The following is a 57,671-nucleotide window of genomic DNA, read 5'->3' on the forward strand; positions in this document are numbered from 1 at the left end:
TGGAAAGGCTTCGAGTCCATGGGCCGCAAGACGCTCTACACCGTGGACAAGGACGGTTTCCAGGTGGAGCTGTACAGCCACGTCGGCCAGTGGGGCACCCACGTCGATCCGCCCGTGCATTTCCACAAGGGCCTGCGCAGCGTCGACCAGTTGGAAGTGAAGGAACAGTTCCTGCCGCTGGTGGTGTTCGACATCTACCAGCAAGTGGCGAAGAACCCCGACTACGTTCTGACCCTGGCCGATGTGAAGGCCTGGGAAGCCAAGCACGGCCCGGTCCCCGAAGGCGCCTTCGCGGCGCTGCGCACCGACTGGTCCAAGCGTTGGCCGGACCAGGCGAAGATGCAGAACCAGGACGGCAAGGGCGTGGCGCACTATCCGGGGTGGAGCAAGGAGGCACTGGTGTATCTCTACGAGACACGCAAGATCACCGCGTCCGGCCACGAGACCACCGACACCGATCCGGGCATCGCCACCAGCAAGGACGACTACTCGCTGGAGTCGTACATCCTGGGCACCAACCACTATCAGATTGAGCTGCTCGCCAACCTCGACCAGGTGCCGGAAGCCGGCGCGCTGGCGGTGGTGAGCTTCCCGAAGATCGCCCGGGGCACGGGCTTCCCGGCACGGGTGTTCGCCATTCTTCCGTGATCCCGCTCCTACAGGGGAACCCGGCGGAACGAAGACAATCGCGGACGAAGTCCGCTCCTACGCGATCTCATGCATCCGTAGGAGCGGACTCCGTCCGCGATAGATCCCCGGCGGCTCCGAACCTGATCCGGCGCAATAAAAAACGCGGCCCTAAGGCCGCGTTTTTTGCTTGGGCGTCGATCAGTGAACCAGGATCGAAGCCTTCTTCTGACGCACCTTCTCCGGATTGATCAGGAAGCGCGCCAGCGCCGGCAGCAGCCAGAGGGCGCCAAACATGTTCCAGAGGAGCATGAAGGTCAGCATCAGGCCCATGTCGGCCTGGAACTTGATCGCAGAGAAGATCCAGGTGGCGACGCCGATGGCCAGGCACAGACCGGTGAACAGTACCGCCTTGCCGGTGGACTTCAGGGTCTCGTAGTAGGCCTCCTGCAGGGACAGGCCCTGGCGCAGGAAGGACTCCAGGCGGGTGTAGATGTAGATGCCGTAGTCCACGCCGATGCCCACGCCCAGTGCGATCACCGGCAGGGTCGCCACCTTCACGCCGATGCCGAGCATGGCCATCAGCGCGTTGCCCAGCACCGAGGTGAGGATCAGCGGCAACACGATGCACAGGGTCGCGGCGAAGGAGCGGAAGGTGATCAGGCACATCGCCGCCACGCAGATGTACACGAGGATCAGGATGGTCAGTTCGGACTGCTTGATCACCTCGTTGGTGGCCGCCTCGATACCGGCGTTACCGGCGGCGAGCTTGAACTTCAGGTCATCCTGGTTGTTGGCCTTGGCGAACTCCTGGACCACGCCGACCGCGCGGTCGAGGGTCTCGGCCTTGTGGTCGTTGAGGAACACCAGCAGGGGCGCCAGCGAGCAGTTGCTGTTGAACAGACCTTCGGCGCGGCTGATGGAGTTGTTCAGCACGTCCTGGTTGCGCGACAGCGACTCCCACTTCAGGTTGCCTTCGTTCATGCCCTTGATCATCTGCTTGGAGACGGTGACCAGGGAGATGGCCGATTGCACGCCCTCGGTGTTTTCCAGGCGCCAGGCGAGTTCGTCGATGGCGGCCATGGTCTTGTGGGTGGAGCAGCCTTCGGAGGCGGATTCCACCATCACCACCAGTACGTCGGAGCTGGTCGAGTAGTTGCGGATGATGAAGTCGTTGTCCAGGTTGTAGCGCGAGTCCGGACGAAGTTCCGGTGCGCCCTGGTCGAGGTCGCCGATCTTCAGGTGATGGCCTTCCCACATGCCGCCGGCGAACATCACCAGGGCGATGACCACGGAGATGGGCGCCACTTTCGGGCTGGCGAAGTTGGACAGCGCGCGCCAGAAGGGATGGTCACGTACCGCGTCTTCCTTGCTGCGCTGCACCGCCTTCTTGCTGATGCCAATGTAGGAGATGGCGACCGGCAGCAGGATCAGGTTGGTGAATACGATCACCGCCACGCCGACGGAGGCGCCGATGGCCAGCTCACGGATCACGCCGATATCGATCACCAGCAGGGTGATGAAGCCGACGGCGTCCGCGAGGATCGCGATCATGCCCGGCAGGAACAGCTGGCGGAAGGTACGGCGGGCGGCCAGCAGCGGGGTTTCCGCATCGCTGGACTGCAGGGCGATACCGTTGATCTTCTGCACGCCGTGGGAAATGCCGATGGCGAAGATCAGGAACGGCACCAACATCGAGTACGGGTCCAGCCCGAAGCCGATGGTGTGCAGCAGGCCGAGCTGCCAGATCACCGCCACCAGGGTGGTGGAGAGCACGGCGATGGTCGAGCGCACGCACTTGGTGAACCACAGCAGCAGCACCAGGGTGATCACGAAGCAGATGCCGAAGAAACCCACCACCAGCAGCAGGCCGTCGATCAGGTCGCCGACCTTCTTGGCGAAGCCGGTGATGTGCACCTTCACGTTAGGGTTCTGCAGCTGGTACTTGTCGCGGATCTTCTCTTCCAGCTCATGGGAGAACTGGCGGTAGTCCAGCTTCATTAGCCTGCCCTGGTCCTTCGGGTCCGGGTAGACCTCCAGCAGCGGCACGTCGACGATGCTCGACTTGAAGTTGTTCGCCACCAGGCGGCCGATCTGGCCGGACTTCAGCACGTTGTTGCGCAGCAGTTCCAGCGCCTTGGGCGAGCCGTCGTAGGTCTGCGGAATCACTTCGCCGCCGGCGAAGCCCTCCTCGGTCACCTCGGTCCAGCGCACGCTGGGGCTCCACAGCGACTTCATGCCGGAGCGGTCGACGCCGGGAATGTAGAAGACCTCGTCATGGATCTTCTGCAGCGTCTCCATGTACTCCTTGGTGAAGATGTCGCCGTTCACCGCTTCCACCGAGATGCGCACGGTGTTGCCGAGGTTGGCCAGGTCGTTGCGGTGCTCCAGCATGTTCTGGATGAACGGGTGCTGCAGCGGGATCATCTTCTCGAAGCTGGTGGACGGACGCACCTGGGTCGCCTGGTAACCGAGGAAGATGGTCACCAGCAGGCAGGCGATGATCACGAACGGCCGGTGGGTGAAGATGATGCGTTCCAGGAAAGTCGCCTTGTCCTGTTGATGCTTGCTGATAGCGTTCATTGCGACTCCCCGGCTTATTGTTGTTCTGTCAGCTCGGCGCCGGTCGCCGAAGCCAAGTGGATGCCGCCCTGGCCGACCAGCACCAGGTTGCCGTTGCCGGCCGCGCTCACACCCGCGAGGGACAGGCGGTCCGGACGGTTGACGACGCTGAAGCTCGCGCCGTCGTCCTTGCTTTCGAGCACGCTGCCGCCATGGCCGACGATGACGATGGTGCCGTCATTCAACAGGCTGCCTTCGGAGAGGCCGAACTCCAGTTCGCCACCGTTGGCGGTGGGCAGGTTGACCTGCTTCCAGCTGGCGCCGAAGTCAGTGGTGCGGAACAGGTGGCCACGCAGGCCGTAGACCAGCGCGGTGCCGGCCTGGCGGGTACCGACCACGCCGAACAGCGAGCCTTCGTATGGGCCTTCGAGTTTTTCCCAGGTCTGGCCCCAGTCCTTGGAACGGAAGATGCTGCCGGCCTCACCGACCACCAGCAGGCCGGAATCCTTCACCGCCGCGATGGAGTTGAGGTGGTACTGGTCTTCGTTTTCCATACGGTCGCTGGCGTCTTCCCAGTGCTGGCCACCGTCGGTGGTTTCCAGCAGCGCGCCGTAGGCGCCCACGGCCATGCCGTGGTTGTCGTCCTGGAACCAGATGTCCAGCAGCGGCGCTTCGCGCTTGAGGTCTTCGAACTGGCGGGTCCAGGTGGTACCGCCATCGGTGGTGGCGAGGATCTGCGCGTCGTGGCCGACCGCCCAGCCCTTCTTGTCATTGAGGAAGAACACCGCGGTCAGCAGCTGGCGGGTCGGCACCTTGGCCTGGGTCCAGCTCTTGCCGGCGTCGTCGGAGTAAAGGATATGCCCGTGATCCCCCACCGCCACCAGGCGCTGGCCAGCCTGGGCGACACCCAGCAGCAGGCTGCTGGTGGCCTTGGCCGAAGGAATGGAGCTGGAGTCGCTGGCCGCTTCGGTTGCCGCAATGGCGCTCAAGGGAGCAACGGACAGCATCAGCAGGGAAAGTGCGCCGAGCAGGGAGATCGATTTGCGCGACATCGGGAAGGAGCGCGGAGTCTCCGACACGGACTGCTCGCTCGTAGTGCGCCACTGGGGCTCACGCATATGCCTTTACCTCTTTGTTCTTATTGCAGGCGGTATCGAGTGTGGTCGCTATATAGCCAGCCTTTTCCGGGGCTGACAATTAACGGCACGTTATCTTTTGTTAAGCAGCCGCGGCCTCACCCAAAAGGATGATTGCAGGTGGCCACCAACGCTGTAAGGCACGCCCCAGGCGGCTTGCAACGGGGCGAGAGGTAACACTTTCGGTACGCCGCCGGTCGGAAGCCGGCAAGAAAAAGCCCGCCAGGAGGCGGGCCTTTTCACGCATGGGACGAACTCAGCGGGTACCGCGGCGACGCAACGCGGACGGGCTGAAATAGGAGTCGTCCGGTACGGCCTGGCTGAAGTCGATGGTGCTCGGCTCTTCGTTGTCCAGGTTCTGCACGTGGTAGCGACGGGCCTGAAGGTCGTGGAAGGTATCCAAAGCAGTCCAGGTGGTGGGCAGCTCGTAGTAGTTCTTCAGGTACGCCAGCGACACACGCCACAGCTCGCCACGGCCGTCGTACTGGTCGACCTCTGCGGCGCCCCAGCTGTCCTCGTCGAGGAACAGCACGCGCTTGGAATAGATGTGGCGCGCGCCCGGCTTCAGGGTGCCCTCGACGACCCACACACGGTGCAGCTCATAACGGGTGTACTTCGGATTGAGGTGGCTGGGAGTCAGCAGATCCTTGTACTTAACGTCCGGGCTGGAAACCTTGTAGTTGTTGTACGGGATGTACATTTCCTTCTTGCCCACCAGCTTCCAGTCGTAGCGATCGGGCGAGCCGTTGAACATGTCGGTGTCGTCGGCGGTGCGCAGGCCATCGGCAGCGGCGATCGGGGTGTCGTAGGCCAGGTTCGGCGCACGGCGCACGCGGCGCTGGCCAGCGTTGTAGCCCCACGCCTGGCGCGGCTCCTTGACCTGGTCCAGGGTCTCGTGCACCAGTGCGGCGCCACCGGCCAGGCGCGCCGGGCTCTTGGTGAAGGACAGGTAATAGAACAGCAGGTTGTTCAGGTCAGTGAAGCTCTTGCCCTGGATGTAGTACTTGAACAGCGCCTCCTGCTGAGAGGTCACCAGCGAATAGTCGCCGTTGCGCTGCAGCGCCACTTCCGAGGCACGGCGTACGACGTAGGTGCCACGGTAGCGGGCGATGTGGTTCCACACCGCTTCCACGCCGCTCTGCGGGATCGGGAACGGGATGCCACCGAAGGCATCGACGAAGCCGTTGCCGCCCTCGACCAGCTTGGCGCTGGTGGCGTTCTTGAAGGTGTTGTCGTACACCCACTGCGGCGCCGAACCGCTGCGGCGGCTCGGGTACACCGGCATCTGGAAGGTCTCCGGATAGGTGTTGAACAGCGCCAGGGTGCCCGGGGTCAGGTTGGCCTTGTACTTATCCAGGTTGGCCTTGGTGATGGTGTACAGCGGCTTGTCCGAGGCGAACGGATCGATGTGGTGCTGACCCGGCTTGTAGCCGGCCGGCGCCTGGGTGATGCCACCGGTCCAGGCCGGGATGGTGCCGGCGGCGTTGCCGGCCTTCTCCGCGCCCAGCGGGGTCAGGGACGATTGCAGCTTGGCCGCATCCTGTGCGGAAACCGCGGCCAGGGCGCTGCCGGCGGACAGGGTCAGGGCCACCGCCGCGCCGATCAGGGTACGCATGTTGCGCATGGTGAATCTCCGTGAGGTTCACGCGCCGGGCGCGCTGGGCGCCCGGTGCGTGCTTGTCGTTAGAAGGAGTACTTGACGTTGAAGCCGACGTTGTCGCGGTCGCGGCTGGCGTTGTCCTTGCCTGCACCGTAGAACTCGGTGTATTGCAGTTCGGCTTCCAGGGCGTTCAGGTAGGTGGCCTTGACGCCCAGGGTGTAGGCCTGGCGGCCTTCGATGAAGTTGCCGGTCTGGTAGGAGTTGCCTTCGAAGTCGTCCTTGTAGACGGCGTACGGCGAGACGTTCACGCCGGCGAATACGTCGTTCCAGGTACCCGAGAGCAGCAGGGTGTAGCCGTAGGCGTCGCGGTTGACCTGATCGTCACGGTTGTAGCCGGAGATGTAGGCGCCGTTGGCGCGACCGGAGTAGTAGCGGGTCGTGCCATCGTAGGCGGTGTACTGCAGGCTGCTGGCGCGCAGGTGCTCGGAGGCCAGCTCCGCCACGCCCATCAGCGAGTCGAAGGACAACTGCGGACCGAAGTTGTAGATGGTGCCCAGCGAGGTGTTGAAGGCCTCGACGCGATCATAGTTGTGGATCTGGTCGCGGATCGACACCGGACGGCCGCCGATGTTCACGGTCTTGCCGCTGGCCAGCTGCGGCGCCTGGCTGAGCAGGTCGCCCAGCAGGTCGTTGGTGGTAGCGACACCGATCGGCAGGTTCGGGCGGTAGGCCAGCTCACCGAACACCGAGGCATCGGCCACGGTGGTGTTGAAGCTGACGCCGTACATGCGGATGTTCTCGACGTACTCGCGACGAGCGTTTACCTGGTTGGCGACGTCCACCGCCGCCGCGCCATTGACCAGGCCCAGCACCTGCCCGGCCATGGCGTTGCCGCTGCCGGCGGCGGCCATGAGTTGGTCATAGGAAGAGAAGCCGCCCAGGCCGGCCAGCTTGTCGATGTCCAGACCGGCGTAGCTGCTGTTCAGGTCGGCGTAGATGGTCGGCTCTTTGGCGTGGTAGTTGACGAAGTAGAAGCCAAACTCGGTGGAGTTCAGTTGTTCGGCAATGTAGTGGAAGGCCACGCCGAACTGGCCGTCGTTCTTGGCATTGAGGTCCTTGCCGACGCTGGCGACCTTGAACACGCCGTTGGAATCCAGGTACTGGGTACCCTGCAGGCCGCCAACGTGGGCCGCCGAGAGCTGCGGATAGAGGCTCTGGAACATCGGGTTGGCCAGTGCGCCGACGGTGGTGTAGGCAGTGTTGCCGCCATCGGCGAACAGGTCGGTCTCGGAGAAGAAGGTGCCGACCGGGTCGATGCGGGTTTCCTTCCAGTTCGACTGGTAGAAGGTGTCCATCGACAGGCTGTCGGTCAGGCCGATGTTGAAGCTCACGGCTTCCACCGGCATCAACACTTCCTTGAGCTCGGCACCGGGCAGGCGGAACTTGGCGGCATCCACCGGGTTGGTGGTGTTCACGCCGCCACGGTAGAAGAGGCCCTCGCCCCAGTTGAACACCTGGCGACCCAGGCGCCCGGTCACCGGATGCTCGGCCACGTCCCAGTTGCCATAGACATAGGCATCGAGGATTTCGGCGCGGCTGCCGGCGGTATCGCGCGTGCCATCGGTGAAGCGGTCGTTGTTGGGGTAGCTCTGGCTCGGCTGCGGCGGCTGGTTGTTATCGTAGTAGTCGTTGCGCTTGTCCATGATCTGGGTGTCATAGAAAGCCGAACCGCGCACGAACATGCCGTAGTTCTTGTAGGTCGCTTCCATGTCGGAAGTGATCTTGTACACCTCGGAAACCAGGCCGGTATCGAAGTTGCGGTTGCCGTCGTTGCCGTTGATGTCGTTGTTGGTCTTGTCCTGCCCCTGCACACGCCACAGGGTGCCGTACGAAACCGTGGTATCGATCGAGCCGCTCACCTCGTTGTCGAGGAAACTGAACTCGACGGCGGCGGCCTGCACCGACATCAGCAGCGGCAGGACACCTGCCAGAGCAAAACCCGCGCGAGCAGGTGCGAAACGCAAGATGCTCTTGCGAACCGGGATTTCCATTTGGACTCACTCCATGGACTGATCATTCTGTATGGGCGCCACCACTGCGGGCGGTTCGCCTTGTCAGCCGTTATTCCACGGCCTTGTTGTCGTCGATCTGAAGGAAACTCCCCCAAGGTGCTCGACACGCCCCCGGCCCAATGACCAGGCAAAGGCTAAGCGGGATCGGCCGGTGCAACGCCGATGCCAATTGCTGTAAACGCGCTGAATCTACTTACAAAATTTAAAGATATGGCCCGCTACTTTTTGTGACTGGTCATTCACTGACCAAACCCACTGACCGATTGCGCCATCAGTCTCTCGAAATGGCGCATTCCGCCCCTGGAAGGCCCGACGCAGACAGGGCGGCACCCTGGCGCCAATTCACTCCAGCGATAAGTCGACCATCGTTTAATTTCGATAAGTAACAAAAAGGTGTTACCAGCCAATACTGGTAACACCTTTAGCGAGGCAGGTGGCGCTCCGAACGGAGCGCCGGAGGGAGGATCAGGCGAGGCTCTTGCTTACAACCTCGAAGACATCGCTGGACAGTTCGCCGGAAGCCAGGATGCGCTCCAGCTCGGCACGCATCAGCGCCTGACGCCCAGGCGCGTACTTGCGCCAGCGGGTCAGCGGGGTCAGCAGGCGCGAAGCGATCTGCGGGTTGAGCGCGTTGAGGGTGATGATCTGGTCAGCGAGGAAACGGTAGCCGGCGCCGTCCGCGCGATGGAAGTTCACCGCGTTCTGGTTGGCGAAGGCGCCGATCAGGGCGCGGATCTTGTTCGGGTTCTTCAGGGTGAAGGCCGAATGCTTCATCAGCTCCTGCACGCGCTCCAGTCCACCCGGCAGCGTGCAGCCTGCCTGGACGCTGAACCACTGGTCCATCACCAGCGGGTCTTCCTTGAAGTAGTCGGCGAACATCGCCAGCGCTTCGCCCTTCTCGGTCTCGAACGACGAATTGACCAGCACGGCCAGCGCAGTCAGGCGCTCGGTCATGTTGTCGCAATCCTTGTACTGCTCCTGGCAGGCGGCCAGCACTTCGGCCTTGCCGCTCTGCATCAGGTAGGACAGGGAAATGTTCTGCAGGCTGCGGCGAGCGATGTGCGAGGCCTCCGCGACGTAGGCGGTCTCGCGGGACTGCTTGCGGTTGGCCTGGTAACGCTCCCACAGCGGCTCGTGCAGCGCCGCGCCGATCTGCTGGCGGGCGAACTCGCGGGCCGCGTGGATGGCCTCGACGTCAGCCACTTCGCTGATCTCGGTGAGGTACGCCTCGCTGGGCAGCGAAAGCATCTCGGCGACCATGGCCTGGTCCAGACCGGTATCCAGCAGCAGGGTGCGGAAGGCAGTGATCAGGCGCGCATCGAGCACCAGCTTCTCGCCGCGCTGGTGCTGGCCGATCAGCTCCTGCAGCACCTGCACGGACAGCTGCTGGCCGGCTTCCCAGCGGTTGAAGCCGTCCTCGTCGTGCTGCATAAGGAACATCAACTGGTCGCGATCGTACGGGAAGCTCAGCTTCACCGGCGCGGAGAAGCCACGCAGCAGCGACGGCAGCGGTTTCTCGGCGATGCCGACGAAGGTGAAGGATTGCTCGGCCTCGGTGACCTGCAGCACGCGATCGCTGCCGTGGGCGTGCTCCTCGCCCTGCAGACGCAGCGACAGGGCGTTGCCCAGCTTGTCGATCAGGCCCATCTGCACCGGGATGACGAAAGGCTGTTTCTCGCTCTGCCCCGGCGTGGCCGGGCAGCTCTGGCGGAAGGTCAGGGTGTAGCTCTGCGCCGCGGCGTCGAAGCGCTCCTCCACCGCCAGGCGCGGGGTGCCGGATTGGCTGTACCAGCGCTTGAACTGGGTCAGGTCGACGCCGTTGGCGTCTTCCATGGCCTTGACGAAGTCGTCGCAGGTCACGGCCTGGCCGTCATGGCGCTCGAAGTACAGGTCGGTGCCCTTGCGGAAGCCGTCGGCGCCCAGCAGGGTGTGGATCATGCGCACCACTTCCGAACCCTTCTCGTAGACGGTCAGGGTGTAGAAGTTGGAAATCTCGATGAAGGAATCCGGGCGCACCGGGTGCGCCATGGGGCCGGCGTCCTCGGCGAACTGGTTGGTGCGCAGGAAGGCCACGTCCTCGACGCGCTTGACGGTGCGCGAGTTCATGTCGGCGGAGAACTCGCTGTCACGGAATACGGTGAAGCCTTCCTTGAGCGACAGCTGGAACCAGTCGCGGCAGGTCACGCGGTTGCCCGACCAGTTGTGGAAGTACTCGTGGGCGACCACGCCTTCGACACGCTGGTGCGCGGCGTCGGTAGCGGTCTCGGCCTTGGCCAGCACGCAGCTGGAGTTGAAGATGTTGAGGCCCTTGTTCTCCATGGCGCCCATGTTGAAGTCGTTGACCGCGACGATCATGAAGATGTCCAGGTCGTACTCGCGGCCGTAGACCTTCTCGTCCCAGCGCATTGAGTTCTTCAGGCTGTCCATGGCGTGCTGGACCTTGTCGATGTTCTCCGGCTCGACGTAGATGCGCAGCGTCACGTCGCGCTCGCTCATCGTGTTGAACTGGTCTTCCACGCACCAGAGGTCACCGGCGACCAGGGCGAACAGGTAGGCCGGTTTCTTGAACGGGTCCTGCCAGGTCGCCCAGTGGCGACCACCCTCTTCCGAGCCGCTGGCCACCGGGTTGCCGTTGGACAGGAGCACAGGGTACTTGTGCTGCTCGGCCGACAGCGTGGTGGTGAAGCTGCTCATCACGTCCGGGCGGTCGAGGTAATAGGTGATCTTGCGGAAGCCTTCGGCCTCGCACTGGGTGCAGAACATCTTGCCGGACTTGTACAGGCCTTCCAGCGCGGTGTTGCTTTCCGGGTGGATGCGCACGGTGCTGTCGACGGTGAAGGTCTTGGCGGTCGGTTGCAGGGTCAGGTGGTTCTCGTCGAGCTGGTACTGGCCGGCTTCCAGGGCCTGGTCATCCAGCGCCACCGACAGCAACTCCAGCTGCTGGCCGTCGAGCACCAGCGGCGGCAGGCCGTCGCCGCGCTCCGGATTGCGGCGCATCACCAGCTGGGCGTGGACCAGCGTGTGGTCCTCGTACAGCTCGAAGGTCAGGTTGGTCTCGTCGATCAGGTACTCAGGCGCCTGATAATCCTTGAGGTAGATGACTTTCGGTTGCTCGGTACGCATGGCTTTTGGCCCCTTGGAAGGCGGCAGGCAGGATGGGCCGGCCGGAGGAATACTGACTCTAGCGATTGGGAACGGCGCGGGCGAATCGGGAACGCATCTATCCCTAGATGCTATCCCTGGGCCGGAAATTCAATGCAGGTTCGATCAGAACCTATTTACGATCTTGCGAGCTGGAGCCGTAGTTGGCGAAAAGGGCCCGAAGAGCGGAGCTTACGTGCTGTAAATGAGCATCTGAGGGCGCTTTTCAACGCCCTACGGCCGACGCAGCAGATCGTAAACAGGCTCTCAGGCGCTGATGGCAAGCTGGTACGCAGTGAACTTGCGCACGTTGATCACGCCGGTATCGAAGATCAGGTACTGGCCCTTGATACCCTGCAGCGTACCCTCGACCACCGGCGTCTTGTCCAGATCGAAGCTGGTGATCTTGGCCAGGTAAGCCTCCACCGGATAGCTGATCTCGATGGGGTCCATGTCGAGCACCGGCTGGATCGCCTGCAGGCCGAAGCGCTGCTGCAGGGCGACGATGCCCTCGGCGCAGGTGTCGAACAGTTGCTCGCGGATTGCCACCAGGTCCAGTGGCTCGGCTTCGCCCTTGAGCAGCGCGCGCCAGTTGGTGCGGTCTGCGACCTGGCTGCGCAGCAGGTCTTCGACGAAGCCGGACTGCTGGCGGGTCGCCACGCGCATGATCGGCAGCGCCTGGCGCGCGCCCTGGTCGATCCAGCGGGTCGGCACCTGGGTGGCACGGGTGATGCCCACCTTCACGCCCGACGAATTGGCCAGGTAGACCACGTGGTCGGTCATGCAGAAGCGCTCGCCCCACTCCGGTTCGCGGCAGGAGCCGTCCTCGAAGTGGCACTTCTCCGGGCTCATGATGCAGCTGTCGCACTGCGCCAGCTTGGTGAAGCAGGGGTAGCAGTAGCCCTGGGCGAAGCTCTTCTTGGTCTTGCGCCCGCAGTGGCAGCAGTTGATCTCGCCCAGGTACTCCAGGCGCAGGGTCTTGCCGATCAGCGGGTTTACCGGGACTTCCGTCTCGCCGAGGCGGAAGGCGTATTGCACGGGGCTTTCCAGGCGCGCTGACATCTTGCTCAGGGCGCCGCGTCCAAGCTCTACCATCAGAAAGCAGCCATCAATGCAGGGTATTGGTCGAGAACAGGATGTTCGGGATCGGTTCGGCGTGGGACTCGCATTCCTGCGGACCCATGTAGCCGGTGCGCTGGTCTTCGGGCAGGTTCTTCAGCTCCCAGGCGATCACGGCCTGCAGCGACAGTTCCTTCTGCTCCTGGGACAGCTTGCGGCCGTCGGGCCACTTGCCGATTTCCACGGCGAGCTTGAGGCTCTCGTAGAGCTCGGGGGTGATGTTCTGGATCATTTCGGCGAAGGACGACATGGGCCGGCTCCTGCTGGAGAAAACAAAGCCGGCATTCTACCGGGCCAAAGGCGTTGGCGCACGAACAGAGGTCAGGCGGTAGATGATTACCGGCAGGCGCGCGCTCTGCGCGCGATTCGTGGGCATGGCCCACTCCTACCGGTGGATACACCGGGACACGCGCTCCTGTAGGAGCGCGCCATACGCGGGACGCGCTGGCATGGCCCACGCCCGCCGCGTCAATGCCCGGCGCGGCGCGCCAGCAATCCGCTGATCAGGCCGCTCAGGCAACCAGCGACCAGCCCGCCGACGTGCGCGCCATTGGCGATGGAGCCGAAGCCGAGCAGGTCGATCACCCCGGACAGGCACACCAGCAGCCAGATCAGCATCATCGCCACCACGCCCTTGGGCAGGTGGTAAGCCGGGGTCGGCGCCATGCGCTGGAAGATCCAGCAATGGCCGAGCAGCCCGTAGAGCACGCCGGACAGGCCGCCGAACAGGCTCGACCCACTGACGCCGTACTGCACGACGTTGGAGACCAGTCCAAAGCTCAGGCTCAGGCCCAGCAGCATCCAGCCACCCTGGCGGTACTCGATGCGCCGCCCCAGCTCCCAGTACCACATGCCGTTCATCGCCAGGTGCAGCCAGCCGAAGTGAATCAGCATCGGTGTGACCAGCCGCCACCATTGCCCGGATGCCAACGTCTCGGACAGCGGCACGAACACCAGCTGGTCCTCGCTGACCATGCGGAAATCCTGGAACGTCAGCCAGCGCATCGTCTCCGGGTAGGTACCGAGCAGGGTCACGGCGGCGACGAGGCAGGTCACCAGCAACACCGCAGCGGTCATCCAGCTCAGTTTCAGCTGCTCCAGCAACCCCGGTCCGGCACGTCGGCGCTCGGCCTGCACGCTGAACTGCGGGTCACCCTGCGGATAACGCTCGTACAGGGTACGCACCTGCTCGGCCAACTGGGCATTGGGCACCCAGAGCACCTGCTCGCCCGATTCCTCACTGACCCGGAAGGGAACGTTCAGACGCCGCAGCAGAGTGACGAACTCACCCAGGTCGACCGCCGCCGGCAGCCGTATCGCTTCAACCACACTCACGCATCGCCCTCCGGACGCTTCACATCCACCCACACGAATTTGCTGCGTTCCAGCCGCGTTTCGTCGTCCAGCCGATAGGCCGCCAGCTTGCCGTACATCACCGCGCTGTAGTCCAGGCAGGCCAGGTTGGGCCGGATCGGCGCCGGCGTGCCGCGCCGCCAGTAGTGGCCAACGAAGAGCAGCGGCTCGTCGGCGCCGTAGGTCAGCAGGCGGGACTTCTGCTCCTCGCTCAGGCGCTCGCTGGCCACCTCATCGGGCAGCCCATCAGGCTGGAACACGATGTCGCCGTAGGTCTCCGGCGCGCGATCCTCCGCCCAGAACTTGGTGCGGAAGAAGGCGCGGGTGAAGCCGTCGCTACCGGTCAGGGTCAGGCCGTTGGGCAAGCGCATGTCGGTGCCGCGCAGCAGGCGGTCACAGGCTTGCTGGGCGAAGCTGCCCGGCTCGGCGGTGGCCTTGAGGAAGGCCTCGTCGATGCGACCATCGTGGAACTGCTGGCGCAGCGCGTCGATCACGTCGTGGTCCCAGCAGGCGTGAACCATGCGGAAGTGCCCGGCGTCGAGGAACAGCGGCATCTCCTGGAACCAGCCGAGGAAATCCCGCCAGTCCGCCGGATGGCCTTCAAATTGATCCAGGGTTTCCTTGATCAGCCTGGCGTGGCGCGGCGTGTGCTCGCGCACGTACTGCCGGCCACTGCCGGGCGCCGCCGGGGTCGACCAGCCGAGGGCATTGAACTCGTGGTTACCCATGATGCACAGCGCTTCACCGACGGCGACCATGTCGTGCACCCGGTGCAGCGCCTCGCGGATGCGCGGCCCGCGGTCAATGATGTCGCCGAGGAACAGCGCCTGCCGCCGGGCGTGCCGCCAGACACCGCCCTGCAACCGGTAGCCGAGGCGCTCCAGCAGATAATCCAGGGTATTGGCGCAGCCGTGGATGTCGCCGATCAGGTCATAACCGCGTGAGGGGTCGAGTTCCATCACTCACTGCTCCCGAGGCGGCTGCCCCAGCCCAGCTTGGTCCGGCAGACTTCGTAGTAGTTGTGGTCGATCGGGTGGATCAGGCGCAACTTCTGCGGCTTCTTGCTCACCGTGACGGTGTCGCCCGGCGCGCAGGTGAAGTGGTTCTGCCCGTCACAGGACACCTGCGGGTAGATCTGCATGTTCGGCGAGACGACGATCTTCAGCTCGCTGTTGCCGTCGACCACGATGGGGCGGCCCGACAGGGTATGCGGATACATCGGCACGACGACGATGGCGTCGAGCTTGGGATGCATGATCGGTCCGCCGGCGGACAGCGCATAGGCGGTAGAGCCGGTCGGGGTGGCGACGATCAGGCCGTCGGCCTTCTGGCTGCAGACGAACTGGCCGTCGATGTGCAGCTCGAACTCGATCATCCGCGTGGACTTGCCGGGGTGCAGCACCACGTCGTTCAGCGCATCACCCTGGCCGATGGACTCGCCGTGGCGGCGCACCTGGGCGTCGAGCAGGAAGCGGCTTTCGACGATGTACTGGCCGCCGAGCACTTCGGCGACCTTGGTTTCCAGCTCGTCCGGGCGTATGTCGGTGAGGAAGCCCAGGCTGCCACGGTTGATCCCCAGCACCGGCACCTTGTGCCGCGCCAGGGCGCGCGCCGCGCCGAGCATGCTGCCGTCGCCGCCGACCACGATCACCAGGTCGCAGATCTCGCCCATGATCTTCCGTGAGCAGGTCTGCAGACCGTGGCCGGGCAGCACCTCGGAGATGGTGTCCTCGAGGATCACGTGCAGGTGGCGCTCGATGAGGAAGCGCTTCAGCCGACGGATGGTTTCCAGGACCTGGGTACTGCCCAGGCGGCCGATGATGCCGATATTGCGAAAGGGTTCCATGGGACTCCGGACAGCTTTGCGGTGCGGGAATGTCGGAATTATGGGCGAAACGCCGAAGCAGCGGCAAACCGCAGCGCTGCGTGAGCGGCTAGGCTAGAGGAATGAGCGCTCTCACCCCCCTGCTGAACGAACTGTTGACCGAGCTGCGCCAGCCACTGGTCCGCGATCTGGCCTGGACGCTGCTCTCCCCGCCCCTGCTGACTCCAGGCAGCCCGGCCCTGCGTCACCCGCTGGCCGCCAGCCGTTGGCTTGCCGAACCCGAGTGCCTGGCCGACTGGCTGCGAGCCCAGGAGCACTCTCCCGCCAAGCTGCTGGAGCAACTGGACACCACGCCACACCAGCGCCTGGGCCGCTACTATGAGCGACTCTGGCAGTACGCCCTGGAACAGGCACCCGACCTGCGCCTGCTGGCCGCCAACCTGCCCGTGCGCGACAACGGCCACACCCTTGGCGAGCTGGACCTGCTGCTGGAGGACGACGACGGCCTGCACCACCTGGAGCTGGCCATCAAGCTCTACCTGGGCCCCAGCGCGGATGGACCGAACGCCTGGCTCGGTCCCGGCGCGGAGGACCATCTCCTGCGCAAGATCGAACACTTCTACCAGCACCAGTTGCCGCTCTCGGCGACGATCGAAGGCCTGTGCGTGGTTCGAGAATTCAGCGAGGCCACTCCCTCGGCAGGGCTCTGGCTCGGCGGTTACCTGTTCTATCCCTGGCCGACGCGCTGCCCGCCCCCTTCCGGTGCCAGCGACCACCACCTGCACGGCCGCTGGCTGCATCGCAGTGAGTGGCCGCGCTATCAGGAGGTGCATCCCGAGGGCTGGCAGGTGCTGTCACGCAAGCGCTGGCTGGCGCCGGCCGCCTGCGATGCCGATGAACGCTGGAGCGCCGCGCAGTTCACCGACTGGCTGACACAGCTGCCGGAGGACGGTTTCCCGCAGTTGCTGGTTCGCCTGGCGTTCCAGGACGGGCGCTGGCGCGAACAGGAACGACTGTTCCTGGTGGGCGACCGCTGGCCGCGAGTACACAGCGGCTATTCGCGCTGAGCGGCAAGCTCCTGGAGGCGTTCCTGCATCGCCCTTCGCCCCTGCAGGCCGCCAGTGTGGACGGCGACAATGCGACTGCCTCGGACGATCCGCCCGGCAGCGACCTCATCGCGCAATGCCAGCAGCAGCTTGCCGGTGTACAGCGGCTCCAGCGGCACGCCGCTCTCGGCTTCGGAGTCCAGGATGAAGCGCGCCAACTCAGGGTCGATCCGCGCGAAGCCGCCCCGGCTGGCGTCGACCAATCGGTAGCCCGATGCCTCGACTCCCGCCTCCGTCAATAGCTCGGGAACCTGTTCCTCGACGCCGTGCCCCGGCGGCACCGCCAATGCACCTACCACCGGGTGCGCTCCATCCTCGCCCAGCACCAGGCCGGCCAGGGTGGTGCCGGTGCCGCAGGCAACCCATAGCTGCTGGTAGTCGCTCCAGCCAAGGCCCGCCAATTGGCCGCGAATCTGCGCCACCAGCAGCGCACAGCCCTGCGCCCCCGGCAAACCGCCGCCGCCCTCACCCACCGGCAGCAGGTCGGGATATCGCTCGCGCCAGTGCTTCCAGAAATCCGCTTCATGGCGTCGGCGGTAGCCACCGTAACCCAGCCAGTGCAGTTGCATACCAAGTTGGCGCAGGTCGGCGACCGTGGGATTGTCCTGCTCTTCGCCGCGCAGCAGCCCGACGGTGCGAAAACCAAAACGGGCGCCGGCCGCCGCCAGGGCGTGGAGGTGATTGGAATGGGCACCGCCCAGGCTCATCACGCCCTCAAGACCAAGATCGGCAGCCTGTTTCAGGTAGGGGGCGAGCTTGAACCATTTATTGCCCGAAACCAGCGCGTCGACCTGGTCCAGGCGCAACAGCGCCAGCTCGATGCCGGCGCGCTCAAGCCAATCCAGGTGAACCGATTGCAGGGGTGCGACGGGGCGCCAGTCTGGGTATTGCAAGGCGCCCGCTCAAGCCGTGGTCACGCTGCGCAGGCGGCCGGCCGTCTTGTGGCGGGCGCAGCAGTTGCTGTCACCTTCGACGAATCGTCCGGGCGTCTCCACACGGTCGATCGGCAGGGCGCAACGGTCGCCATTGGACAGCCGCCCCTCGCAGGTCGGCTGCTGGTAGTGCGCCAGCCATTGGCGGTACTGGTCCTCCGAGACGAAGCACTTGGCGGCGGCGAAGGCCATCGGGTTTTCCTGATAACGAGTGACATCCGAAAGCGACAGGGTCAGGTGGCCGGCCCCCGGGTGATAGACCACGAAGATAACCCCCTGCTCCGACAGACGCTCCAGCATCGAACTGTCCGCCGCCTGGGCCGACTGCGCGGCCAACTCCTGGCGCAGGCTCTCGACACTCTGCTGCAGCTGCTCCGCCTGCCCGGCCTGCGCGCGCAGCTGCGTGCCCTCCTGGCGAAGCTGGGCACTTTCCTGGTGTAGCTGGGCGCTTTCCTGGCGCAGCTGGGTGCTTTCCTGACGAACCTGCTCGATGTCGCGCCGCAACTGTTCGAGCTCCTGACGCTGCCCTTCAGTCTCCTGGCGCAACGTCAGTATTTCCTGCTGAAGCTGCTGATTCTCATACAGCAGCTGCTGGTCCAGCTCATTGCGGTAGCCCAGTTCCGCATCGCGGATGGAAACCTGCTCCCGATACTGGGCCTCCAGCGCGACGATACGGCCCTTGGCCTCGTCTTCGATCTGTTGGCGCAGCTGCTCCAGTTCGTCGCGGCCACTCGCCTCGATCTGCCGCAACTGTGCGGTCAGCTCCTCACGGCCACGCTGGAATCCACTGACCTGCCCGTCCAGTTCCTGGCGCAGGCCGGCATTGATCTCTTCCTCGCGCTTGAGCCCGTCGCGCAGCGCCGTGGCTTCGGCCTGCAACACCTTGACCTGCTCCTGCGCATCGAGCTTCAGGCGACTGAGTTCCTGTTCGTGCCGCAGGCTAATCTGCGACAGGCGGGTTTCGTGCTGGTCGAGCAGCTCGGCGGTCTTCTGCTGGTGCTCCTGGAGCATCTCCCGCGCCAGCTTCTCGGCCGTTTCGCGGGACTCTTCCTCGGAGGGTGCATACCATTGGTGCTCGGCCGCCATCTGCAGGCGCTCGGGCTCGACGGCCACCGGTTCCTCTTCCACCAGCAGGCCGAGGTTGTTGCGCTTGGCCGCGGCGCGCAGCTGAGTCAGAGGGGTGTTGTCGCCTTCAAGATCCGGGTCCCAAAGGTGCATCTGGTGCCAGGACACCGGGCACTGGCTGCGAGAGGCCAGGCGGATCGGCCCGGCGCCCAGGTCCGGACCACGGCCGGCGCGCTCGGACAGGTTGCGCAGGGGCAGGTTCCAGCCGCGATCGGCCTCGCCCTTCTCGTCGAAGTCCAGGTAGAAGAACACCGCCGCCTTGATCATCAGGCGCGGATTGATCAGCACATAGGCCAGCCGCACCTGCTGCTCGGCGAGATCCGGCATCTGCACGACGTTGTCGAGCAGCGCCTCGAATTCGGGGTAGAGCATTTCCTTGCAAACGCCACGGTCATTGAAGAAGACCACGGCTTCCACCATCTGAGGCTTCTTCTGCATGCTCATCGATTGACCTCTGGGCCTGTGCGGGAGGAAGTCTGGGAAATGATGCCGTAGGAAAGTGGCACCCTGATGGCAGGAATGCCCTGACATTCGGACCAGTCTAGGGGAAATAATGTCGCAGGCAATGTGACTGGGTTCGCAGCCGACCTGCCGGTCAGGTTAACCGGTTGAGCGGAGAGATAAATCTGTGATGCAGTTTGGCATTCAGCAAAAAACGCAGGCCCCGGGAGAACTTTCCGGGACCTGCTTTCCAGATCTTGCGAATCAGAGCTCGGCGGCGAGGCGCGATCCCTGATTGATGGCACGCTTGGCGTCCAGCTCGGCGGCCACGTCGGCCCCCCCGATCAGGTGAACGCTCTGGCCGGCGGCGACCAGGCCGTCGTGCAGCTCGCGCAGCGGCTCCTGGCCGGCGCAGACGACCACGGTGTCCACCGGCAGCAGCTGCGGCTCACCACCGGCAACGCTGATATGCAGGCCATCGCCATCGACCTTCAGGTATTCGACGCTGTTGAGCATCTGCACCTGCTTGTTCTTCAGGCCCGTGCGGTGGATCCAGCCGGTGGTCTTGCCCAGGCCGTCGCCGACCTTGGACTTCTTGCGCTGCAGCAGGAACACCTGGCGCGCCGACGCGTGCGGGTGCGGCTTGATGCCGGCAACGCCGCCACGGGCCTCCAGATTCTCGTCGATGCCCCACTCCTTCCAGAAGGCATGACGATCGAGGCTGGTGGATTCACCGTCGTGGGTGATGTATTCGGAGACATCGAAGCCGATGCCGCCGGCGCCGATCACCGCCACACGGCTGCCCACCGGCTTGCGCTCGAGGATGGCGTCCAGATAGCTGATCACCTTGGCGTTGTCGATGCCCGGGATGGCTGGGGTGCGCGGCACGATGCCGGTGGCCAGGATGATCTCGTCGAAGCCACCCTTGGCCAGGTCGTCGACACTGACGCGGGTGTTCAGGCGCAGGTTGACGCCGGTGGTTTCCACCTTGCGCTTGAAGTAGCGCAGGGTCTCGTAGAACTCTTCCTTGCCCGGCACGCGCTTGGCCACGTTGAACTGACCGCCGATCTCGCCGGCGGCGTCGAACAGGGTCACCTCATGACCACGCTCGGCGGCCACGGTGGCCGCGGACAGACCGGCAGGGCCGGCACCAACCACGGCGATCTTCTTCACGTGGGTGGTCGGGATGTAGTTCAGCTCGGTCTCGTGGCAGGCGCGCGGGTTGACCAGGCAGCTGGTCAGCTTGCCGCCGAAGGTGTGGTCCAGGCACGCCTGGTTGCAACCGATGCAGGTGTTGATCTCGTCAGCGCGACCTTCGGCGGCCTTGTTGACGAAGTCCGGGTCGGCGAGGAACGGACGAGCCATGGAGACCATGTCGGCATCGCCTTCGGCCAGCACCTGTTCAGCCACTTCCGGGGTGTTGATGCGGTTGGTGGTGACCAGCGGGATGCCGATCTCGCCGCGCAGCTTGGCGGTGACCTTGGTGAAGGCCGCGCGCGGCACCTTGGTGGCGATGGTCGGGATACGCGCTTCGTGCCAGCCGATGCCGGTGTTGATGATGGTCGCGCCGGCCTTCTCGATGGCCTTGGCCAGCAGGACGATCTCGTCCCAGGTGCTGCCACCCTCCACCAGGTCGAGCATCGACAGGCGATAGATGATGATGAAGTTCGGGCCGACGGCCTCGCGCACGCGGCGGACAATTTCCACCGGCAGGCGCATGCGGTTTTCGTAGCTTCCACCCCAACGGTCGGTGCGGTGGTTGGTGTGGGCGGCGAGGAACTGGTTGATGAAGTAGCCTTCCGAACCCATGATCTCGACGCCGTCGTAGCCGGCCACCTGGGCCAGGCTCGAGCAATTGACGAAGTCGGCGATCTGCTTCTCGATGCCCTCTTCATCCAGCTCGCGCGGCTTGAACGGGTTGATCGGCGCCTGAATGGCGCTGGGCGCGACGGACTTGGGGCTGTAGGCATAACGGCCGGCGTGGAGGATCTGCATGCAGATCTTGCCGCCCGCCTCGTGCACCGCCTGGGTGACGACCTTGTGCTTCTCGGCCTCTTCCGGGGTACTCAGCTTGGCTGCGCCGGAGTACACACCACCCTCTTCGTTCGGACCGATGCCCCCGGTGACCATCAGGCCGACACCGCCGCGGGCGCGCTCGGCAAAGTAGGCAGCCATACGCTCGAAGCCTTGCGGCTTCTCCTCCAGGCCGGTGTGCATGGAGCCCATCAGGGTTCGGTTGCGCAGGGTGGTGAAGCCCAGGTCCAGCGGGGCGAGCAGGTGCGGATAAGGGGCGGTCATACGTCCTCCAGCAGTCACGGTGGCGCCGCACCCTCGGCTCGCGCGCTCATGGAACGGGAGGCACGGGGTGCGGTCGGTATGAGGCAGACTCTAAGGAGCCACCCCGCCCCACTCAATGATCAAAAGTAACAACTTACTGATCGAAGATGACACGGCGACTTGGCAACGAACGACCTAACCCCTACCCTGTGGAGCATCTACCGAGTACTCGTTCCCCATGCGCAAGCTGATCTTCCTCATCCTGGTTATCCTGTTTGCCGGCTATGCCGGCTGGGCGGAGCGTCGCCCGGTGGGCCACTACCTCTCCGACCTGCGCAGCCAGGTCGCGCTCAACCAGGGCGAACCCTCCGAGCGCGGCAACCTGCTGGGTGTACAACCGGAGCTCTTCACCCAGGACTACCAGAGCGTCGAGCGACTACGCCTGAAATTCCACGCCTACCTGGCCAAGGCCCGCGACGAAGGGCTGATCAATGCCCGCACCGTGGTGGTCTTCCCCGAACACATCGGCACCTGGCTGGTAGCCGCTGGCGAGAAGCCCGAGGTCTACCAGACCGAACACCTGGCCGAAGCCATGGAGTGGATGGTCGCCAGCAACCCGCTGAAAGTGGCACGCGGCTGGCTCGGCGCCAAGAGTGAGGACCGCATGGCCGACGCCCTGTTCCGCATGAAGGCGGTGGACATGGCCCACGACTATCAAATGCTCTTCGGCGGTCTGGCCAGGGAGTTCGGCGTGACCATAGTCGCCGGCTCCATCGTGCTGCCCAATCCGCAGATCGTCGAGGGCCAGATCCGCACCGGCAATGGCCGCCTCTACAACGTCAGCCAGGTCTTTGGCAGCAACGGCCTGCCGCTGGGCGAGCCGCAGCGCAAGCTGTTCCCCATCGACGAGGAGAAAGGCTTCACCCGCGGCAGCGATGCCAACGATCTTCAGGTCCTGCAGACCCCGGCTGGACGTCTGGGCGTACTGATCTGCGCCGACAGCTGGTATCCCGCCGGCTACACCGCGCTGGCGGCGAACAAGCCTGACTTCATCGCGGTGCCGGCGTTCCTCACGGGCAATGGCAACTGGAGCAAGCCGTGGAAGGGCTACAACGGCGCCCCCACACCCACCGATGTCACCCTCAAGCCCGGCCAACTGACCGAGGGCGAAGCCTGGGAGCGCCTGGCGCTGGCCGGACGCATTAGCGAAAGCGGCGCCCATGCCGGCATCACCGTGTTCCTCCGCGGCCACCTCTGGGACCTGGGCAGCGACGGCCGCAGCCTGGTGGTCAGCGGCGACAGCCATACCCTGGCGCCCGAAGGCCCCGGCGCGCGCCTGATCAATCTCTGGCTATGACCCGCCCAACCATGCGTCTGGGCGACCTGTCGGTGGGCTTCGTACACAGCCTCGCCGACGCCCTGGCGGAAAGCGGCGTCGCCCCGCAGCCGCTGCTGGAGCAATACGGCCTGGATAACGCGCGCCTCGGTGAACCCGGCGCACGCCTGTCGATCCCCCGCTACATGCGCCTGGGCCACGCCGCCATCCAGCAGAGCGGCGACCCCGCCCTGGGCCTGCGCATGGGCCAGTTGAGCCGACCGGGCCAGAGCGGCCTTGCCGGTGTCACCGCCGCGCAGGCACCCAACCTGCGCGCCGCAGCCCGCGCGCTGATCCGCTTCGAGCCGCTCTACGCGCAGAACTATCGAGGCCAGAGCAGCTTCATCGAGGACGCCAGCGGTGCCTGGCTGCGCTTTTACTCCATCAGCCCGTACAACGCCTACAACCGCTTCGTGGTGGACTCGGTGCTGGCTGGCTGGGTGAGCATGCTCGGCAGCATCGGCGCGCAACCGTTGCGACCGGAGAAGATCGAGATCGAGTATCCGGCGCCCACCTGGGCGTCGCGCTTCGAGGAAATGCTGGGCTGCCCGGTGGAGTTCGGCGCGGAGCACAACCAATTGCGCCTGGATCAGGCAGCGCTTGCGCGCAGCAACCCGGACCACTGTCCGAGCACCTGGCGGCAATTGCTGGAAATCTGCGAGAAGGAACTTGAGCAGTTGACCCGCACCCGCAGCCTGCGCGAACGCGTCGCCCAGCTGCTGGGCCCGATGCTCAACGGTCGCGAACCGGACCTGGAGGAAGTCGCCGCACGCCTGAAACTGCCGACCTGGACATTGCGCCGCAAACTGGCCGAAGAAGGCACGCAGTTCCGCAGCATCCTCAACGACACCCGCCGCGACCTGGCGATGATCTACATCCGCGACACGGACCTCGCCTTCGGCGAAATCGCTTACCTGCTCGGCTTCGCCTCGGCCGAGGCATTCCAGCGCGCTTTCAAGCGCTGGAGCGGGCAGACCCCGGGCGAATTCCGCCGCGCCCAGCGCCACAGCGCCTGATCACATCTCCGTGGCGTCATCGGCGCACTCCGGCGCATCGTCCTGCTCAGCGTGCAGTTCCAGCAGTTCTTCCTTATAGTCGTCCATTGGCTGTCTCCTGACCGTTCGATCCGGTTTTAGTAAAAGGCGCAGGATAAACCTAGAGGCAGGAGGTGACCGAGCTGTGACAGGACCTTACAGAAACGGGAATGGGAGGAAGGGAGTTTTCCGAGGCACAACGAAAAAACCCTCAGGTATTGCTACCTGAGGGTTTTCGAATATGGCGCAGCGGACGGGACTCGAACCCGCGACCCCCGGCGTGACAGGCCGGTATTCTAACCGACTGAACTACCGCTGCGTGTCGGTTGGACTTGCGTCCGGTAAAGCAACCTCCTTGTGCCTGGAGCTATTCGCTCTACAAGCTGGTTCGGGGTAGGAACCAAGGAGGGGGAAAATGGCGCAGCGGACGGGACTCGAACCCGCGACCCCCGGCGTGACAGGCCGGTATTCTAACCGACTGAACTACCGCTGCGCGTAACTTGCGAGAGTGGTGGGTGATGACGGGATCGAACCGCCGACCCTCTGCTTGTAAGGCAGATGCTCTCCCAGCTGAGCTAATCACCCTTCGTCTCGAAGTGGGGCGCATTCTACAGTCGGCAGATCCTAAGTCAATGCCCTGATTGAAATTTTTTTCATTTTCCTCGAAAAAAGTTCGGCGCGCTGTCAGCGACCTCAGGTTCACGAGCTAGATCGCTTCAGGGAGACTCTGTTTTCGCAGGAGCGGATCTTGCCCGCGAAACTCTCCTTGCAGCGAAGCATGGTGCCAACCTGTAGGAGCGGGCCATGCGCGCGATCGCGGGCATGGCCCGCTCCTACAACTGAGCTTCGGCGCTCGCGAGCTGCCAAACGCCCGAAGCGGCCGGAAAAGAAAAAGGGCGGCCCTCAGGCCGCCCTCCTCTTCCACACCCGACACTCAGTCGAGGTAGATCATCTTGCACGCCATGCCACCGTCGATCACCAGCTCTTGGCCAGTGACGAAGCCGGCGCTTTCGCCGATCAGCCAGGAGACCGCCGCTGCGACATCCTCCACCGTCCCGACCCGGCCGACCAGGTGCTGGTCATGGTCCAGTTCAGTGAGCGGCTCGGCTTCGCGGGCACGCAGGTCGCGGGCATCGATCCAGCCGGGGGAAATGGCGTTGACGCGAATGTCCGGCCCCAGGCTGCTGGCCAGGGCATGGGTCAGCGACAACAGCCCACCCTTGCTCGCGGCGTAGGCTTCGGAGTTCGGCTCGGACTGGTGGGCCCGGGTCGACGCGATGTTGACGATGCAGCCGTTGTGCGCACGCAGGTACGGAGCCGAGTGCTTGGCCAGCAGCATCGGGCCGGTGAGGTTCACTGCCAGGGAGCGGTTCCACTCGTTCAGGCCCAGGCCTTCCAGTGGCGTATTGTGCGGACGGGAGATGGCAGCGTTGCTCACCACCGCATCGAGGCGACCGTACTGGCCGATCACCTCGGCGACCGCCGCTGCCACCTGCGCCTCGTTGGCCACGTCCAGCGCCACGAAGCCGGCTCGCTCGCCCAACGCCTGGGCCACTTTCGGCCCGCGCTCGCGATCGATGTCCGCCAGCACCACCTGCCAGCCCTCGGCGATCAGCCAGGCGCTGACGCCCAGGCCGATGCCGCGCGCCGCACCCGTCACCAGGGCGACGCGGCCGTTACCGAAGATATCAGTCGCGCTCACAGGGCAGCCAGACCCCGCGCCAGGTCGGCCGTGATGTCGGCGACATCCTCCAGGCCCACGGCAACGCGGATCAGGTTGTCACGGATACCGGCGTTCTCGCGCTCCTGCGGCGACAGGCGCCCGTGGGAGGTGGTCGCCGGGTGCGCGATGGTGGTCTTGGTGTCACCCAGGTTGGTGGTGATGGAGATCATCCGGGTGGCATCGATGCAGCGCCAGGCTGCTGCCTTGTCGCCCTTCACCTCGAAGCTCACCACCGCGCCGAAGCCCTTCTGCTGACGCTTGGCCAGCTCGTGCTGCGGATGGCTCGGCAGGCCCGCGTAGTACACGCGCTCCACGCCCGGCTGCTGCTCCAGCCACTCGGCGACCTGCTGGGCCGAGGCACTGTGGGCCTGCATGCGCACGCGCAGAGTTTCCAGACCCTTGATGAAGATCCAGGCGTTGAACGGGCTCAGGGTCGGGCCGGCGGTACGCAGGAAGCCGACAACGGGCTCCATCTGCGCGCGGCGACCGGCGACAACGCCGCCCATGGTACGACCCTGGCCGTCGATGTACTTGGTCGCCGAGTGGATCACCACATCCGCGCCCAGCTTCAGCGGCTGCTGCAGCGCCGGGGTGCAGAAGCAGTTGTCCACCGCCAGCAGCGCGCCCTTGGCGTGGGCGATATCGGCCAGCGCAGCGATATCCACCAACTCGGCCAGCGGGTTGGACGGCGACTCGACGAAGAACAGCTTGGTGTTCGGCTTGCAGGCCGCTTCCCAGGCCTTCAGGTCACTCAGCGGCGGGTAGTCCACCTGGATGCCGAAGCGCTTGAAGTACTTCTCGAACAGGCTGATGGTCGAGCCGAACACGCTGCGGGAGACCAGCACGTGGTCGCCGGCACTGCACAGGCTCATCACCAGGGAAAGGATCGCCGACATGCCGGTGGAGGTGGCCACCGCCTGCTCGGCGCCTTCCAGCGCGGCGATGCGCTCCTCGAAGGTACGCACCGTGGGGTTGGTGTAGCGCGAGTAGACGTTGCCCGGCACTTCACCGGCGAAACGCGCGGCCGCATCGGCGGCGCTACGGAACACGTAGCTGGAGGTGGTGAACAGGCCTTCGCCGTGTTCAGCCTCCGGGGTGCGACGCTGGCCGGCGCGCACCGCGAGGGTATCGAAACCGACGCCCTCCAGATCGCTGTCCAGCCGACCGGCTTCCCAATCCTGAGCCATGCCCTGCTCTCCCCTATTCGTTTCTGAATCAGTCAGTCGTTGTACAGATCGATGATGGCGCTTACCGCGGCACCCTTGGTCTTGGTCGCGTCGTTGCGCGCCTGCTCGATCTTGTTCAGATAGGCTTCGTCGACGTCACCGGTGACGTATTCACCGTTGAACACGGCGCAGTCGAAGTGCTCGATCTTGATCTTGCCGCCCTCGGTGGATTCGATCAGGTCCTGCAGGTCCTGATACACCAGCCAGTCGGCGCCGATCAGCTCGCAGACCTCTTCGGTGCTGCGGTTGTGGGCGATCAGCTCGTGGGCGCTCGGCATGTCGATGCCATAGACGTTGGGGTAACGCACGGCTGGGGCGGCGGAGCAGAAGTAGACGTTCTTCGCGCCGGCCTCACGGGCCATCTGGATGATCTGCTTGCAGGTGGTGCCACGGACGATGGAGTCGTCCACCAGCATCACGTTCTTGCCGCGGAATTCCAGCTCGATGGCATTGAGCTTCTGGCGAACCGACTTCTTGCGCGCGGCCTGGCCGGGCATGATGAAGGTACGGCCGATGTAGCGGTTCTTCACGAAGCCTTCGCGGAACTTCACGCCCAGGCGGTTGGCCAGCTCCAGCGCGGCGGTACGGCTGGTGTCCGGGATCGGGATGACCACGTCGATGTCGTGATCCGGACGCTCGCGCATGATCTTGTCGGCCAGCTTCTCGCCCATGCGCAGGCGCGCCTTGTAGACCGAGATGCCGTCCATGATCGAGTCCGGACGCGCCAGGTAGACGTGCTCGAAGATGCACGGGGCGTACTGCGGGTTGGCCGCGCACTGGCGGGTGAACAGCTTGCCGTCTTCGGTGATGTACACCGCTTCGCCCGGCGCCAGGTCGCGGATCAGGGTGAAGCCGAGAACGTCCAGGGCCACGCTTTCCGAGGCGATCATGTATTCCACGCCGTTCTCGGTGTGGCGCTGGCCGAAGACGATCGGGCGGATCGCATGGGGGTCGCGGAAGCCGACGATGCCGTAGCCGGTGATCATCGCCACCACGGCGTAGCCACCGACGCAGCGGGCATGCACGCCAGCCACAGCGGCGAAGACGTCTTCCTCGGTGGGCTGCAGCTTGTTGCGCACCGCCAGCTCATGGGCGAACACGTTGAGCAACACTTCCGAGTCGGAGTTGGTGTTCACGTGGCGCAGGTCGGATTCGTAGATTTCCTTGGCCAGCTGCTCGACGTTGGTCAGGTTGCCGTTGTGCGCCAGGGTGATGCCGTAAGGCGAGTTCACGTAGAACGGCTGCGCCTCGGCAGAGCTGGAGCTGCCCGCGGTCGGGTAGCGCACGTGGCCAATACCGATCTTGCCGACCAGGCGCTGCATGTGACGCTGCTGGAAGACGTCACGGACCAGGCCGTTGTCCTTGCGCAGGTACAGGCGGTCATCCTGACAGGTGACGATCCCCGCAGCGTCCTGGCCACGATGCTGGAGAACGGTGAGCGCGTCATAGAGCGCCTGATTGACGTTCGACTTGCCCACGATACCGACGATGCCACACATGCGACGCAACCCCTAGTTGGTTTCAGGCTAAAACAATCCGTTACTCGGCAGTATCCACCGGACCTGCCGTTGCGGCGACGGCTTCCCGTCGCCTCCACCCGCCCGTCACTGGGCCGGCAGCAAAGTACCCACTCCGGACGGCGGAGCAATGGTAACGCCGGACATCCAGTGCCCGGCAAAAGTCAGAATGGTGTTCTTCGACCAGTCGGCGACGATCAGGAAGTGTGGCAGCAGCACCGATTGCTGCCACCACGGGTCCTGTTGCACCGGAGCAAGGCTCAGCAGGCCGACCAGCAGCACCACCAGCAGCACGCCACGAGCGCCACCGAAAACCATGCCGAGCACGCGGTCGGTGCCGGACATGCCGGTCACCCGCACCAGCTCGCTGATGAGGAAATTGACGAGTGCGCCCAGCAGCAGCGTGATGACGAAAAGAATGGCGCAAGCGGCGATGACGCGCCCCGAGGGCAGCTGAATGTAGGGTGCGAGATGCTCGGCCAGCGCGCCGCCGAACATCCAGGCGACCGCACCGGCTACGATCCAGGTGACCAGCGACAGGGCTTCCTTGACGAAGCCACGACTCAAGCTGATCAGGCTGGAAATGACGATGATGCCGATCATCGTCCAATCGACCCAGGTAAATGCCACGTTGCGGCCCAGAAACGGAAAGGCCCCGCATTTTAGCAGAGGCCTTCGATTTAGCGGAGCCCCAGTTTGACTTGGGGCTGATTGAGTCAGGCTAACGAAGCGGCTCAGCCGCGCTCAGGCTGGAAGCGCACGACGAAACCGTTGAGCTTTTGCTGCTTGCCCAGCTGGTCGCGCAGGCGATCGGCCTCGGCGCGCTCCACCACCGGACCTACGAACACACGGTTCATGCCGTCGAAGCTGCGCACATAGGCGTTGTAACCCTGGCTGCGCAGCTGCTTCTGCAGCTCGTCAGCACGAGCACGGTTGGACAGGCTGGCCAACTGCACCGACCAGCTGACCGGCAGGTTGCTGGCATCCAGGCGTTGGGCTGGAGCCGGGACTGGAGCCGACGCGGGCGCTTTCGGCGCAGTGCTGGCCTGGGTCTGTACCGGCTGAGGCGCCGGGGCGGCAGGCTTGGGCGCTGGAGCTGCCGACTGGGCCGGAGCCGTTGGTACGGGGATAGACGGCGCAGGAGTCGACGGCGCAGCAGTGACAGCTGGCTGTTCCGCGGCCTCCGCGTCTTCCGCCTGAGGCTCAGGCACCTCGGTGGGCTGTACCTCGACGCTGGGCATGGCCGGCGGCTTGGGCATTACCGGCGCCTCGACCACGACCTGACGCATCTCGTCCTCGCGGGTAAACAGCATCGGCAGGAAGATGATGGCCAGCGCCAGCAATACCAGCGCACCGACAACCCGCTGCTTGAGCCCCTTATCGAGCAAGGCCATGAATCACTCCCCTTTTCCTTATCGAGCAGCCCTGACGAGCCACTCCAGGGCATCCGCCACGCTGTAGAACGAACCGAACACCAGAATTTCGTCATCCGCCGAAGCCGCATTGCATTGCGCTTCGAGCGCCGCGGCGATGTCCGCGTGACGACTGACGCTTGCGCCACGGGCACGCAGCGCAGCTTCCAGCTCTTCTGCCGGCCGACTGCGACCAGTGGGCAGCGGCGCGACGGCCCAATCCTGCACCAAGCCGAGCACGGGTTCCAGTACGCCGTCCAGATCCTTGTCCGCCAGCAGGCCGAACACGGCACGACGCAGGCCCTTTGGCGGCGCCGCACGCAGGCGACCGGCCAGGTACTGCGCGGCATGCGGATTGTGCCCCACATCCAGCAGCAGATGGCGCTCTTCACCCTGCCAGTGCACCGTGCGACGATCCAGGCGCCCGGTGACGTGGGTGCGCTGCAAGGCGGCGACCAGTTGCTCCGGCTGCCATGGCATGTCCATCAGCGCATAGACCTGCAAGGCCAGCGCCGCGTTCTCCATCGGCAGATCGAGTTGCGGCAGGTTATGCAGCGCCAAAGCCTCCCCGGCGGCGTTGCGACCGCGCCAATGCCAGTCGCCCTCACCCAGCGCCAGGTCGAAATCGCGACCGCGCAAGACCAGCGGCGATCCGAGCTTGCGCGCCTGCTCCATGATCGGCGCTGGCGGCTCCAGGTCGCCACACACGGCAGGCTTGCCGGCGCGGAAGATACCAGCCTTCTCGAAGGCCACGCTTTCGCGGGTGTCGCCCAGCCAGTCGGCGTGATCGATACCGATGCTGGTGACCACGGCGACATCGGAGCCGACCAGGTTCACCGCATCCAGGCGGCCGCCGAGACCGACTTCCAGCACCACGGCATCGAGGCCGGCGCGCTCGAACAGCCAGAAGGCCGCGAGGGTGCCCATTTCGAAGTAGGTCAGGGAGATTTCGCCACGCGCCGCCTCGACGGCGGCGAAGGCCTCACAGAGCGCTTCATCGCTGGCTTCGACACTTTCGATGAGCACGCGCTCGTTGTAGCGCAGCAGGTGCGGCGAGCTGTACACGCCGACCCGCAGGCCCTGCTCGCCGAGCAGGGCGGCGAGGAAGGCGCAGGTGGAACCCTTGCCGTTGGTGCCGGTGACGGTCACCACGCGGGGCGCGGGACGCCCCAGCCCAAGCCGGCCGGCTACCTCACGGGAGCGGTCCAGCCCCATGTCGATTGCCGTGGGGTGGAGTTGTTCGAGATAGCTGAGCCAGTCGGCAAGGGTACGTTGGGTCATCCTGCGAGGGCGGCACTTGGAGTGTGGGTGAACTTGGCCAGCAGCTTGGCCAGCCGCTCGCGCATTTCGGAGCGGTGAATGATCATGTCGATGGCGCCGTGCTCCAGCAGGAACTCACTGCGCTGGAAGCCTTCAGGCAGCTTCTCGCGCACGGTCTGCTCGATCACGCGCGGGCCGGCGAAGCCGATCAGGGCGCGCGGCTCGCCGACGATCACATCGCCAAGCATCGCCAGACTGGCGGACACGCCGCCATAGACCGGGTCGGTCAGCACGGAAATGAACGGAATACCCTCTTCGCGCAGACGGGCCAGCGCGGCGGAGGTCTTGGCCATCTGCATCAGGGAGATCAGGGCTTCCTGCATGCGCGCACCGCCCGAGGCGGAGAAGCAAATCATCGGGCAACGGTTTTCCAGCGCGTAGTTGGCGGCACGCACGAAGCGCTCGCCGACGATGGAGCCCATGGAGCCGCCCATGAAGGAGAACTCGAAGGCACTGGCCACTACCGGCATGCCCATCAGCTTGCCACTCATGGAGATCAGCGCGTCCTTCTCGCCAGTGTCTTTCTGCGCGGCGGTCAGGCGGTCCTTGTACTTCTTGCTGTCGCGGAACTTCAGACGATCCACCGGCTCCAGCTCGGCGCCGAGTTCTGCGCGGCCGTCGGCATCAAGGAAGATGTCCAGGCGGGCACGGGCGCCGATGCGCATGTGGTGATCGCACTTCGGGCAGACGTCCAGGGTCTTTTCCAGCTCGGGACGGTACAGCACCGCTTCGCAGGACGGGCACTTGTGCCACAGGCCTTCCGGAACCGAGCTCTTCTTCGCCTCGGAACGCATGATGGAAGGGATCAGCTTGTCTACCAGCCAGTTGCTCATGCTCTCGTCTCCAGTGCAGGGGCACGGCCTGAAGCCACGCGCGTGTCCCTGAGCAAATTCATCGTCGCGGTTCCGGCCTCAAGACCCGAACCCCTCGCAAACACAGGCGCCGCCGGAAGCGTCGCCATGAATACACCACTCGATACGGGGCGCCAGCGGCTTGCACCGACGACTCCCAGCGCTGCCAGGCAGCGATTGGGTAGTGGACGGCGGCAGCTCGCTCGTCGTCACATGAAGATTCCGCATCACGCCACCGACCGGCATTGAGCGATGAAGTCGCGGATCTTCTGCGCGTCCTTGATGCCCTTGCTGGCTTCCACACCGCCACTGACATCCACCGCGTAGGGACGCACCTGAACGATGGCATCAGCCACGTTCTCGGGCGTCAGCCCACCCGCCAGGATCAGCGGTCGATCCACGCTTTTCGGCACCAGTGACCAGTCGAACGCCTGGCCGGTTCCGCCGGGCACGCCTTCCACGTAGGTATCCAGCAGGAAACCGCTGGCCTGCGGGTACTTCGCGATCTGCGCCGCCACATCGTCACCCGGCTTCACGCGCAGGGCCTTAAGATAGCGTTTGTGCCAGCCGGAGCAGGCTTCAGGCGTCTCGTCACCATGGAACTGCAGGACGTCCAGCGGCACCGCATCGAGGATCTCCCCCAACTCGCAACGACTGGCATCGACGAACAGGCCGACGGTGCTGACGAAGGGCGGCAACGCAGCAATGATCGCCCGCGCCTGCTGGATGCTGACTGCGCGCGGGCTCTTGGCGTAGAACACCAGCCCGATCGCGTCGGCGCCGGCCTCGGCGGCGGCGAGGGCATCCTCGACACGGGTAATACCGCAGATTTTGATGCGAACGGCGGACAAGATGCAGTAACCTTCAGGCAAGTGATCGATCGATGGTAGCAAATGCCCCTGGCATCGTCAGCCAAGGATATCGGGCAAACTTGAAAGGAAATGTGGCCCCAGGTAGCGCTCGGGCAACTCGAACTCCTCCGGGTACTCCACGCGCACCAGATAGAGCCCGTACGGGTGCGCGGTGACGCCACCGGCCCGCCGGTCGCGCGCCGCCAGCACTTCTGCAGCCCACTCCAGCGGACGCTCCCCGGCGCCGATGGTCATCAGCACGCCCGCGAAGTTGCGCACCATATGGTGCAGGAATGCGTTGGCGCGGATATCCAGGACGATGAAGCGGCCATGCTCGATCACCTCCAGGTGATGCACGGTCTTTACCGGCGATTTGGCCTGGCACTGCACGGCACGGAACGAGGTGAAGTCATGGGTGCCGACCAACGCCTTCGCCGCTTCGCGCATGCGCGAAACGTCCAGCGGACGGTGGTTCCAGGTGACCTCCTCGGACTGGTGCGCCGGGCGGATCTGGTCGTTGTAGATCACATAGCGGTAACGCCGCGCCATGGCGGTGAAGCGCGCATGGAAATGCGCGGGCATCACCTTCGCCCAGGTCACGCTGATGTCGGCCGGCAGGTTGGCATTGCTGCCCATGATCCAGGCTTTCAGCGGGCGCTCGACAGTCGTGTCGAAGTGCACGACCTGGCCGCTGGCATGCACTGCGGCATCGGTGCGCCCGGCACAGAGGACGGACACGGGCCCGTCGGCCACTTTCGACAGGGCTTTTTCCAGCGCGGCCTGCACCGAAGGCACGCCGTCTTCCTGGCGTTGCCAACCGCGATAACGCGCACCTTTGTATTCGACGCCCAGGGCAATCCTGGAAACGCCAGCGGCAGCCACTTCGGCTGCCGCTTGGGGTATAGCTTCACTCATCTATCTGGAGCCTTCCGGCTCAGGCGATTCGCCCGAGCAGTTCGCGCGCTTCCTGCTGCTGGTTGTCGTTACCCTCGGTGAGCACTTCGTCGAGGATGTCGCGGGCGCCTTCGGTGTCGCCCATGTCGATGTAGGCACGCGCCAGATCGAGCTTGGTGGCGGCCTCGTCGGCACCGGAGAGGAAGTCGAAATCATCATCCTCATCGGCGCTGTCGGCTGGCAGCTCAAGATCATTCGCCGCGAATGCGGCCTCCGGCGCAGGCTCCGACGCCTTGGGCTCGTCGACGTCACCTGCCAGACGATCCAGCTCGGCACTCACTTCGTCGAGCTGAGCGGAGAATGCGTCATCGGCCTTCACCGGCTCGGATTCCTCGCCAGGCAGAGACAGGTCGAAATCATCCGGCAGATCGGCCAGCGACTGCTTCACGCCAGTGTCCTTGTCGAGGGAGAACTCCTCCGCGCTGACACCGGACAGAGACGTCACGTCATCATCCAGCCCCAGCAGGAAGTCTTCCTCAGCGGACGACGGGGCGTCCTTTTCCAAATCGAGAGCAAAGTCGGCCAGGTTATCGGACAGCGAAACATCCGCAGGCTTGGCAGCCGGTTCTTCGCCCAGGTCGAGATCGAAGGCGAAGTCATCTTCCGGCTTGACCGGCTCGGTAGCGGGCGCGTCGAACGCCAGGTCATCATCCAGGTCGAAATCGCCCAGCGACAGTTCGTCGTCCTTGCTCTCGACCGGCGCCGCAGGCTTGTCGTCCTCCAGCTCGAGGTCATCCAGCGCCAGGTCGAAGGCATCATCGAGATCACCCACCAGCGGGGCAGACTCGGCGGCAGGTTCCGGCTGGGCCGGCGAATCCCCATGCAGGTCATCGAGGCTGAAGCTGCCAAACTCTTCGGCAGCCACTGCGGTTGCGACACCTGCAGCACCCACTGCCGCCAGCGCAACCATGCCCGGATAACGGGACTTCAGCTGCTCCACGTGGCCTTCGGCGCCGCCCATCTCGCGCAATTCGTTTTCCTGACGGGCGAAACCTTCGCGATCACCGATCTCGGCATACACCTCCATCAGCTTGAGGCGCAGGTCGGCGCGGTGCGGTTCGTCGTAGATGGCACCCTGCAGGAGCTCGGCAGCCTGGTTGAAGCGGCCGTAGGCAATGTAGATGTCCGCTTCGCTCAGGGCATCGGTGGTCTGCGGTGCGACGCGCTCGGGAGCCGACGCCGCCGGAGCGGCCACTTCGGCGGCATGCGGCACGTCGAGGGAATCCAGATCAGAGTCGCCCAGATCCAGTGCGCCACCCAGGCTGGGCTCGTGCGCATCGGACTCGGCATCCCGTTGCTCGCGCTCCTTGGCGGCCGCGGCTTTGCGGCGAGCCACCATCAGCACTACCAGCAGCGCCAGCAGGGCGCTACCGGCGATGGCGCCCAGCCACAGCGGGTTGGCCAGGAGGTCATCGATGAAGCTCGGCTCGCTCTGTTCGACCGGAGCCGGGGCCGGAGCAGGTGCCGGGGCCTTCTGCGCCTCCACGGGCTTGGCCGCCTCGGGAGCCGGAGCAGGCTGTGCCGCAGGAGCAGCCGGAGCAGCAGGTGCGCTGGCTTCGGAAGCGGCAGGTGCTACGGGCGCTGCGGGTTCAGCCGGCTGGGCAGGTGCAGCAGCCTGAGCAGGCTCGGCAGGCTGAGCCGGCTGTACAGGTGCGACGGACTGAGCGGCCTGATCAGGAGCTGCCGACTGAGGCGCAGCGGGAGCGGGAGCAGGAGCAGCATCGGCCACCGGTGCCTGGGCCGCGCCTTGCGGCGCGCTGCCAAGCTGGCTCTGCAACTTCGCCAGTTGGGCATCCTTCAGCTCGATGAGCTTCTGCAGCTTGTCCATCTGGCTTTTCAGGTCGCCCATGCGACTCTGCAGTTCGTCATTCTCGCGGCGCGTGGTATCCAGGCTTTCCTGGGTGACGGCCAGCTTGTCGGCAATCGCCTTGCCGTCCTTGCTGCCCTTGTCGCCGCCCTTGACCTTGCCGTTCTCGCCGGAGACCAGGTGCAGGCTGTCCTTGTCCTCGGCTGTCGACGGAGCTGCACCGGCATTGGCGCGCGGCGTGGCATCCAACTGACGGGTGCCGCTGGCCGGCAGGCTGCGGCCTTCGCGCCAGGCGGCGTATTGCTGATTGACCTGGGTGGCGGCATCGGGCTGCGTGCGGGCCTTGATCTGCTCCGCATCGGGCAGGCGCAGCACCTGGCCACTCTTCAGGCGATTGATGTTCCCGCCAAGAAAAGCATCGGGATTGAGGTCCTGGATCGCCAGCATGGTCTGCTGGACCGAAACGCTGCCGTTCGGACGTGCGCGCGCTGCGATTTCCCACAGGGTGTCTTTGCGGCCGGTCCGGTATTCGTTGCCTTCCAGGCGACGCGAAGTCGGTGCCGCTGCCGCAGCGGGGCGCGGGGACGGCGCAGCAGCGGGACGCGGCGCGACCGGTGCGGGCTGGCGGGCGATCGGCGCCGGCGCGGCCATGGGCGCACGAGGTGCGGCAGCCGCGGCGGTCTGCGGGGAATACAGCGGCGGGTCGAGCAGCACGGTGTATTCGCGCAGCACCCGGCCGTTGGGCCAGAGCACTTCTACCAGGAAGTTCAGGTAGGGCTCCTGGACCGGACGATCCGAGGTCACGCGAATGACGCTCTTGCCGTTCGGCTTGATGATCGGGGTGAACTTGAGGCCGGTGAGGAAGTACTGGCGGTCAACGCCCGCCTTGTTGAAGTCTTCCGGCGACGCCAGCTTGGGAATCACCTCGCCCTGGGCAAGATCACGAACTTCGACCAGGTCGATCTCGGCATCCAGCGGCTGGTTCAGAGCCGAACGCAGGTGGATGTCTCCCAACCCCAGTGCATGCGCCATGCCCGTGGTCAATGCCGAAGCAGCCGCGATTGCCTGCACCAGTTTACGAAGCCGGATCATAATTTAATCCCTTGTTTTAATAGCTTTTTCTGGATTAGAACGAGGTCTATTCAGGTTGCCGCTGCCCATGATGTCCGCCGTTTTCACGGCTGGACCTCCCCCTGTCAGCGTCAATCCCAGCCAGTATTGCCAAGCTAGAATACTTCTTCAAATATTCGGTAAGTATCTTTTACAGATAGTGTTTTATCAACAATTCGCCCAAGTTCACAGCATTTAGGGCTGCGCCTTTTCGCACATTATCTGACGCAATCCACAAATTCAGTTTGTGCGAATCTGTCAGACCAAGACGTAGGCGACCGACGTAAACACTATCCTGCCCCTGTGCATCACCGATGACAGTCGGGTAATCGTCTTCGACCAACTCGATACCAGGCGCGTTATCCAGGGCCGCCTCCACCGCATCCAGCGAAACCGGCGCGACCGTGGCGATCGACAGCATCAGCGTGTCGCCGAAGAAAACCGGCGCCATGGCGCAGGTGACATCCAGCGTACCCGCCAGCTCAGGAAACAGCGCAGACAGCTCCGCGGCCATGCGCCGCTCCAGGGCGGAATGCCCCTGCTCATCCACGGCGCCGACCTGGGCCAGCATGTTGAATGCGTATTGCCGATCAACCAGCTTCGGCTCCAGTGGACGGGCATTGAGCAATTCAGCGGTCTGGCGCGCCAGCTCCTGAACCCCCTCGCGCCCCAGCACCGAGGCGGAGAGGCAGGCGGTGACGCTCAACTGGCGAACTTGGAGCACGTCTCGCAGCGCCGCGAGCACTTCGGCGACTTCCGCGGCCGGCGCACAGGGCGCGGCGATCCGTACCGGCAGGCTGAGCTGCTCCAGCGCCTCGCCATTGGCAGCAGGCAGCATGACAGCGGACTGTTCGGCCAGCGCCGCGCCGCTCAGGTCGATCACGCTGCACCCTGCCGAGAGGGCCTGGCTTGCGCACTCGCGAGCGGCGTCCGCGGTGGTGGAAAGGAAGGCCAGACGGACCTTGGCGAAGTCGAAGTCGGCCAGCTTGCCGACGCGCAGGTTGCGCCCACGGTACGCCACCGACTTCCCGGCGGATTCGCCCGTGGCGAGCAGATACAGGGTGCCTACGGGAAAGTCCCGTTCCTCCAGCAGCTCGACCAGCGCCTCGCCCACAAGTCCGGTGGCGCCTACTACGGCGATATCGATGGTTTCAGGCATCCAGTGTCTCGCGATATTCAGGGAGGAAAACTGCGCAGCACTTTACTTGCCCCCCAACGGCGAGGCAATCGAGTGCCCCGCCGCCTATCGCCGCAGCACGGACTAAGGGTGTGCGGCGTTTTCCGTGGCCTGGGCGCTAACCACGACCTCACCCTGGACCGGCGCAGGGGCCACGCCAGGTGCTGTCGGCTGATCGGCGCCCACGGCAGCCCCGGCGGGCTTGGCAGCGCGATCCTGTTCCGCCAGCCGGGCGATCAGGCTGGCAATCTGCGCATCCTTCAGCTCGACCAGTTTGTTCAGCTTCTCCATCTGGCTTTGCAGATCGGCGACCCGGCTGCGCATTTCATCACCCTCACGACGGGCGCTGTCGAGCCCCTCCTGAAGGACCGCGAGCTGCTCGGCGCCGGCCTTGTCCTTCTTGCTGGCAGCATGCCCGGACAGCAGGCGCAGGCTGTCGCGCGCCTCGACACTGACCGGCGCCGCTCCCGCCTCGGCCCTTTTCGTCGCATCCAGCTGACGACCTTGCGGCAGCGCGGCCTGGCGGCGCGCACGCCACTCGCCGTTCTGCGTCTCGATGTGCGCCACAGCCTGTGCATGGCTCTGCGCCCGCACCTGCTGTTCATCGGGCAGGCGCAGCACCTGCCCGACCTTCAAACGATTGGCGTTGCCATCGACGAAGGCATCGGGGTTCAACTGCTGGATTGCCAGCATGGTCTGCATCACTGACACGCTGGAGGACGGGCGATTGCGCGAGGCGATATCCCACAGGGCATCGTTGCGATGGATTCGGTAGCTGTCTGCCGATTCACGCGTAACCGCTGCGGCCGACGACGCCGTTACCGGCGACGGTGCAACCTGGCGTGCCGGCGCGAGCACCGGACGGGTCGCGATGGCCGCCGGCGGCGTCACCGGCGTGGCGACATAGCTCGGCGGATCGAGCAGCAGCGTGAATTCACGCACCACGCGCCCCTGCGGCCAAACCACCTGCAGGACGAAATTGACGTAGGGTTCCTGGATCGGACGCTGCGAAGTGACGTGGATGACGCCACGGCCATTCTTGCCGATGTCAGAGCTGAAGCGCAGGCCGGTCACCAGCTGGCTGCGGTCGACACCCAGGCGGTCGAAATCCTGCTGGGACGCGAGACTGACCACCACCTCCTCCGCATTCAGGTCGCCCACTCCGCGAAGATCGATGTTCGCCGACAAGGTCTGCCCAAGGGCCGCGCGCGATGAAATCTCCCCCAGCTCCAGCGCATTGGCGGCGCCTGGAAGGAAGGCCGAGGCAATGGCCGCCGCCAACAAGAATCCGTGAACCCGAGACATCCTCTCCCCCGCAGCAAGTATCCGATTGGCCGGCGCGAAAAGGCGCGCCGAAACCTGGGCTGCGAGGATAGCGACTGGTTCCTGGCTGCTTTTACGGGTCCGTCACAGAACACCGCGAAATCAACGGAGAACCCCGCCAGGACCGCGGACTTCGAACGGTTTTGTGCAGGAGATCACTAGTCACGGAAAGCACGACGCCGGCACAAGGCCGGCGTCGCGGGGATCACAGGGAGCGAATCAACGCTCGAGCAGGATGCGCAGCATACGGCGCAGCGGCTCGGCGGCGCCCCACAGCAGCTGGTCGCCCACGGTGAAGGCGCCCAGGTACTGCGAGCCCATGTTGAGCTTGCGCAGGCGGCCGACCGGAACGCTCAGGGTACCGGTGACGGCGGCCGGGGTCAGCTCGCGCATGCTGATGTCGCGCTGGTTGGGAACCAGCTTGACCCAGGGATTGTGCTGGCTGATCAGGCCTTCGATATCGGCCATCGGCACATCCTTGTTCAGCTTGATGGTCAGCGCCTGGCTGTGGCAGCGCATGGCGCCGATGCGCACGCAGATGCCGTCCACCGGGATCGGGCTCTTGAAGCGGCCGAGGATCTTGTTGGTTTCCGCCTGGCCTTTCCACTCTTCGCGGCTCTGGCCGTTGGGCAGTTCCTTGTCGATCCATGGGATCAGGCTGCCCGCCAGCGGCGCGCCGAAGTTCTCGGTGGGCATCGCGTCGCTGCGGATGGCCTCGGCGACCTTGCGGTCGATGTCGAGGATGGCGCTGGACGGATTGGCCAGGTCATCGGCGACGGAAGCGTTGATGGCGCCCATCTGCTTGATCAGCTCGCGCATGTTCTGCGCGCCGGCGCCGGAGGCCGCCTGGTAGGTCATGGCGCTCATCCACTCGACCAGGCCGGCTTCGAACAGGCCGCCCAGGGCCATCAGCATCAGGCTGACGGTGCAGTTGCCGCCGATGTAGTTCTTGGTGCCAGCGTCCAGCGAGTTGTCGATGACTTTGCGGTTCACCGGGTCGAGGACGATCACCGCGTCATCCTGCATGCGCAGGCTGGAAGCGGCGTCGATCCAGTAGCCTTGCCAGCCGGCTTCGCGCAGCTTGGGGAAGACTTCGTTGGTGTAGTCGCCGCCCTGGCAGGTCAGGATGACGTCGAGGGTTTTCAGTTCCTCGATGCTGTAGGCGTCTTTCAGGGGGGCAATGTCCTTGCCAATGGACGGACCTTCGCCACCCACGTTGGAGGTGGTGAAGAACACCGGCTCGATCAGGTCGAAGTCCCGCTCTTCCAGCATCCGCTGCATGAGCACCGAACCGACCATGCCACGCCAACCGATCAGACCTACACGCTTCATCGCTACTACACCTTCAAATATTTAGAGGGCCGTCGCTCCCGCTTTCCTATGGGGCCGGGAGCGAGCGAACCGGAGAGATTACAGATTCCGCAGAGCCGCGACTACCGCATCGCCCATTTCGCGGGTACCGACCTTGGTGCAGCCTTCCAACCAGATGTCGCCGGTGCGCAGACCCTGGTCCAGCACCAGGCTGACCGCCTTCTCGATGGCGTCGGCGGCGGCGCCTTCGTTGAAGGTGTAACGCAGCATCATCGAGACCGAGAGGATGGTCGCCAGCGGGTTGGCGATGCCCTTGCCGGCGATGTCCGGCGCGGAACCGTGGCACGGCTCGTACATGCCCTTGTTGTTCGAATCCAGCGACGCAGAAGGCAGCATGCCGATGGAGCCGGTCAGCATGGAAGCCTCATCCGACAGGATGTCGCCGAACATGTTGTCGGTGACCATCACGTCGAACTGCTTGGGCGCGCGGACCAGTTGCATGGCGGCGTTGTCGACGTACATGTGCGACAGCTCGACGTCCGGGTAGTCCTTGGCCACTTCCTCGACCACTTCACGCCACAGCTGGCTGGAGGCCAGGACGTTGGCCTTGTCCACCGAGCACAGCTTCTTGCCGCGCACTCGGGCCATGTCGAAGCCGACGCGGGCAATGCGGCGGATTTCGCTTTCGCTGTACGGCAGGGTGTCGTAGGCCTGGCGCTCGCCGTTCTCCAGCACGCGCTGCTCGCGGGGCGAGCCGAAGTAGATGCCACCGGTCAGTTCGCGGACGATGAGGATATCCAGGCCGGCGACCACTTCCGGCTTCAGGCTGGAAGCGCCAGCCAGTTGCGGATAGAGGATGGCCGGACGCAGGTTGCCGAACAGGCCCAGCTGCGAGCGGAGCTTCAGCAGGCCGCGCTCCGGACGGATGTCACGCTCGATCTTGTCCCACTTCGGGCCACCCACGGCGCCCAGCAGGATGGCGTCGGAGTTGCGCGCGCGCTCCAGGGTCTCGTCGGCCAGCGGTACGCCGTACTTGTCGATGGCGGCGCCACCCAGATCGTCCTGGGTCAGCTCGAAGCCCAGCTGGAACTTGTCGCTGGCCAGCTCCAGGACCTTGATCGCTTCGGCCATGATCTCCGGGCCGATACCGTCGCCGGGAAGAACCAGAATCTGTTTGCTCATCGTTTATATCCTTTGGCAAATAACGTATCGCCCCGGATGGTTCGTTCCACCCGGGGCGCTCAAGAAAGTGTTCAGCGCTCCGCCCAGAGCATCAGCACGTCAGTGCTGAAGGAGCCCTCGGCGTCGATCTCGAAGTATTCGCGCACCTCGTCACCCACCGAAAGCTGCAGGGCGCGAATGGCCTGGCGCATCACCTCGGGCGTACGCATGCGCTCGACCCAGGAGGTGAACTCCAGGCGCAGACGCTGGCGCTTGGCGGCGGTGACCGCAAGCCCCGCCTCACCGAGCAGGCGCGCCCACTCGGACGGCGAATAATCGCGCACGTGACTGGTGTCGCGCAGCACTTCCACCGCTTGCAGGTGGGTATCGAGCAGCGGCAGGCCGGGCGCCGCCACGTCGATGAAACAGGCCACGCCGCGCGGCTTCAGCACCCGGCGCACTTCACGCAGGGCCTGGCCGACGTCGCGCCAGTGATGCGCGGAGTAACGACTGAAGGCGAAGTCGAACTCGCCGTCCTCGAACGGCAGCTGCTCGGCAGCGCCACAACGGGTGGAGATGTTGCCCAGACCACGCTCGATGGCGGCCGAGGCCACCACGTCGAGCATCTGCTGGGACAGGTCGTAGGCCACCACCTCACCGGCCAGCGGCGCGACGTTGAAGCTCACGTGCCCTGCCCCGCACCCCAGGTCCAGCACACGGGCACCGGTAGTCGCCGACAGTCGCTCACACAGCTGGGCGAATTCCTCGCCCTGGGCGTGCACGGTACTGGTCAGGTAAGCGTTGGCCTGTGCGCCGAACTGGCGCTGGACCACGTGCTCGTGGCGACTCTCGGTCATGCTGCTCTCCTTACAGAGTGATGCGACGCCGGTCAGGCGTCGCGGAACAACCAGGGCTGGCTCTTCTTGTAGCCGGTTTCGAAACTGCGGATGGCGTCGGCGTCCTGCAGGGTCAGGCCGATGTCGTCCAGGCCGTTGAGCAGGCAGTGCTTGCGGAACGCGTCCACTTCGAAGCTGTACTGCTTGCCGTCCGGACGGGTCACGGTCTGCGCGGCGAGGTCGACGGTCAGTTGGTAACCCTCGGTGGCTTCGCACTGGGCGAACAGCTCGTCCACTTCTTCATCCTTCAGAATGATCGGCAGCAGGCCGTTCTTGAAGCTGTTGTTGAAGAAGATGTCGGCGAAGCTCGGCGCGATCACGGTGCGGAAGCCGTACTCGTCCAGCGCCCACGGCGCGTGCTCGCGGGAGGAGCCGCAACCGAAGTTCTCACGGGCCAGCAACACGCTGGCACCCTGGAAGCGCGGGAAGTTGAGGACGAAGTCCTTGTTCACCGGACGCTTGGAGTTGTCCTGGTTCGGCTGGCCCACGTCGAGGTAGCGCCACTCGTCGAACAGATTCGGGCCGAAGCCGGTGCGCTTGATCGACTTGAGGAATTGCTTGGGGATGATCTGGTCGGTGTCGACGTTGGCGCGGTCGAGCGGCGCAACGAGACCGGTGTGCTGGGTAAAGGCTTTCATGTTCGGTCTCCTCAGGCCTGCATCAATTCACGTACGTCGATGAAACGACCGGTCACCGCGGCTGCGGCGGCCATTGCCGGGCTCACCAGGTGGGTACGACCACCGGCGCCCTGGCGGCCTTCGAAGTTGCGGTTGGAAGTGGAAGCGCAATGCTCGCCACTTTCCAGGCGGTCCGGGTTCATCGCCAGGCACATGGAGCAGCCCGGTTCACGCCACTCGAAGCCGGCTTCGATGAAGATCTTGTCCAGGCCTTCCTGTTCGGCCTGGGCTTTCACCAGACCAGAGCCCGGGACAACCAGCGCCTGCTTGACGGTGGTAGCGACCTTGCGGCCCTTGGCCACGGCAGCGGCGGCGCGCAGGTCTTCGATGCGCGAGTTGGTGCAGGAGCCGATGAACACGCGGTCCAGCTGGATATCGGTAATCGCCTGGTTGGCGCTCAGGCCCATGTACTTGAGGGCGCGGACGATGGAGTCGCGCTTGACCGCATCGGCCTCGGCGGCCGGGTCCGGCACGTTCTGGTCGACGGCCAGGACCATCTCCGGGGAAGTCCCCCAGCTGACCTGCGGCTTGATGTCCTCGGCACGCAACTCGACGACGGTGTCGAAGTGCGCATCGGCGTCGGAAACCAGGTCGCTCCAGGCTTCCACGGCCTTGTCCCAGTCACCGCCTTGCGGCGAGAACGGACGGCCCTTCACGTATTCGACGGTCTTCTCGTCGCACGCCACCATGCCGACGCGGGCGCCCGCTTCGATGGACATGTTACAGATGGTCATGCGGCCTTCCATGGACAGGTCGCGAATGGCGCTGCCGGCGAACTCCAGCGCGTGGCCGTTGCCACCTGCGGTGCCGATCTTGCCGATCACGGCGAGGACGATGTCCTTGGCGGTCACGCCGAAGGCCAGCTTGCCTTCCACGCGAACCTGCATGTTCTTCATCTTCTTGGCGACCAGGCACTGCGTGGCGAGCACGTGCTCCACCTCAGAGGTGCCGATGCCGTGGGCCAGCGCGCCAAAGGCGCCGTGGGTCGAGGTGTGCGAGTCGCCGCAGACCACGGTCATACCCGGCAGGGTGGCGCCCTGCTCCGGACCGACCACGTGGACGATGCCCTGGCGCACGTCGTTCATCTTGAATTCGAGGATGCCGAAGTCATCGCAGTTCTCGTCCAGGGTCTGGACCTGGATGCGCGACACTTCGTCGGCGATGGCCGCAAGGCCGCCCTTGCGCTCGGCCTGGGTGGTCGGCACGTTGTGGTCCGGGGTCGCGATGTTCGCGTCGATGCGCCACGGCTTGCGGCCGGCCAGGCGCAGGCCCTCGAAGGCCTGCGGCGAGGTCACTTCGTGGAGGATGTGGCGGTCGATGTAGATGAGCGACGAACCATCGTCACGGCGCTTCACCTCGTGCATTTCCCAGAGTTTGTCGTAGAGCGTCTTGCCGGCCATCAGAGAATCCTCATCAGCGTATTTCTATGCCCCTCGGGCTTGTGGGGATGATCCTATGGAAAGGCACCGAATAACTCAAATTCATATTTTTTATTCAAAGGATTCCCAGAAGGAATACGGGTACGTTATAAGAGTCGGGCGCCGTTTCCAGCCCCCAGGGAGTCGCCATGGATCTGACCAGCCTCAACACCTTCCTCGCCATCGCCGAGTCCGGCAGCTTCTCCGAAGCCGGTGAGCGCCTGCACCTGACCCAGCCGGCGGTGAGCAAGCGCATTGCCGCCCTGGAAAGCCAGCTGGGCGTACGCCTGTTCGACCGCGTCGGCCGCGAGGTGACTCTGACCGAATCCGGCCGCGCCCTGTTGCCGCGCGCCTACCAGATCCTCAGCGTACTGGACGACACCCGCCGCGCCCTGACCAACCTCAATGGTGAGGTGAGCGGCCGGCTGGTCCTGGCCACCAGTCACCACATCGGCCTGCACCGTTTGCCGCCACTGTTGCGCGCCTTCACCAAGGCCCACCCGCAGGTGGCGCTGGACATCCAATTCTGCGACTCGGAAGTGGCCTACGAAGAGATCCTGCACGGCCGCGCCGAGCTGGCCGTGATCACCCTCGCCCCGGAAACCGCAGAACCCGTGCGCGCCGTGCCGGTGTGGGACGACCCGCTGGACTTCGTCGCCGCCCCCGAGCACCCGCTGTCAGTGCAAGGCCCGGTGTTCCTTGCCGACGTGGCGCGACACCCGGCGGTATTCCCCGGCGGCAACACCTTCACCCACCACATCGTGCGGCGCATGTTCGAGGCCGAGGGCCTGACGCCGAACATCGGCATGAGCACCAACTATATGGAGACCATCAAGATGATGGTTTCCATCGGCCTGGCCTGGAGCGTGCTGCCACGCACCATGCTCGACGACAGCGTCGTCCGCCTGCCGTTGCAGGACATCCAGCTCAGCCGCCAGCTGGGCTACATCCTGCATACCGAGCGCACGCTATCCAACGCCGCGCGCGCCTTCATGCGCCTGCTCGACGCCCAGGCGGCCGGGCTTGCGCCTGTCGCGGCCTAACCTCTATTGTTCTGGCAGAACTAGAAGAACAAGGGGCCCGAATGCCCGTCCGCACGCCATTTCGCGACCGCCTTGTGCGTGGTCGCGGTTTCTTGCCGGGGAGCGCTGCATGACCCGACAGTCTCCCTCGTCCCTGCCCGAATCCGAAGGCCAGGATCAGTTCGCCAAGGCCTTCCATACCGGCCCCGACGCCATGGTCATCACCGACCGGGAAAGCGGGCGCTTCCGCGAGATCAACGCCAGCTTCACCGAACGCTTCGGCTGGAGCCGCGACGAAGCCATCGGCCAGACTTCGCTGCAACTGGGCATCTGGCGCAACCTGGATGAGCGCCAGCGGATGCTCGACAGGATCGATGCCGAGCAGCGCATCGACGGCTTCGAAGCCACCCTCCTCACCCGCTCCGGCGAACAACGCAGCGCCCGCGTCTACGGTTGCCAGATCGACCTGCAGGGCCAGACCTGCCTAGTCCTGACCATCCGTGACGTCACCCGCCTGCGCGCCCAGGAGCAGGCACTGCGCGACAGCCAGGAACGCCTCGACCTGGCGCTGGACTCCGCCCAACTGGGCATCTGGGACTGGGACATCTCCTCCGGGAGAATCTACGGTTCCACCCGCGCCGCCGTGCTCCACGAACTGCCGGCGCGGGACTTCCACGGCCCCTTCGGCGAGTTCTTCGCCTGCGTCGACGAAGCCGATCGCCGGCGCATGCGCCAGGCCTACGCGCGCCTGTCCAAGGGACCGGACAACGATTACCAGTTCACCTACCGCGCACAGCTGCAATCTGGCGAGGTGCGCTATCTGGAGAGCCGAGCGCGGCTCTACCGGAACGGCGAAGGCAAGCCGCTGCGCATGGCCGGCACCCTGCTCGACATCACCGAGCAGGTGGTACGTGAACGCAACCTGGAAGCCTCCGAGGAAAAGTTCGCCAGCCTGTTCCAGGGCAGCCCGGACCCGATCTGCGTGACGCGGGTGCGCGACGGCGAGTTCATCGAGGTCAACCCGAGCTTCTGCAGCACCTTTGGCTGGCGAGCCGAGGAGATCATCGGCCAGTCGTCACACCAGATCGCCTTCTGGGCGGACAACCCACTGCGCGAGCGACTGTTCGAGCAACTGATGCGCGACCACTCGCTACAGAACACTGAGGTGCAATTCCTCACCCGCGACGGTCACCCCATTACCTGCATGGTCGCCAGCCGGCTGATCTGGGTCGACCGCCAGCTGTGCATCCTCTCCACCTTCCGCGACGTCACCCGGCGCCTGCAGGCTGAGGCGGAGCTCAAGGCCAGCCAGGAGAAGTTCTACAAGGCGTTCCACTCCAGCCCCGACGCCATCACCATCACCGAGCGCGACAGCGGCCGCTACATCGAGGTCAACGAAGGCTTCCATCGCCTGACCGGGTATCGGCCGGAGGAAGTGATCGGCCAGACCGCGATGGGCATCAACATCTGGGCCAACCCTGACGAGCGCGAGAGCATGATTGCCGCGCTGCAGCGCGACGGCTTCGTACACCACCTGGAAATGCTCGGTCGCCACCGCGACGGCACGGTCAAGACGGTGGACGTCTCGGTGGAACAGATCGACCTGGGCGACACCGCCTGCCTGCTGCTGACCGCCCGCGACACCAGCGAGCTGCGCGAGGCAGAAGCGCGCATCCAGCACCTGGCCTACCACGACGCCCTGACCGACCTGCCCAACCGCGCGCTGCTGATGGATCGCCTCAAGCAGCAGATCGCCCTGCTGCAACGCCACAACATGCGCGGCGCGCTGCTGTTCCTCGACCTGGACCACTTCAAGCACATCAATGACTCGCTGGGGCATTCGGTGGGCGACGCGATCCTGCAGATGGTCACCGCACGCCTGGAGGCCAGCGTGCGCCAGGAAGACACGGTGGCACGACTGGGTGGCGACGAATTCGTGATCCTGCTGACCGGCATCGCCGGCAGCCGCCTGGAAACCGCGCGCCGGGTACGCCAGCTGGCCGAAAAGCTGCGCGACCTGCTGGCCGAGCCCATGCTGCTGGACGGCCACCGCCTGCAGATCACCCCGAGCATCGGCATCGCCCTGATCCCCGACGACGGCGCAACGCCCGAGGACCTGCTCAAGCGCGCCGACATCGCCATGTACCGCGCCAAGGACGCGGGCCGTAATACCGTGCAGCTGTTCCACGCCTCCATGCAGAAAGCCGCCAGCGAGCGCCTGCGCCTGGAGAGCGGCCTGCGCATGGCCATCGCCCGCCGCGAATTCAGCCTGCACTACCAGCCGCAGATCGACTGCCGCGGCGCACGTATCGTCGGCGCCGAAGCCTTGTTGCGCTGGGAACACCCAACGCAAGGACCGCAATCGCCGGCCAGCTTCATTCGCGTACTGGAAGACAGCGGGCTGATCGTCGAAGTGGGCCGCTGGGTCATCGAGGAAGCCTGCCGCACCTGTGCGCGCCTGCTCGCCGAAGGACGGATCGACACCGAGGACTTCTGCCTCAGCGTCAACATCAGCCCCCGGCAGTTCCGCCAGAACGATTTCGTCGAACGCGTCCTCGACAGCCTGCACAAGGCCAGGCTGCCCGCGCGCCTGCTGAAGCTGGAGATCACCGAAGGCATCGTGATCCAGCAGCTGGAGGACACCATCGCCCGGATGCAGCGCCTGCGTCAGGCCGGAGTGCGCTTCGCGATGGACGACTTCGGCACTGGCTACTCCTCGCTCACCTACCTCAAGCGCCTGCCGGTGGACAGCCTGAAGATCGACCAGAGCTTCGTGCGTGACGCGCCCAACGACAGCAACGACGCGGAAATCGTCCGCGCCATCATCGCCATGGGCCACAGCCTGGGCCTGGAGCTGATCGCCGAAGGCGTGGAGACCCCGGAGCAACTGGCCCTGCTGGAAGAACAGGGTTGTCACCTGTACCAGGGCTACCTGTTCAGCCGACCCGTGCCGCTGGAAGCCTTCATCGACCTGCTGCCGCGCCGGGAACCGCAACAGACGCTATGAGGCGCTCCGCCCGGTCAGCAGACCGGGCGCAACTCCGACATCACCACCATCACCTGCGCCTCGTCCGCCTCGCCGTCATTCAGGTAGAGGTGGCCGACGCTGCTGTCGAAGTAGGCCGTCTCGCGCGGGCCGATGCTCACCGACTCGCCCGTCTCGAACTGGATGCGAACGCGCCCGGACACCACCAGGGCGAACTCCTGTCCGGGGTGGCGGACGAAATCGTCGAAATCCCCCACCTCGCGGGCAAAGATGCGCGCGTACAGCGGGGTCATGCTGCGCTGCGGGAAGTCGCCGGCGATCGGGTAGTACTCATAGCCCCCGGTATCGTAGCCGGCGGCTTCATCGACACGTGTCTTCACGAAGGTCTTCTGCCCGGCCTGGACGCCGACGAGCGGTAGCGGACGGAACAACTGGGCGATATCCACCTGCAGCGCGCGAGCCGCTGCGGCCAGCTTGTCATAGCTCACCGCGACCTGCGCCAGCTCCATCTTCGACAGCGTGGAAACGGCCACGCCAGAGAGGTCGGAGAGCTGTTTCAAGGTCAGTTTCTGCTGCTTGCGCACGGCCCGCAGGCGCGCGCCGACTTCGTTCCGATCCAGTTGCTGAGGCTTGGGCAGGGCTTGGACGGTTTCGCTCATGGGGCATCTCGAAAGTGGATGCGGAAAGTTTACCGGGCCTTGCCTTTGCCGCAAAAATTCTCATATCTTAGATTTCTCACATAAGAGAAAACCTGCAGAAGGTCCTTGCCGTGAATCCATTCGACATCGTCATCATCGGCGCCGGCATCGCTGGCGCTTCCCTCGCCTACCGCTTGAGCGAGACCCACCGGGTACTGGTGCTGGAGCGCGAAGAGCAGCCCGGCTACCACTCCACCGGACGCTCCGCCGCCATGTTCATGGAGGCCTACGGTACCCCGCAGATCCAGGCGCTCACCCGAGCCAGCCGGGCCTTCTACGAAAACCCACCGACCGGTTTCAGCGAGCATCCGATCCTCACCCCGCGCGGCTGCCTGTACGTTGCCGGCCCGGAACACCTCGAACTGCTCAAGCAGGCCGAAGCCACGCCGGGCGTGCAGCGCATCAGCACCGAACAGGCGCTGGAATTCCTCCCCTACCTGCGCGCCGACGCCATCGCCGGTGCGTTGTACGAATCCGACGCCCGCGACCTCGACGTCCACGCATTGCACCAGGGCTACCTGCGCGGCCTGCGCCAGCGCGGTGGCGAACTGCGCTGCAACCGCGAGCTGCTGTCGGCACGCCATGAAGGCGGCGTCTGGACCCTGCAACTGAGCGAGGGCGATAGCGTGCAGGCCCGGCAACTGGTGAACGCCGCCGGCGCCTGGGCTGATCACGTGGCCGAGCGCTGCGGCATCCGCCCGGTTGGCCTGCAGCCCTGCCGCCGCACCGCCTTCACCTTTGCCGTTCCCGAGGGCGTAGACATCAGCCACTGGCCGACGGTGATCGGCATCGACGAAAGCTTCTACTTCAAGCCCGACGCCGGCCAACTGCTCGGCTCGCCTGCCAACGCCGACCCGGTGCAGGCGCAGGACGTTCAACCCGAGGAGCTGGACATCGCCCTGGGCGTGTACCACATCGAAGAGCACACCACCCTGTCGATCCGCCGACCGAACCACAGCTGGGCTGGCCTGCGCTCCTTCGTTGCCGACGGTGACCTGGTGATCGGCCAGGACGAGGAGAATCCCGCGTTCTTCTGGCTCGCCGCCCAGGGCGGCTACGGCATCCAGTCGGCCGACGGCGTATCGCGCCTGGCCCAGTCGCTGTTGCTCGACCAGCCACTTCCCGAATCCCTGCGCCAGGAAGGCGTGGATCCCCTGCGCCTGAGCCCGGCGCGCTTGCGTTGAGTCCTACTGGAGGCAATCCCATGAGCGATATCCAGCGTTACCCCAGCCCCCTGCCCTTTCCCTTCTCCCGCGCGGTCAAGGCCGGCGGCTTCCTGTTCCTGTCCGGACAGATCCCGATGACCGCTGACGGCCAGGTGGTGAAAGGCGACATCCAGACCCAGGCCGAATCAGTGATGACCCGCATCGCCGAAAGCCTGGAAGCCTGCGGCGCGAACTTCTCCCAGGTGGTGAAGGCCACCGTCTGGCTGTCGGACATGGCGCACTTCGCCGGTTTCAACGAGGTGTACAAGCGCTACTTCGACCAAGGCCTGCCGGTGCGCTCGTGCGTGGCCTCGGCCCTGGCGCTGGGCGTGGACGTCGAAGTGGAAATCCAGGCCTTCGTCGGCGAAGCGTGATCCATCCTCCGGCCTCGCCACAGCGAGGCCACTCCAATAACAACAATAGGGTTCAGATCATGAAAACCAGTATCAAGCTCGGCGGTGCCTACATCGGCCTGGTGGTTGGCGTCGGTTTCGCCTCGGGCCAGGAGATTCTCCAGTTCTTCGGCAGCTTCGGCATCATGGGCCTGGCCGGCGCCGTGGTGGCGCTGGCGCTGTTCGCCTTCCTGCTGATGAACCTCTACCAGATCGGCAGCCGCCTGCAGACGCAGTCGCACAAGGAGGCCATGGAGTTCATCTGCGGCAAGCCGCTGGGCCGCGTCGTCGACCTGATGCTGACGTTCTTCCTGTTCGGCACCATGGTGGTCATGTTCGCCGGCGCCAACTCGTCCTTCGAACAGCAGCTGGGTATCGGCCATTCCATCGGCGGCGTCGTGCTCGGCGTACTGACCGTCATCACCGTGTGCCTGGGCCTGAAGCGGGTGATCACCCTGATGAGCCTGATCACTCCGGTGCTGATGATCATCGTGGCGATCATCGCCATCTATGCACTGACGCACATCCAGAAGCCGCTGGCCGAACTGGAGCAGATCGCCCTCACCCTGCCGCACCCGGCGCCCAACTGGCTGCTCGGCGCGTTGCTCTACGTGTCCTACAACGTCGCCGCCACCGCGGCCGCCGTGGTGGTGATGGGTGGCAGCGTGGCCAATCTGCGCACGGCAGCGCTGGGCGGAATGTTCGGCGGCATCGGCGTCGGCCTGCTGATCCTGACCATGGCCCTGGTGATGCTGGTGCAGATCGACGTGATCGGCGGCAGCGCCATTCCCACCCTGCTGCTGAGCAACAGCATCGCAACCGGGTTCGGCAACGTGATGCTCGCCCTGCTGCTGGTGAAGCTGTACTGCACCACCAGCGGTTTCGCCTACACCCTGGCCGCGCGCTGCGTCGCCTACGGCGTGCCCTTCCGCGTGGCGACCGTGGTCGCGGTGGTGCTCGCCTTCATCGCCAGCCAGGTCGGCTTCGTCAAGCTGGTGGGACTGGTCTACCCGGCCATGGGTTACCTGGGCTTCGTGTTGATGGCGGCGATCGTCATCGCCTGGTGGCGCAATCGCTCGGCGCCACTTCCGGAACAGCAGAAGGCTTGACCCTGCCTTCAGGAAAAAACGGACAAAAGAAAATGCCCGTCTCTTGCGAGACGGGCATTTTGCTTTGCGCTTACGGCCCGGCGAATGCCGGGCGGTCAATCAGCCTTCGATAGCCGGGCGCTGGCCGTTGATGGCGATCCGCTTGGGCTTGGCTTCTTCCGGAACGATGCGCACCAGCTCGACGCTGAGCAGGCCGTTCTTCAGCGACGCGCCCTGGACCTCGATGTGGTCGGCCAGGCGGAAGGACAGCTTGAAGGCACGCTGGGCGATGCCCTGGTGCAGGTAGGTGACGCTCTCGGAAGCCTTCTCGCGCTTGCCGCCGTTGACGGTCAGCACGCCGCGCTCCACTTGCAGCTCCAGGTCTTCTTCCTGCAGGCCGGCGGCAGCGATGACGATGCGGTACTGGTCGTCACCATGCTTCTCGACGTTGTAGGGCGGGTAGGAACTGCCGCTTTCGCTGCGCAGGGCGGATTCGAACAGATCGTTGAAACGATCGAAACCGATGGACTGGCGGAACAGCGGGGCGAGGGAAAGGACGTTGCTCATGCGAATCTCCTGAAATTTTCAGCAAGGTATGATCTGGAGCCTGACTTCAGAACTCCGGTGCGGGACCCGTCTTCGGCCTCCCGCAGGAACATAGATTGGGCTGCTCGATTTCATTTCAAGCCCCCTTCGCGACAGGAAGATTCTCCATGGACAAGGTCATGCTGATCACCGGCGGCAGTCGCGGCATCGGCGCCGCCACGGCACAACTCGCCGCCGAGCGCGGCTTTGCCGTGGCGATCAACTACCGCCACGAGCGCGAGGCGGCCGATGCGTTGGTCGCACAGATCACCGCTGCCGGCGGCAAGGCACGCGCCTTTGCGGCAAACGTGGCAAACGAGGAAGACGTGCTGCGCCTGTTCCGCGAAGTGGACGAAGCCTTCGGCCGCCTCGACATGCTGGTGAACAACGCCGGCATCCTGGAGCGCCAGATGCGCCTGGAAGACATGGACATGGCGCGCCTGCAGCGGGTGTTCGCGGTGAACGTCACCGGCACCTTCCTCTGTTGCCGCGAGGCGGTGAAGCGCATGGCATGCAAGTACGGCGGCAGTGGCGGGAGCATCGTCAACGTATCGTCCATGGCCTCGCGCCTGGGGTCGCCCAACGAATACATCGACTACGCGGCGGCCAAGGGTGCGGTGGACAGCCTGACCATCGGACTGGCCAAGGAAGTGGCGTGCGAAGGCATCCGCGTGAATGCCGTGCGGCCGGGGCTGATCAAGACCGAGATTCACGCCAGCGGCGGCGAGCCGGGACGCGTGGAACGCCTGCAGGCACAGATTCCTCTGGGACGGGGCGGCGAGGCGAAGGAAGTGGCGCGGGCGATCCTGTTCCTGGCCTCGGACGAGTCCAGCTACAGCACCGGCAGTTTCATCGACGTCAGCGGCGGGCGCTGATATCGCTTTTTTGTAGGAGCGAGCTTGCTCGCGAACAGAGCAACCGGCTGAAATCGACGTCTGGGCGGTTCGCGAGCAAGCTCGCTCCTACGAAGATCAAAAGCGCAGCGTCAGGCCGCTTCTTCGATCTCCACCTGCAGCAGCCGGTCCAGCGCTTCGCAGTCATTCTCGCGCCGCACCTGGGCGAACAATTCCACCGCTTCCGGGTAACTGCGGGTGAGCATCCCCAACCACTGTTTCAGGCGCCCCGGCGCATAGCGCGGCGCCAGCTTGCGCCGGGCCTGGCGCCAGAAGTCGTCGAGCAGCACGCGCACTTCCGACCAGGGCATCGGCACCACGTCGCGGCCATCACGCCAGGCGGCGATCTGCCGCGCCAGGTCCGGACGGGAAACCAGTCCGCGCCCCAGCATGATGTCCACCACGCCGCTGATGGAGCGGCAGCGGTGGTAATCCTCCAGGGTCCAGACCTCGCCGTTGGCGAACACCGGCACCTTCACCGCATCGGCCACTTTCGCTACCCACTCCCAGTGCGCCGGCGGCTTGTAGCCGTCCGCCTTGGTCCGCGCGTGCACCACCACGTGGGCGGAGCCGGCGTCGGCCAGGGCACGGGCGCAGTCGATGGCGCCATCCGGGCTGTCGTAGCCCAGGCGCATCTTCGAGGTCACCGGGATGTGCGCTGGCACGGCGCGGCGTACGGTCTCGATGATGCTGAACATCAGCTCGGGCTCTTTGAGCAGCACCGCACCGCCACGGGAGCGGTTCACGGTCTTGGCCGGGCAGCCGAAGTTCAGGTCGATCACCGGCGCGCCCAGCTCGCAGGCCTGCACGGCATTCTCCGCCAGTAACTGCGGATCGGAGCCGAGCAGCTGCACGCGCATCGGCACGCCGGCGCGGGTACGGCTGCCGTGCGCAAGCTCCGGGGCAAGTGCCAGGAAGGACGACGGCGGCAACAGCCGGTCGTTGATGCGGATGAATTCGGTGACGCACCAGTCGATGCCGCCGACGCGGGTCAGCACATCGCGGAGGATGTCATCTACCAGCCCCTCCATCGGGGCCAGGGCGATCTGCACGGGCGAGCCTCGGGCAATTGCGGGGCCGCGGATTGTAGGGAATGCGCCGCGCCGGGAAAAGCGCAGCGCGACGGATCACGCCCCGGCAGCAACGGTTTCCGGCGACAGCAAGGCGCGGCCGTAGCCCTCGACGAACTCCGCCGGCATGCGCTTGGGCCTGCCGCTGGACAGCTCGATGCAGACGAAGGTGGTCTGCGCGCGCAGCAGGGTCAGGGCATCGGCGGGACGCACCAGCTGGAAGTGACGGGTCATTCGCAGGCGCTGGTCGGACTCGACGATCCAGGTCGCCAGTTGCAACTGGTCACCTTCATAGGCCGCCGCCAGGTAATCCACCTCGTGCCGTACCACGGCCATGGCGCGGTCCAGCCGGCGATACTCGGCCAGGTCCAGGCCCAGTCTCTGCGAGTGGCGCCAGGCGCAACGCTCCAGCCAGCTGACGTAGACGGCATTGTTGGCGTGGCCGAGGCCGTCGATGTCTTCGGCCTTGACCTCGATGTCGATGACGAATGGATCGGGCAGCTGCCACGTCATGCGGAATGCTCCAGGCTGGCGGCCAGCTCGTGTGCTTCGATGGCCAGTTGGGTGATCTGATCCCAGGCACGGGCACGCACCAGGCTCGGCGGCGCGATCCAGGTGCCGCCGACACAGGCGACATTGGGCAGGCGCAGGACGTTGAGCAGGTTCTCCTGGGTGATGCCGCCGGTCGGGCAGAAACGGATGCCGGTGAAAGGCTCCTTCAGGCTCTTGAGCATCCTGATCGCCGCATTGCCGTCGGCGGGGAACAGCTTCAGCGAGCGGTAGCCGTATTCCAGCGCCACCAGCACTTCCGAAGGCGTCATCACACCCGGCAGGAACGGCAGCTTCGCATCATCGGCGGCGGCTACCAGGCGCGGCGTACAGCCGGGGCTGATGGCGAATTGCGCGCCGGCATCACGAGCTTCCTGAAACTGTTCGGTGTGAATCAGCGTGCCGGCCCCCAGGATCATCTCGGGCAGCTCACGGCGGATCTCCGCCAGAGCATCCAGCGCCTGAGGTGTACGCAGGGTCACTTCCAGCACGCGCACCCCACCGTCATACAGCGCGCGAGCGAGGTCCCCCGCCAGCGCCACATCCTCGATCACCAACACCGGCATGACCGGGCGCGCCTGCTGCAGCACCCAATCCAATGACAGACTCATGCGTTCCCCCAATCAGCCGCCCACGTACGCAAGACCTCGCGCCCAGGCCGGGGCGGCCGGAAATGCCCGAAAGTCTACGCCAGGCGGCGGGGCCTGACGACCCGCAACAGGCCATCATTCAACGATAACGGCGGCCTAAGGCCGCCGTTATCAAGGTGCTGAATGACTCAGGATGCCAGGGCCAGGGCGAGCGGCTCGTCGACGCCCTCCAGCAACTGGAGCACGGCCTCCGTCAGCGCCGTGTCGGCCAGCACCCGATGGTGGCCGCCACTGGGCAGCCGCAGCAACCGGCTGCCTGACCAGGCTTCATGGATTGCGACGGACTCCGTCACCCGCACATGCCGGTCATCCTCGGCGTGCACCACCAGACCGGGCATGCCCAGCTCGTAGCGAGCCACATCCAGCTGCTTCACCGGGATGCCCGCCTGCTGCTCGACCTGGCGGATGAAGCTCGAGCGCGCCGCCGGCGACAGGCCGACGTAGTTGGCGAAACCCCGCAGCACGGTGAGCACCTTGCTCGGCGCGGCAATGGTCACCAGCGTTTCGGTGCGCAGCCCCATCTGGGTCGCCAGCAACGCACTGGCACCGCCCATCGAATGGCCGATCACCGCGCGCAACGGTGGCAGCTCGCTGGCCGCTTCCAACAGGGCGCGGGCAAACAGCACTACGTCGGCCTCGCTGCCCGGAGAGCGTCCGTGGGCCGGGGCATCGAGGGCAATCACGCCGTAGCCGGCGCCGACCAGCTTTTCGATCAGCGCGGCGAACTGCGTCGGGCGCCCTGCCCAGCCATGCATCAGCAGCACCGCCGGCCCCTCGCCCCAACGCAGCGCGGAGAGGCCGAAGCGCAGGGTGATGCGCTCGGAACTGGCCAGCAGCGGTAGCTCCCAATCGCGCGGCGGCAACTCGGCAGGCGTCATGAACAGCTGACGCATGCGTCCCGCCGCCCATTGCGGCGCGACACGGCCCAGGGTGGCATTGATTCCACGAACCCAGCTCAGACTGCTCATTTTCCGTACCTCCTCAGATCACCGCTTTCTTCGCGGCACGCAGGACACGATCGGACAGATCGCCCTTGCCCAGGGCTCGGGCCAGCGCCAGTCCACCAATCATCAGGGCCATGTCGCTGAGCACCGCGTCGATTTCCTCCGGACGCCCGGCCAGGCTTGCCACCATCAGCTCCACATGCTCCTCCAGCGCCTCACGGAAGCCTTCCGGCAAGTGCGCCACTTCGCTCAGGGAGCTGGGGATCGGACAACCGTCATCCTCGGTATCACGGTGCTTGCGCGACAGATAGAACTGCGCCGCCAATGCACGGCGCTCGGCAAAGCTCATTTGCGGGTCGAACATCTTCAGCCCCACCCGGCGCTTGCTCAGCAGCTCGCGGAAAGCTTCAAGCATCAGCGCATCCTTGCTCTCGAAGTGCGCATAGAAGCCGCCCACGGTCAGCCCCGCCGCCGACATCACCTCGCCCACGCTGGGGTCGACCGGACCGCGCTTGAGCAGCGCGCTGGTGGCGGCGGAAAGAATGCGCTCGCGGGTCTGGGCCTTCTTGTCGCTCATGGTGGCGCTCCAAAAATATTATGATCAGAATATTATTCTCATAATAAAAATCGGCAAGCCGAAAGCGCGACCGCTGGTCGGGAGAAAATTTTCAGGCGGAGAAAAAACAAAAGGGCCACTGAAAGTCTCAGTGGCCCTATAGGCATCGCAGAGCGATAAAAATGGCGTCCCCTAGGGGACTCGAACCCCTGTTACCGCCGTGAAAGGGCGGTGTCCTAGGCCACTAGACGAAGGGGACATATCCTTCGAAGAAACCCACCACGTGGTGGATTCTGGCTTCATCCCGTATGGGAAATTGGTGGAGCTAGACGGGATCGAACCGTCGACCTCTTGCATGCCATGCAAGCGCTCTCCCAGCTGAGCTATAGCCCCAGATGACTCTGGCTGACGACGCAAACGCATCGTCGCTGGATAGTGGCGTCCCCTAGGGGACTCGAACCCCTGTTACCGCCGTGAAAGGGCGGTGTCCTAGGCCACTAGACGAAGGGGACGCAAAACCTTCGATTTCAGTCTCGTCAGGACAGACAAGACCTACTGGTAATTTGGTGGAGCT

The 57,671-nt window shown here is 65.0% G+C and carries 47 protein-coding genes and 7 tRNA genes (2 of these 54 running past the window's edge); 10 read left to right on the forward strand and 44 right to left on the reverse strand.

Features of this window, described 5'->3' with window-relative positions; genetic code table 11:
* A protein-coding gene (locus GA645_RS19590) for a cyclase family protein (protein ID WP_152224636.1) crosses the window boundary here: on the forward strand, nucleotides 1-648 show its 3' portion. 162 nt of this gene lie to the left of the window's left edge; 648 of the gene's 810 nt are visible here — the last part of the coding sequence; the start codon falls outside the window, past its left edge; it ends in the stop codon at nucleotides 646-648.
* Between the two features lie 180 nt (nucleotides 649-828).
* On the opposite strand, the gene GA645_RS19595 is transcribed toward GA645_RS19590, so the two are convergent.
* From GA645_RS19595 to GA645_RS19640, 10 genes are all read right to left on the reverse strand, one after another.
* The gene (locus tag GA645_RS19595) at nucleotides 829-3,210 is read right to left on the reverse strand and encodes an RND family transporter (protein WP_152224637.1); all 2,382 of its coding nucleotides are present in this window, start codon (nucleotides 3,208-3,210) and stop codon (nucleotides 829-831) included.
* Nucleotides 3,211-3,224: 14 nt separating this feature from the next.
* Nucleotides 3,225-4,307 (reverse strand): YCF48-related protein, encoded by a 1,083-nt coding sequence (locus tag GA645_RS19600; RefSeq protein ID WP_152224638.1) that lies wholly within the window; start codon nucleotides 4,305-4,307, stop codon nucleotides 3,225-3,227.
* A gap of 274 nt (nucleotides 4,308-4,581) precedes the next feature.
* On the reverse strand, nucleotides 4,582-5,949 hold the full coding sequence (locus GA645_RS19605; RefSeq protein WP_152224639.1) for a DUF1329 domain-containing protein: 1,368 nt from the start codon (nucleotides 5,947-5,949) through the stop codon (nucleotides 4,582-4,584).
* Nucleotides 5,950-6,008: 59 nt separating this feature from the next.
* On the reverse strand, nucleotides 6,009-7,976 hold the full coding sequence (locus GA645_RS19610) for a DUF1302 domain-containing protein (protein ID WP_152224640.1): 1,968 nt from the start codon (nucleotides 7,974-7,976) through the stop codon (nucleotides 6,009-6,011).
* A gap of 486 nt (nucleotides 7,977-8,462) precedes the next feature.
* Nucleotides 8,463-11,120 carry an aminopeptidase N gene (gene pepN, locus GA645_RS19615; RefSeq protein ID WP_152224641.1) on the reverse strand — a complete coding sequence of 886 codons (2,658 nt, stop codon included), beginning with the start codon at nucleotides 11,118-11,120 and terminating at the stop codon, nucleotides 8,463-8,465.
* Between the two features lie 285 nt (nucleotides 11,121-11,405).
* On the reverse strand, nucleotides 11,406-12,233 hold the full coding sequence (locus GA645_RS19620; protein WP_178119582.1) for a DUF2797 domain-containing protein: 828 nt from the start codon (nucleotides 12,231-12,233) through the stop codon (nucleotides 11,406-11,408).
* Nucleotides 12,234-12,246: 13 nt separating this feature from the next.
* Nucleotides 12,247-12,507, reverse strand: coding sequence for a YeaC family protein (locus tag GA645_RS19625; RefSeq protein WP_152224642.1), 261 nt, complete (start codon nucleotides 12,505-12,507; stop codon nucleotides 12,247-12,249).
* A gap of 218 nt (nucleotides 12,508-12,725) precedes the next feature.
* Nucleotides 12,726-13,592 carry a rhomboid family intramembrane serine protease gene (locus GA645_RS19630; protein ID WP_152224643.1) on the reverse strand — a complete coding sequence of 289 codons (867 nt, stop codon included), beginning with the start codon at nucleotides 13,590-13,592 and terminating at the stop codon, nucleotides 12,726-12,728.
* On the reverse strand, nucleotides 13,589-14,569 hold the full coding sequence (locus tag GA645_RS19635; RefSeq protein ID WP_152224644.1) for a metallophosphoesterase: 981 nt from the start codon (nucleotides 14,567-14,569) through the stop codon (nucleotides 13,589-13,591). Before GA645_RS19635 ends, GA645_RS19630 begins: the two co-directional genes overlap by 4 nt.
* A complete protein-coding gene (locus GA645_RS19640; protein ID WP_152224645.1) occupies nucleotides 14,569-15,456 on the reverse strand; it encodes an NAD(+) kinase in 888 nt (295 codons plus the stop codon). Before GA645_RS19640 ends, GA645_RS19635 begins: the two co-directional genes overlap by 1 nt.
* Nucleotides 15,457-15,557: 101 nt before the next feature.
* Between GA645_RS19640 and GA645_RS19645 the strand changes: the two genes are divergently transcribed.
* Nucleotides 15,558-16,502, forward strand: a complete 945-nt coding sequence (locus tag GA645_RS19645) for a DUF1853 family protein (RefSeq protein ID WP_152224646.1) — start codon at nucleotides 15,558-15,560, stop codon at nucleotides 16,500-16,502.
* Here the strand turns inward: GA645_RS19645 and GA645_RS19650 are convergent.
* The 3 genes from GA645_RS19650 to GA645_RS19660 form a co-directional block, all read right to left on the reverse strand.
* Entirely contained in the window at nucleotides 16,490-17,401 is a 912-nt protein-coding gene (locus GA645_RS19650) for a 1-aminocyclopropane-1-carboxylate deaminase/D-cysteine desulfhydrase (protein WP_256676201.1), read from the reverse strand. The genes GA645_RS19645 and GA645_RS19650 overlap by 13 nt on opposite strands.
* 42 nt (nucleotides 17,402-17,443) lie before the next feature.
* A complete protein-coding gene (locus GA645_RS19655; protein WP_152224648.1) occupies nucleotides 17,444-19,042 on the reverse strand; it encodes a chromosome partitioning protein ParA in 1,599 nt (532 codons plus the stop codon).
* Nucleotides 19,043-19,303: 261 nt separating this feature from the next.
* Nucleotides 19,304-21,337, reverse strand: coding sequence for an NADPH-dependent 2,4-dienoyl-CoA reductase (locus GA645_RS19660; protein WP_152224649.1), 2,034 nt, complete (start codon nucleotides 21,335-21,337; stop codon nucleotides 19,304-19,306).
* A 217-nt stretch (nucleotides 21,338-21,554) separates the two neighbouring features.
* On the opposite strand from GA645_RS19660, the gene GA645_RS19665 reads away from it, so the two are divergent.
* Both GA645_RS19665 and GA645_RS19670 read left to right on the forward strand, forming a co-directional pair.
* A complete protein-coding gene (locus GA645_RS19665; protein WP_152224650.1) occupies nucleotides 21,555-22,673 on the forward strand; it encodes a carbon-nitrogen hydrolase family protein in 1,119 nt (372 codons plus the stop codon).
* On the forward strand, nucleotides 22,670-23,707 hold the full coding sequence (locus tag GA645_RS19670; RefSeq protein WP_152224651.1) for an AraC family transcriptional regulator: 1,038 nt from the start codon (nucleotides 22,670-22,672) through the stop codon (nucleotides 23,705-23,707). The genes GA645_RS19665 and GA645_RS19670 overlap by 4 nt, the downstream gene beginning before the upstream one ends.
* Nucleotides 23,708-23,967: 260 nt before the next feature.
* On the opposite strand, the gene GA645_RS19675 is transcribed toward GA645_RS19670, so the two are convergent.
* From GA645_RS19675 to leuC, 20 genes are all read right to left on the reverse strand, one after another.
* Nucleotides 23,968-24,044: transfer RNA gene (locus GA645_RS19675), tRNA-Asp, on the reverse strand.
* Nucleotides 24,045-24,141: 97 nt separating this feature from the next.
* Nucleotides 24,142-24,218: transfer RNA gene (locus tag GA645_RS19680), tRNA-Asp, on the reverse strand.
* A 16-nt stretch (nucleotides 24,219-24,234) separates the two neighbouring features.
* Nucleotides 24,235-24,310: transfer RNA gene (locus GA645_RS19685), tRNA-Val, on the reverse strand.
* 349 nt (nucleotides 24,311-24,659) lie between these two features.
* Nucleotides 24,660-25,427, reverse strand: coding sequence for an SDR family oxidoreductase (locus tag GA645_RS19690; protein ID WP_152224652.1), 768 nt, complete (start codon nucleotides 25,425-25,427; stop codon nucleotides 24,660-24,662).
* On the reverse strand, nucleotides 25,424-26,635 hold the full coding sequence (locus GA645_RS19695; RefSeq protein ID WP_152224653.1) for an O-succinylhomoserine sulfhydrylase: 1,212 nt from the start codon (nucleotides 26,633-26,635) through the stop codon (nucleotides 25,424-25,426). Before GA645_RS19695 ends, GA645_RS19690 begins: the two co-directional genes overlap by 4 nt.
* Before the next feature lie 32 nt (nucleotides 26,636-26,667).
* Nucleotides 26,668-28,173: an amidophosphoribosyltransferase gene (purF, locus tag GA645_RS19700; RefSeq protein ID WP_152224654.1), complete on the reverse strand. Its 1,506-nt coding sequence runs from the start codon at nucleotides 28,171-28,173 to the stop codon at nucleotides 26,668-26,670.
* Between the two features lie 105 nt (nucleotides 28,174-28,278).
* A complete protein-coding gene (locus tag GA645_RS19705; protein ID WP_152224655.1) occupies nucleotides 28,279-28,821 on the reverse strand; it encodes a CvpA family protein in 543 nt (180 codons plus the stop codon).
* Nucleotides 28,822-28,925: 104 nt separating this feature from the next.
* Nucleotides 28,926-29,585 (reverse strand): SPOR domain-containing protein, encoded by a 660-nt coding sequence (locus GA645_RS19710; RefSeq protein WP_152224656.1) that lies wholly within the window; start codon nucleotides 29,583-29,585, stop codon nucleotides 28,926-28,928.
* Nucleotides 29,586-29,603: 18 nt separating this feature from the next.
* The gene (folC, locus tag GA645_RS19715; RefSeq protein WP_152224657.1) at nucleotides 29,604-30,884 is read right to left on the reverse strand and encodes a bifunctional tetrahydrofolate synthase/dihydrofolate synthase; all 1,281 of its coding nucleotides are present in this window, start codon (nucleotides 30,882-30,884) and stop codon (nucleotides 29,604-29,606) included.
* Nucleotides 30,881-31,756, reverse strand: a complete 876-nt coding sequence (gene accD, locus GA645_RS19720) for an acetyl-CoA carboxylase, carboxyltransferase subunit beta (protein ID WP_152224658.1) — start codon at nucleotides 31,754-31,756, stop codon at nucleotides 30,881-30,883. Before accD ends, folC begins: the two co-directional genes overlap by 4 nt.
* 245 nt (nucleotides 31,757-32,001) lie before the next feature.
* Nucleotides 32,002-32,625 carry a phosphoribosylanthranilate isomerase gene (locus tag GA645_RS19725; RefSeq protein ID WP_152224659.1) on the reverse strand — a complete coding sequence of 208 codons (624 nt, stop codon included), beginning with the start codon at nucleotides 32,623-32,625 and terminating at the stop codon, nucleotides 32,002-32,004.
* Between the two features lie 57 nt (nucleotides 32,626-32,682).
* Nucleotides 32,683-33,540 carry a tRNA pseudouridine(38-40) synthase TruA gene (gene truA, locus GA645_RS19730; RefSeq protein WP_152224660.1) on the reverse strand — a complete coding sequence of 286 codons (858 nt, stop codon included), beginning with the start codon at nucleotides 33,538-33,540 and terminating at the stop codon, nucleotides 32,683-32,685.
* Nucleotides 33,541-33,559: 19 nt separating this feature from the next.
* The gene (locus tag GA645_RS19735) at nucleotides 33,560-36,478 is read right to left on the reverse strand and encodes a FimV/HubP family polar landmark protein (protein ID WP_152224661.1); all 2,919 of its coding nucleotides are present in this window, start codon (nucleotides 36,476-36,478) and stop codon (nucleotides 33,560-33,562) included.
* A gap of 169 nt (nucleotides 36,479-36,647) precedes the next feature.
* Nucleotides 36,648-37,655, reverse strand: coding sequence for an aspartate-semialdehyde dehydrogenase (locus GA645_RS19740; protein WP_152224662.1), 1,008 nt, complete (start codon nucleotides 37,653-37,655; stop codon nucleotides 36,648-36,650).
* 102 nt (nucleotides 37,656-37,757) lie between these two features.
* The gene (locus GA645_RS19745; protein ID WP_152224663.1) at nucleotides 37,758-38,954 is read right to left on the reverse strand and encodes a FimV family protein; all 1,197 of its coding nucleotides are present in this window, start codon (nucleotides 38,952-38,954) and stop codon (nucleotides 37,758-37,760) included.
* Between the two features lie 261 nt (nucleotides 38,955-39,215).
* Nucleotides 39,216-40,328, reverse strand: coding sequence for an aspartate-semialdehyde dehydrogenase (gene asd, locus GA645_RS19750; protein WP_152224664.1), 1,113 nt, complete (start codon nucleotides 40,326-40,328; stop codon nucleotides 39,216-39,218).
* Nucleotides 40,329-40,406: 78 nt separating this feature from the next.
* Nucleotides 40,407-41,489 (reverse strand): 3-isopropylmalate dehydrogenase, encoded by a 1,083-nt coding sequence (leuB, locus tag GA645_RS19755; RefSeq protein ID WP_152224665.1) that lies wholly within the window; start codon nucleotides 41,487-41,489, stop codon nucleotides 40,407-40,409.
* A 71-nt stretch (nucleotides 41,490-41,560) separates the two neighbouring features.
* Nucleotides 41,561-42,325 (reverse strand): class I SAM-dependent methyltransferase, encoded by a 765-nt coding sequence (locus GA645_RS19760; RefSeq protein ID WP_152224666.1) that lies wholly within the window; start codon nucleotides 42,323-42,325, stop codon nucleotides 41,561-41,563.
* Between the two features lie 32 nt (nucleotides 42,326-42,357).
* On the reverse strand, nucleotides 42,358-43,002 hold the full coding sequence (gene leuD, locus GA645_RS19765) for a 3-isopropylmalate dehydratase small subunit (protein WP_152224667.1): 645 nt from the start codon (nucleotides 43,000-43,002) through the stop codon (nucleotides 42,358-42,360).
* A gap of 11 nt (nucleotides 43,003-43,013) precedes the next feature.
* Nucleotides 43,014-44,441, reverse strand: coding sequence for a 3-isopropylmalate dehydratase large subunit (gene leuC, locus GA645_RS19770; protein WP_152224668.1), 1,428 nt, complete (start codon nucleotides 44,439-44,441; stop codon nucleotides 43,014-43,016).
* Between the two features lie 167 nt (nucleotides 44,442-44,608).
* Between leuC and GA645_RS19775 the strand changes: the two genes are divergently transcribed.
* Both GA645_RS19775 and GA645_RS19780 read left to right on the forward strand, forming a co-directional pair.
* Entirely contained in the window at nucleotides 44,609-45,502 is an 894-nt protein-coding gene (locus GA645_RS19775; protein WP_152224669.1) for a LysR family transcriptional regulator, read from the forward strand.
* Between the two features lie 109 nt (nucleotides 45,503-45,611).
* Nucleotides 45,612-48,488, forward strand: coding sequence for an EAL domain-containing protein (locus GA645_RS19780; RefSeq protein WP_152224670.1), 2,877 nt, complete (start codon nucleotides 45,612-45,614; stop codon nucleotides 48,486-48,488).
* Nucleotides 48,489-48,502: 14 nt separating this feature from the next.
* On the opposite strand, the gene GA645_RS19785 is transcribed toward GA645_RS19780, so the two are convergent.
* Nucleotides 48,503-49,126 (reverse strand): helix-turn-helix domain-containing protein, encoded by a 624-nt coding sequence (locus tag GA645_RS19785; protein WP_152224671.1) that lies wholly within the window; start codon nucleotides 49,124-49,126, stop codon nucleotides 48,503-48,505.
* A 110-nt stretch (nucleotides 49,127-49,236) separates the two neighbouring features.
* On the opposite strand from GA645_RS19785, the gene GA645_RS19790 reads away from it, so the two are divergent.
* From GA645_RS19790 to GA645_RS19800, 3 genes are read left to right on the forward strand one after another with little or no spacing between them, the layout of a single operon-like run.
* The gene (locus tag GA645_RS19790; protein ID WP_152224672.1) at nucleotides 49,237-50,349 is read left to right on the forward strand and encodes an FAD-binding oxidoreductase; all 1,113 of its coding nucleotides are present in this window, start codon (nucleotides 49,237-49,239) and stop codon (nucleotides 50,347-50,349) included.
* Between the two features lie 20 nt (nucleotides 50,350-50,369).
* Nucleotides 50,370-50,744 (forward strand): RidA family protein, encoded by a 375-nt coding sequence (locus tag GA645_RS19795; protein ID WP_152224673.1) that lies wholly within the window; start codon nucleotides 50,370-50,372, stop codon nucleotides 50,742-50,744.
* Between the two features lie 59 nt (nucleotides 50,745-50,803).
* On the forward strand, nucleotides 50,804-51,871 hold the full coding sequence (locus GA645_RS19800; protein WP_152224674.1) for a hypothetical protein: 1,068 nt from the start codon (nucleotides 50,804-50,806) through the stop codon (nucleotides 51,869-51,871).
* 99 nt (nucleotides 51,872-51,970) lie between these two features.
* Here GA645_RS19800 and GA645_RS19805 read toward each other — a convergent pair whose 3' ends face one another.
* Complete coding sequence (locus tag GA645_RS19805) at nucleotides 51,971-52,417, reverse strand: Hsp20 family protein (protein ID WP_152224675.1); 447 nt, start codon at nucleotides 52,415-52,417, stop codon at nucleotides 51,971-51,973.
* 146 nt (nucleotides 52,418-52,563) lie between these two features.
* Between GA645_RS19805 and GA645_RS19810 the strand changes: the two genes are divergently transcribed.
* The gene (locus GA645_RS19810) at nucleotides 52,564-53,310 is read left to right on the forward strand and encodes an SDR family oxidoreductase (RefSeq protein WP_152224676.1); all 747 of its coding nucleotides are present in this window, start codon (nucleotides 52,564-52,566) and stop codon (nucleotides 53,308-53,310) included.
* A gap of 110 nt (nucleotides 53,311-53,420) precedes the next feature.
* Here GA645_RS19810 and GA645_RS19815 read toward each other — a convergent pair whose 3' ends face one another.
* The 9 genes from GA645_RS19815 to GA645_RS19855 all read right to left on the reverse strand — a co-directional run.
* Complete coding sequence (locus GA645_RS19815) at nucleotides 53,421-54,380, reverse strand: tRNA-dihydrouridine synthase (protein WP_152224677.1); 960 nt, start codon at nucleotides 54,378-54,380, stop codon at nucleotides 53,421-53,423.
* Nucleotides 54,381-54,455: 75 nt separating this feature from the next.
* Complete coding sequence (locus GA645_RS19820) at nucleotides 54,456-54,911, reverse strand: thioesterase family protein (protein WP_152224678.1); 456 nt, start codon at nucleotides 54,909-54,911, stop codon at nucleotides 54,456-54,458.
* A complete protein-coding gene (locus tag GA645_RS19825; RefSeq protein ID WP_152224679.1) occupies nucleotides 54,908-55,558 on the reverse strand; it encodes a bifunctional 4-hydroxy-2-oxoglutarate aldolase/2-dehydro-3-deoxy-phosphogluconate aldolase in 651 nt (216 codons plus the stop codon). Before GA645_RS19825 ends, GA645_RS19820 begins: the two co-directional genes overlap by 4 nt.
* Before the next feature lie 167 nt (nucleotides 55,559-55,725).
* The gene (locus GA645_RS19830) at nucleotides 55,726-56,565 is read right to left on the reverse strand and encodes an alpha/beta fold hydrolase (RefSeq protein ID WP_152224680.1); all 840 of its coding nucleotides are present in this window, start codon (nucleotides 56,563-56,565) and stop codon (nucleotides 55,726-55,728) included.
* Nucleotides 56,566-56,578: 13 nt separating this feature from the next.
* Complete coding sequence (locus GA645_RS19835; RefSeq protein ID WP_152224681.1) at nucleotides 56,579-57,118, reverse strand: TetR/AcrR family transcriptional regulator; 540 nt, start codon at nucleotides 57,116-57,118, stop codon at nucleotides 56,579-56,581.
* Nucleotides 57,119-57,280: 162 nt separating this feature from the next.
* Nucleotides 57,281-57,356: transfer RNA gene (locus tag GA645_RS19840), tRNA-Glu, on the reverse strand.
* 58 nt (nucleotides 57,357-57,414) lie between these two features.
* Nucleotides 57,415-57,490 (reverse strand) — tRNA-Ala (locus GA645_RS19845).
* A gap of 43 nt (nucleotides 57,491-57,533) precedes the next feature.
* Nucleotides 57,534-57,609 (reverse strand) — tRNA-Glu (locus tag GA645_RS19850).
* Nucleotides 57,610-57,661: 52 nt separating this feature from the next.
* Nucleotides 57,662-57,671, reverse strand: a tRNA-Ala gene (locus GA645_RS19855) (it continues 66 nt past the right edge of the window).

Source organism: Pseudomonas sp. SCB32 (assembly GCF_009189165.1).
GTDB lineage: Bacteria > Pseudomonadota > Gammaproteobacteria > Pseudomonadales > Pseudomonadaceae > Pseudomonas.

Coding starts and splice junctions, on each gene's coding strand:
- pepN (WP_152224641.1), bottom strand. CDS start 11,120: ATGCGTACCGAGCAACCGAAAGTCATCTACCTCAAGGATTATCAGGCG.
- GA645_RS19820 (WP_152224678.1), bottom strand. CDS start 54,911: ATGACGTGGCAGCTGCCCGATCCATTCGTCATCGACATCGAGGTCAAG.
- GA645_RS19810 (WP_152224676.1), top strand. CDS start 52,564: ATGGACAAGGTCATGCTGATCACCGGCGGCAGTCGCGGCATCGGCGCC.
- GA645_RS19830 (WP_152224680.1), bottom strand. CDS start 56,565: ATGAGCAGTCTGAGCTGGGTTCGTGGAATCAATGCCACCCTGGGCCGT.
- GA645_RS19605 (WP_152224639.1), bottom strand. CDS start 5,949: ATGCGCAACATGCGTACCCTGATCGGCGCGGCGGTGGCCCTGACCCTG.
- leuD (WP_152224667.1), bottom strand. CDS start 43,002: ATGAAAGCCTTTACCCAGCACACCGGTCTCGTTGCGCCGCTCGACCGC.
- GA645_RS19595 (WP_152224637.1), bottom strand. CDS start 3,210: ATGAACGCTATCAGCAAGCATCAACAGGACAAGGCGACTTTCCTGGAA.
- GA645_RS19625 (WP_152224642.1), bottom strand. CDS start 12,507: ATGTCGTCCTTCGCCGAAATGATCCAGAACATCACCCCCGAGCTCTAC.
- purF (WP_152224654.1), bottom strand. CDS start 28,173: ATGTGTGGCATCGTCGGTATCGTGGGCAAGTCGAACGTCAATCAGGCG.
- GA645_RS19600 (WP_152224638.1), bottom strand. CDS start 4,307: ATGCGTGAGCCCCAGTGGCGCACTACGAGCGAGCAGTCCGTGTCGGAG.
- GA645_RS19665 (WP_152224650.1), top strand. CDS start 21,555: ATGCGCAAGCTGATCTTCCTCATCCTGGTTATCCTGTTTGCCGGCTAT.
- GA645_RS19805 (WP_152224675.1), bottom strand. CDS start 52,417: ATGAGCAACGTCCTTTCCCTCGCCCCGCTGTTCCGCCAGTCCATCGGT.
- GA645_RS19635 (WP_152224644.1), bottom strand. CDS start 14,569: ATGGAACTCGACCCCTCACGCGGTTATGACCTGATCGGCGACATCCAC.
- folC (WP_152224657.1), bottom strand. CDS start 30,884: ATGACCCAACGTACCCTTGCCGACTGGCTCAGCTATCTCGAACAACTC.
- GA645_RS19795 (WP_152224673.1), top strand. CDS start 50,370: ATGAGCGATATCCAGCGTTACCCCAGCCCCCTGCCCTTTCCCTTCTCC.
- GA645_RS19835 (WP_152224681.1), bottom strand. CDS start 57,118: ATGAGCGACAAGAAGGCCCAGACCCGCGAGCGCATTCTTTCCGCCGCC.
- GA645_RS19645 (WP_152224646.1), top strand. CDS start 15,558: ATGAGCGCTCTCACCCCCCTGCTGAACGAACTGTTGACCGAGCTGCGC.
- GA645_RS19640 (WP_152224645.1), bottom strand. CDS start 15,456: ATGGAACCCTTTCGCAATATCGGCATCATCGGCCGCCTGGGCAGTACC.
- GA645_RS19800 (WP_152224674.1), top strand. CDS start 50,804: ATGAAAACCAGTATCAAGCTCGGCGGTGCCTACATCGGCCTGGTGGTT.
- GA645_RS19825 (WP_152224679.1), bottom strand. CDS start 55,558: ATGAGTCTGTCATTGGATTGGGTGCTGCAGCAGGCGCGCCCGGTCATG.
- asd (WP_152224664.1), bottom strand. CDS start 40,328: ATGAAGCGTGTAGGTCTGATCGGTTGGCGTGGCATGGTCGGTTCGGTG.
- GA645_RS19780 (WP_152224670.1), top strand. CDS start 45,612: ATGACCCGACAGTCTCCCTCGTCCCTGCCCGAATCCGAAGGCCAGGAT.
- GA645_RS19620 (WP_178119582.1), bottom strand. CDS start 12,233: ATGGTAGAGCTTGGACGCGGCGCCCTGAGCAAGATGTCAGCGCGCCTG.
- GA645_RS19775 (WP_152224669.1), top strand. CDS start 44,609: ATGGATCTGACCAGCCTCAACACCTTCCTCGCCATCGCCGAGTCCGGC.
- GA645_RS19695 (WP_152224653.1), bottom strand. CDS start 26,635: ATGGCTCAGGATTGGGAAGCCGGTCGGCTGGACAGCGATCTGGAGGGC.
- GA645_RS19760 (WP_152224666.1), bottom strand. CDS start 42,325: ATGACCGAGAGTCGCCACGAGCACGTGGTCCAGCGCCAGTTCGGCGCA.
- GA645_RS19655 (WP_152224648.1), bottom strand. CDS start 19,042: ATGAGCATGCAGAAGAAGCCTCAGATGGTGGAAGCCGTGGTCTTCTTC.
- truA (WP_152224660.1), bottom strand. CDS start 33,540: ATGAGTGAAGCTATACCCCAAGCGGCAGCCGAAGTGGCTGCCGCTGGC.
- GA645_RS19670 (WP_152224651.1), top strand. CDS start 22,670: ATGACCCGCCCAACCATGCGTCTGGGCGACCTGTCGGTGGGCTTCGTA.
- accD (WP_152224658.1), bottom strand. CDS start 31,756: ATGAGCAACTGGCTGGTAGACAAGCTGATCCCTTCCATCATGCGTTCC.
- GA645_RS19710 (WP_152224656.1), bottom strand. CDS start 29,585: ATGGCCTTGCTCGATAAGGGGCTCAAGCAGCGGGTTGTCGGTGCGCTG.
- GA645_RS19740 (WP_152224662.1), bottom strand. CDS start 37,655: ATGCCTGAAACCATCGATATCGCCGTAGTAGGCGCCACCGGACTTGTG.
- GA645_RS19610 (WP_152224640.1), bottom strand. CDS start 7,976: ATGGAAATCCCGGTTCGCAAGAGCATCTTGCGTTTCGCACCTGCTCGC.
- leuB (WP_152224665.1), bottom strand. CDS start 41,489: ATGAGCAAACAGATTCTGGTTCTTCCCGGCGACGGTATCGGCCCGGAG.
- leuC (WP_152224668.1), bottom strand. CDS start 44,441: ATGGCCGGCAAGACGCTCTACGACAAACTCTGGGAAATGCACGAGGTG.
- GA645_RS19735 (WP_152224661.1), bottom strand. CDS start 36,478: ATGATCCGGCTTCGTAAACTGGTGCAGGCAATCGCGGCTGCTTCGGCA.
- GA645_RS19785 (WP_152224671.1), bottom strand. CDS start 49,126: ATGAGCGAAACCGTCCAAGCCCTGCCCAAGCCTCAGCAACTGGATCGG.
- GA645_RS19660 (WP_152224649.1), bottom strand. CDS start 21,337: ATGACCGCCCCTTATCCGCACCTGCTCGCCCCGCTGGACCTGGGCTTC.